Genomic DNA, 57,671 nt, shown 5'->3' with positions numbered 1-57,671 from the left:
CGCGGCCGGCAGCCTCGCCTGGGGCAGCGACGTCCGGACCCCGGAGGAGCTGGCCGCCCTGCTGCGAGCGGCGGGCACCCCGGTGGCGGTACGGCTGCGGGGCGTCCCGGACGCCCGGCTCGCCGACGACCTCGCGCTGTGGCGAGCCGTGGAGGACGCCGCTGCCGGAGCGACCCTCGGGCGGCTCACCCCGGAACGCGCCCCGTCCGCCATCGACCCGTACCAGCTCGCCAGGACCGCCGAGCAGCTGGGCTACGTCTCGCTGCCGGTGCCCACCACGACCCCCGGCATCTACGACGCGGTGCTGCTCCCCGCCGCCGAGTACGGCACCGGCCGGTTCCGGGACCTGTACGAGCCGGCCGCCGCTCACGGGGCGGCGCGGAGCCTGGTACACGACCCGATGTCCGCGGCCGCCGTGGCGGGCCTTCCCGGAACCCTTCTCCGGCAGCTCCGTGCCGTGCTGCCGGACCACGCCGTGCCCTCGGCCATCACCCTGCTGCCCCGGCTGCCGCGTACCCCGAACGGGAAGATCGACGAGAACGCGCTGCCCGACCCCGACACCCTGGGCCGTACGGCGGGAAGGGCACCGCGGAACGAGGCCGAAGCGCGACTGTGCGCCGTCTTCGCCGAGATGCTCGGACTGGAGGAGATCGGCGCCGACGACAACTTCTTCGACCTGGGCGGCCACTCCCTTCTCGCCACCCGCCTCGCCCGCCGCATCGAGCACCTCCTCGGCGTGGAGCTGTACACGGCCACCCTGTTCGCCGCGCCCACCCCCGCCGAACTGGCCGAACGCATCGGCCGGAGCGAGCAGCGCCCGGCCATCGAACCGCTCCTGCCACTGCGCTCGTCCGGCAGCCGTACACCGCTGTTCTGCGTGCACCCCGGCACCGGCATCGGCTGGCTGTACGCCGGGCTCGTGCGCCACCTCGACGCCGAGGTCCCGCTGTACGCACTGCAGGCACGAGGGCTCAACGGCCGGGACGAACTGCCGGACAGCGTCGAGGAGATGGCCGCGGACTACGTCGAACAGCTCCGCGCCATACGGCCCGAGGGCCCCTATCGGCTCCTCGGCTGGTCCCTCGGCGGCGTGATCGCCCACGCGATGGCCGTACTGCTGGAGGGGCAGGGCCAGACGGTGTCCTTCCTGGCCATGCTGGACAGCTACTACGGCACTGCGGACGCCGTCCCGGGCGCCGTCGACGCACCGCCGCCGGACGCACCGCACGGGGCGGGGACGGGGCTCTATCACGCGCTGCTGGAGTACGAGGGCATCCGCGCTCCGGAGTCCGAAGACAGCGAACTCACCGCACGCCGGGTCCTCGAGATCCTGCACCGGCACGGCAGCCAGCTGGCCGAACTCAGCGAACAGGACCTCACCGGCATGGCGACCGTCTACGAGAACAACGTGCGGCTCCTCTCCGCCCACCAGCCGGCCCGCTACTCGGGCGATGTCCTCTTCGTGGAAGCCAGCCAGGAGCCCCCCGGCGAGGACTCCACAGCGGACAAAACGTCGACCGCGGCCGGCTGGAGCGCGTACGTGGGAGGTGACTTCCGCGTGCTGCCCAGCAGATTCCGGCACAACGACATGGGCGGTGCCGAAGCGCTCGCCGAGATCGGCGTCGTGGTGGCGGACGAACTGCACTCCCTCGACGATCGGAGCTGACAGCCGCGTGCACGGCGGCCTCACGCGCCACGCCGCCTTGAGGAGCGCGTCGTCCAGACGCCGGTGACGGGCGCGTCAGGCGGCAGAGCGCGGCCCCCGGTGCCAGGAACGGCTGTGTTTCAATGGTGCCCTCCTGGATGCAGAGGATCAGAATGCCCGCCGCCTTGCTTCGTGTTGCCGCACGTGCGCTCCTGGTGGCTCTGGCTGCCCTGGTCGCGGTGACGGGCACGCAGGTGGCGCAGGGCGCCACCAAAGCCACGGCGGCGGAAGCCCGTAGCGTCGCGAGCGCACCGTCCGCATCCGCCTCTGCTTCCGCGGCTGAGCGCACTGCGGCGCCTGCCCTGGCGACGGCACCGGAAGAGCGGGACACCCCGGGGTGCGGCAAGTCCGGCAGCGCTTCCCAGGACGTGGTGCCGAGCACCCGTGCCGGCGGCGACGCGGGAATCGTCCCGGTCGCGGGCCGCGGCACGTCGGGGCAGGCCACGGCGCCGGTCCTCGGCCGCGTGACGGCCGAGGACCGCAGGCCGCCGGGCCCGAGTCTGGCTCAACTCTCCGTCTTGCGCCTATAGCAGCCATCCTCACGCGCCGCTCGTAGCCGGGGTCCCGCAACGACGGACTCGCGCTACGCGCCCTCGGTGCCGTCTGCCCGCCTGACCCCCGGCCGGCCCTCGTCCGGTGGCCCCTGCCTGGCGCCCTGCCTCCGGCTCGCCCCGTGACCGGCCGGTGCCACAGGGCGCCGGGCTGCCGGTTCGTAGGCAGGACGGCGCTGTGCCGGCCGCCTTGGCGGCCGCCTGTACCCGCATCCCTTCAGTGTTTCGGACCCGATCCCGATCCCAGGACACTCCATGCCTTCTTCCCCCCTTCGCCGGCTACGCCTGGCCGCACAAGCACTCGCCCAGTGGAGCGCCGCCCGCCGGGCCACGGCGGCCGTTGCCGCGGCGGCCACCGCCCTGGCCGTCGGCCTCCCGACGGCCCTCATCCCCAGTCCGGTCTTCGGACGCGAGATCGCGCCGGAGTGGTGGAGCTATCCGGTGCTGGCCGCCACCGCGCTCCTCGCCGGCGTGGTGCTGACCACGTACGTCCGCCGCCCGGCCGTACCGGACGGCCCGCAGCGCGTCTCGCGTCTGGGTGCGGCCGGCGGCGTGCTGTCGTTCCTCGCGGTCGGCTGCCCGGTCTGCAACAAGCTCGTCCTCATCGCCCTGGGCACCTCCGGTGCGCTGTCCTACTGGGCCCCGCTGCAACCACTGATCGGTGCGGCCTCCCTGGCGCTGCTCGCGGTGGCCGCCGTACGCCGCCTGGCGGGCGAGGTGGCCTGCCCGGCCGACGGGACCCCTCGCGCATCGACCACCGCACCGACGAACTGAACCCGGAGCACTCGTATGAACGCCAGCAGGAACAACCGTACGAAGACGACCCTCGTACTCGCCCTGGTCCTCGTCGCCGCCCTCGGCCTCATCGGCCTCTCCGCCTTCGCCGGCGCTGACTCCGACTCCGACAGCGGTGGAAAACCGGCCGACACCGACACCGGCACCGACGCGAGGGACTCCACCTCCGCACAGGAACGGGCGTTGCTCGCTCTGCAGCGCCGAACCGCGGGCGACCCGGCGGCCATGGGCGACAAGGACGCGCCGGTGGTCCTCATCGAGTATTCCGACTTCCAATGCCCGTTCTGCGGCAAGTTCGCGCGCGACACCAAGCCGGAACTGGTCGAGAAGTACGTGGACGCGGGCGTGCTGCGGCTCGAATGGCGCCACTTCCCGATCTTCGGCGACGAGTCGCAGGCCGCCGCGCGGGCCGGCTGGGCCGCCGGTGAGCAGGGCAGGTTCTGGGAGTTCCACGACCTGGCCTACGGCAAGGAGCGGAAGAAGAACAGCGGCGAGTTCGCCGACGGCAAACTGACCGCCATGGCGAAGGCGGCCGGGGTGAAGGACCTGGCCAAGTTCAAGCGGGACATGGAGAGTCAGGCCGCGCGACAGGCGGTGGCCCGCGACGCCACCGAGGGCCAGGGCCTCGGGGTGACCAGCACCCCCGCCTTCCTGATCAACAGCACCCCGCTGCTGGGCGCGCAGCCCACCGCGGTCTTCAAGGAAGCGATCGACCGAGCCCGCAAGGCAGCCGCGGCCAAGAAGCCGGACGACGACGGGAAGACGGGATGAGTGTGGACATCGGCTATCTCGCGGCGTTTCTCGGAGGTCTGCTCGCCCTGCTCAGCCCGTGCAGCGCACTGCTCCTGCCGTCCTTCTTCGCGTACTCCGTCAGCGGCGCCGGCCGGCTCCTGGCCCGCACCGGCATCTTCTACCTCGGACTGTGCACCACGCTGGTGCCGCTGGGCGTGGCCGGCTCGTTCAGCAGCAGGCTTTTCTACGGGCACCGCGATCTCCTCATCGCGATCGGCGGCTGGACGATCATCGCGCTGGGCGTGGCGCAGATGCTCGGGTTCGGTTTCGGCTCGCGGCGGATGCAGCAGGCCGCGGGGCGGATCCGGCCGGAGCAGGCACTGAGCGTGTACGCGCTGGGCGCGGTGTACGGGTTCGCGGGGTTCTGCGCCGGGCCCATCCTGGGGTCCGTGCTGACGGTCTCGACGATGGGCGGCAACGCCGCGTACGGAGGCGTGCTGCTCGCCTTCTACGCCCTGGGCATGGCGGCCCCGCTGTTCGCCCTCGCCGTGGCCTGGCACCGCTTCGACCTGGGCCGACGGCGATGGCTGCGCGGGCGGCCGGTCCGGCTCGGACGGCTGGAGCTGCACTCGACGCAACTGCTCTCCGGAGCACTGTTCGTGGGGCTGGGGGCGGTGTTCCTGGCCTTCGACGGCACCAGCGCCCTGCCGGGCGCGGTCGGGGTGGAAAGGGAGTTCGCCTGGGAACAGCGCGCCCGGGACATCGGGTCCGCGGTGCCGGACACCGTGCTGATACTCGCCGTCACGGCCGTGGCCGCCGTCATCGTCGCGGTCAGCAGACGCAAGGGCCGCGCCGTACGGGACTGACTCGACCGGTCGGTCTTACGGCCGGGCTGCGGGTCGGGCGCCAGGCCGCTGGGACGCGGGTGTGCGGGGCCGCCGCGGGTGAAGCGCCGCATACCTGCTCCGCCTCGGCGCTGCCGAGCCGGAGCGCGCGGTGGCAGCGTTCAGAAGAGGTCGTCGCCGGGCAGGTCGGCGGCCTGCCGGAGCCAGCTCGCCACCAGCTCCTCGTCGAGCTCCTCGTCCTCGTGGATGTCGAGGTAGCGCACGTGCGGGTGCTTGGATTCGCCCGGCGGGAGCGGATCGAGTGACGTGCCGTTGAGCCAGGTCACCTTCACGTATCGGGCGAAGCAGTGGAAGCTGAGGAACCACCCGTTGCCCTCGACGCCGTAGAACGGCGAGTTCCAGCGGACGGCCTTACGCAGCCCGGGGCCGGGGACGGTGCGTACGATCAGGTCGTCCAGCCTCTGGCCGACCTCGTGTTTCCAGCCCGGCATCGCGTCGATGAATGCCCGGACGGGCTTTTCGCCGTCGCCTTTCGGGATCTGCGGATTGCCGCCCGACAGCAGCCGCGGCTTTCCTGAGGACTTTTCCGCCATGCAGCTCATGCTAGAGGGTGTCGGGTGGCCTGTATTCCGAGCGCAACGCGTCACGTGTGACGTGCGCCAGGGGCGCGGGCTCAGCGCGTGCGGCCCCGCGGCTTGAGGGGTGTGGGGCCGGCAGCGTGGGGGTGCTCGCGGACCTCGTCCGGCAGTGCGCCGAGCGGCTTCATGGTCGTGGGCATGACGGTGACCTCCTTCTCCGGGACGGGGGCGGCGTACGGCGTGGACCTCACTGTTATCGTGCGGTCCGGCGCGCCGTCACGGGAGGGCCACCCGTCCGTACGGCGGGGCCGTTCGGCGCGGCGCCCCGCTGGAGGTCGTCTACGCCGTCCGCGACCTGGACGAGGCCCAGCCCGTGCTGACCCTCGCGGTGGCGCGGGCCCGGCGCTGCTGCCCCGGACTGCGGGTCCGCGGTACGGCCGCCGTCGGCACCCCGACGCGGGTGCTCGCGCGGCGCGGCCGGGGGGCCGCGCTGGTCGTGGTGGGCGACCGTACGGGCGGGCTCGGCCGCCGGGTGCTCGGCTCGGCGCGCGGCGCGCTCTGACCGCGCGGACGGAGGGGACGGAGGGGACGGACGTACGCTCCGGAGGGGTGCCCTCTCCGGAGCTCATTCCCGGAAGAACTCCCGCAGGTGCGCCACCGTCTCCCCGGGCGCCTCCTCCGGCACGTAGTGGTCGCACGGCAGGGCCGTGCCCCGTACGTCCGCGGCGTACTCGCGCCACGCGCCCAGCACGTCGTAATGGCGGCCGACGAAGCCGAGTTCGCCCCAGAGGGCGAGCAGCGGGGCGGTGACGGTGCGGCCGGCCGCGGCGTCCTCCGCGTCGTGGGCGAGGTCGATCGTGGCCGCGGCGCGGTAGTCCTCGCAGGACGCGTGGATCGCCGCCGGGTCGGAGAAGCAGCGCACGTACTCGGCCTGGGCCGCCTCGTCGAACGGGGTGCCCCCCTGGTGCCGGGCGTCCATCCGCGCCCGTACCCAGAACCCGGGGTCCTGCCCGATGAGGTGCTCGGGGATGCCGTTGCCCGCGGTGAGGAAGCCCCAGTGGTAGTAGGCGCGGGAGAATTCGGCGTCGGCGTGCTCGTAGACGTGCCGGGTGGGCACCACGTCCAGCACCGCAAGGGCGGACACCGCCCCGGGGTGGTCGAGGGTGAGCCGGTGTGCGACCCGGGCGCCGCGGTCGTGGCCGGCGACCGCGAAGCGGTCGAAGCCCAGGGACCGCATCACCAGCAGCTGGTCGCGGGCCATGGCGCGCTTGGCGTACGGGGCGTGGTCGCCGTCGGAGGGCGGCTTGCCGCTGTCTCCGTAGCCGCGCAGGTCGGTGAGGACCACGGTGTGGTGCGCCGTGAGCGCGGGCGCCACGTGGTGCCAGATGAGGTGGGTCTGCGGATAGCCGTGCAGCAGGAGCAGCGGCGGGCCTTCTCCGGCGACGCGGGTGTGGATCCGTACGCCGTCGGCGTCCACGGTGTGCTGGGCGAAGGCGGCAGGCAGGAGATCGCTCATGGAGCGATCAGAGCAGTCCCCCGCGGTGCCCGTCCAAGAGATGATGGCGACAATGGTTATAGGCGTGACCTATCAGGGCCCCGCGGTGAGAGGCTCGGAACGTGGACGTGAGACAGCTGGAGTACTTCCTGGCCGTGGTGGACCACGGCGGGTTCAACAAGGCCGCCGCGGCCCTGTATCTCTCCCAGCCGTCCCTGTCCCAGGCGATCCGGGCGCTCGAACGTGATCTCGGCAGTGAGCTGTTCCACCGGATCGGCCGCCGGGTGGTGCTCACCGAGGCGGGGCAGGCGCTGATCGAGCCGGCGCGGGGCGCGGCGCGCAGCCTGGAGCTGGCGCGTGCGCGCGTCGAGGCGGTGCACGAGCTGCGGAGCGGCCGGGTGGACATCGCCGCGATGCCGTCCCAGGCGGTCGAGCCGCTGACCGGGATGATCCGCCGGTTCAGCGCCTCGCACCCGCAGCTCTCGATGGTGGTGCGGGCCGCGTTCACGCCTCCGGACGTGATCGACATGGTGCGTACGGGGCGGTGCGAGCTCGGCCTGGTGGCGTCGCCGGACGCGGTGGATGCGGCGAACGTGGAGGTCCACGACCTGGGCCGGCAGCGGTTCGTGCTGCTGGCCGCGCGGGACGGCCCTTTCCGGGGTCGGCGGGCCGTACGGAGTGAGCAACTCGCCGGGCAGCGGCTGATCGTGGGCCAGCACGGCACGGGGATGCGCCGCTACGTGGACGATCTGCGTACGCGGGGCTGCGACGTGACGCTGGCGGTGGAGACCGAGCACCGCGTGGCGATCCTGCCGCTGGTGCTCGAGGGGGTCGGCGTCGCTGTCGTCACCGAGGCCTGGCGGGGTCTGGCCGAACGGGCCGGGGCGCTCGTACTGGAGCTGGAACCGGAGGACGGCCTGCGCATCTCGCTCATCAGCCGGCGCGCCGCGCTCACTCCGGCGGCGGCCGCGTTCCTGGACGAGGTGACGCGGGACCGGGCGGCCGGGGACCAGACGGCCCGGGATCAGGCGCCCCGGGACCGGGACCGCCGATAAGCAGCCGCTATAAGGGGCATGGGAACTGCGTCTTGGACGCGGCGGCCCGCCCGTTGCTGGAATCCCGGCATGGTCCATCACCACATCGCACTGATTCCCGGCGACGGGATCGGCGCCGAAGTCCTGCCGCCCGCCCAGCAGGTCCTCCGGCACGTCGGCCGCCGGTACGGCGTCGACTTCACCTGGACGTCGTACGACTGGTCCTGCGAGCGGTACCTCCGCGAGGGGGCGATGATGCCCGAGGACGGGCTCGACCAACTCCGGGACAAGGACGCCATCCTGCTCGGCGCGGTCGGCTATCCGGGCGTGCCCGACCATGTCTCCCTGTGGGGCCTGCTCATCCCGATCCGCCGGGGCTTCCGCCAGTACGTCAACCTCCGCCCGATCCGCGTCTTCGACGGGGTGCCCAGCCCGCTGTCCGGCGCGCGGCCGGGCGAGGTGGACCTCGTCGTCGTACGCGAGAACGTCGAGGGCGAGTACGGCGAGATCGGCGGCCGTCTGAACCGGGGTACGCCGGAGGAACTCGCCGTACAGGAAGCCGTCTTCACGCGGGCCGGGGTGACCCGGGTCCTGGAGTACGCCTTCGGGCTCGCGCGGCAGCGCGGCGGCGGCGTCACCTCCGCGACGAAGTCGAACGGCATCGTCCACACCATGCCGTTCTGGGACGAGCTCGTGGCGGAGTGCGGCGCACGCCACCCGGACGTCGGCTGGGACCAGGAGCACATCGACGCGCTCGCCGCGAAGTTCGTGCTCGAACCGGGCCGCTTCGACGTCGTCGTGGCCTCCAACCTGTTCGGGGACATCCTCAGCGACCTCGCCGCGGCCGTCGCGGGAAGCATCGGCATCGCGCCCGCCGCCAACCTCAACCCGGAGCGCGCGCACCCGTCGATGTTCGAGCCCGTGCACGGCTCGGCGCCCGACATCGCCGGGCGGGGGACCGCGAACCCGCTGGGTGCGATCTGGTCCGCGGCGATGATGCTCGACCACCTCGGGCACCCGCGGGCGGCCGCCGAAGTCGTCGGGGCCATCGCCGCCGTACTGGCCGGGACCGACGTCCGTACGCCCGACCTGGGCGGCAGCGCGACCACCGTCGAGTTCACCGAGGCACTGCTGCGGCACCTCTAGCCTTCCTCGTAGTCAACGCCATAGACTACGAATCCCGACAGTGAGGGAACGCCAAGGTGAAGGACGCGATGTGATGCCAGACTCCGGCTGTGCGGACGGCCAGGCCCTCGAACGGCTGTCGCGACTCGTCAGCATCGAGTCCCCCACGGGCCACGCGCCCGGACTCCAGGCGTGCTACGACCTCGTGGCGGACTGGTCCGACGGCTTCCTCGGCACCGCCCACCGGGAGGTGCGCGACGGTGTCCCGCACCTGTACCGCGAGGAGCGGGACCGCTCGTCCGCCTCCGGCAGGCCCGTACTACTGCTGGGGCACATGGACACCGTGTGGCCGCTCGGAACGCTCGCGGCGTGGCCGTTCGCCGTCGACGGCGAACGGGTCACCGGCCCGGGAGTCTTCGACATGAAGTCCGGCCTGGTGCTGGCACTCCAGGCCCTGCGGGCCGCCGGCCGCACCGGCCACGTACGGCTGCTGGTCACGGGCGACGAGGAGGTCGGCTCCACCACCTCGCGCGCGCTCGTGGAGGAGGCGGCACGGGACTGCGCGGCCGTACTCGTCCTCGAACCCGGCCTGGACGGCGCGCTCAAGACCGCGCGCAAGGGCGGAGCGATGTACCGCGTGGAGGTCACGGGCCGGGCGGCGCACGCCGGCCTGGAGCCGGAGCGCGGCGTCAACGCGTTGCTCGAGCTCGCCCACCAGGTGCTCGCCATAACCGAGTTGGGCGACGACGACCGCGGCACCTCCGTCAGCCCGACGGTTGCACGGGCGGGCAGCACGCGTAACACCATTCCGGAGTCGGCGTACATCGAGGTCGACGTACGGGCGTGGGACCGGGACGAGTTGGAGCGCGTCGAGAAGGACCTGCGCTCGCTCCGGCCACGTACACCCGGGGCCGGAGTCGAGCTCACGGGCGGCGTCAACCGCCTGCCGCTGGAACGCCGCATGTCCGCCGGGCTGCTCGACACGGCGCGGCGCGTGGCGCGGGCGGAGGGGCTGCCTCCCGTACGCGAGGCGAGGGTGGGCGGCGCGTCCGACGGAAACTTCACCGCGGCCCTGGGCGTGCCCACCCTGGACGGGCTGGGGCCCACGGGCGGTGGCGCGCACGCGCGGGACGAGTGGGTGGACGCGGCGTCACTGGAGGGGCGTACCGCGCTCATCGCCGCACTCGTCCGCGCGCTCGCCCCTCCGGAGAGCTGAGTGTCCGCCGCGCCTCCTGTCGGCGGGCCGACCGGCCGGAAGAGCGGCGGGAGTTGACGGGAGAGGGCGCTCAGCCGGCCGAGGCGGCCCGGCGCGCGCGTACCTCGACCGCGTCGAGAAAGAGCTCCACGGCATTGTCGAAGATCCGCGGGTCCCCGATGGAAGTGAGGTGGTCGCCCATGGAAGCGATACGCGGATACTCCTCCGCGGAAACGCTCCGGTACTCCACTTCCCAGGCCAGCGCGTCCCGGTTCCTGGCCTCGGTGTCCAGCGCGTGCAAGCCGGATTCCATGCTGGACAGCGAGCGGATCACATTTCCGAACACGCGCATGCACGTGGCCGCCTCGTCGGGCGGAAGACCGGCGCGCAGGAAAGCGTCCAGGGCGAATTCGACGTTTGAGAACTCCATGGGGCGGCGGGTCGTTCTGGCGGCCATCTGGAGAGCGAGCTGTGGATAGCGCATGTAGTGGTCGTGGATGTGGCGGGCCTGGGTGCGCAGATCGTCCCGCCAGGATTCGGTGGCCTTCAGCTCCCCGCCGTAAGAACGGGAGCGTAGGGTGTCCACCAGTTCCAGCACCAATTCGTCCTTGTCGCGGAAGTGCCGGTAGATCGACGTCGGGTGCGCTTCCAGTTCCTTGCCGAGGGCCTGGAACGTCAGCCCGTCGAGTCCTTCGCGCATGGCGATCTTCTCGGCCGCCTCCACGATCATCTCCCGGCTCAGGCTGTGCCGGGCCCGCCGTCCTCCCCGTGCGTTCTTCGCCGCCGGAGGCTTCCTGTCCTGGTTCGGGCTCATCAAGACTCTCTTTCGGTCGGCGAGACGGTCTCGTTACTCGGGAACCCTGCCGGAAACCCCGCTCACGAATCAAGTCAACACCATTGACTATCGAATTGTCGAAGACTCTTGCTAACCGGGTTCCCGCTCCATACGATGCCTCCATCGCGACCACCCGGGGCCGCCAGGAAGAAAGGTGATGGCGATGAGCCAGCGCACCGAACAGCCCGCCCGGAAGCCCGCCGGACCGAAGCAGGCCACTGTCGTATGCGGGGTGGCCCTGGCCGTGCTCGTCGCCGGATGCACGGGGTCGGACGGGACGGAGCCCGGCGCCGCGTCCCACTCCGCGGTCCCGGTGAAGAAGGGCGGGAACCTGGTCATCGGCGCCGAGGCGGAGCCCGACTGCGCCGACTGGATCTCCGTCTGCAGCGGCTCCATCTGGGGCACGTACATGATGAAGACGCAGACGATCCCGAAGGTGTTCGACGTACGGCGCAAGGGGCCGGACTGGGTGGCCAAGGCCTCCGAGATGATGGCCGAGGAGCCCGCCGTGGCCCCCGGTCGGCAGCAGAAGATCACGTACAAGCTGCACCCGGACGCCGTCTGGTCCGACGGGAAGCCCATCACCTCGGCAGATCTGAAGTACACCGCGCTGCAGATCCGCGACGGCAAGGACATCTTCGACAAGACCGGCTACGACAAGATCGCGTCGGTAAGCACGCCCGACGCGAAGACCGCCGTGGTGACCCTGAAGGAGCCCTACGCCGGGTGGCGCACGCTGTTCAGCGGCGACTACGGCGTCCTCCCCGAGCATCTTCTCGGCGGCAAGGACCGGCACAAGATCATGAAGGACGGCTACCGCTTCAGCGGCGGCCCCTGGAAGATCCAGTCCTGGAAGCGCGGCAGCTCCGTCACGCTGGTGCCGAACGACCGGTACTGGGGCCGGAAACCCACACTCGACAAGGTCACCTTCCAGTTCACGGCGGACACCGCCGCCGCATTCCAGGCATTCAAGAGCGGACAGCTCGACGCCCTCTACCCCACGCCCCAGATCGACGTGATGGAACAGCTCGAGGGAATGTCCGGCACCAACAAGCTGGTCGACCCCGACACGGGGAACCTCGAGGCGCTGTGGCTGAACAACGACGAGTTCCCGTTCGACTCGCTGCCGGTCAGAAAGGCCGTGGCCTACGCGGTCGACCGCGCCGCCATCGTCAAGAAGCTCTACGGTTCCCTGGGCGTGGAAAAGCCCTCCCAGAGCTTTGTGACACCGATGGTGGGACAGTACGGCGGAAGCGACTTCTCGAAGTACACCCGCGATCTGAAGGCCGTCGACCAGGAGATGAAGGGCGCGGGATGGCGTAAGGACAAGGATGGCCTCTGGGCCAAGGACGGACGTACGGCGGCCTTCACCCTTGTCTCCCTGGCCGGGAACAAGCGGCGCGAACTCACCGAGCAGATTCTGCAGACCCAGTTGAAGCAGGCCGGTTTCCGCGCGGCCATCAAGAACACCAGTGCCGCCGAACTCTTCGGAAAGCGCGCGCCCTCCGGTGACTTCCAGATGGGCCTGTGGACACTGATCGACACGTTCCCGAACCCGGCGCTCAGCAACACCTTCAGCGAGGTCTCGATTCCCACCGAGGAGAACGGCCAGTCCGGGCTCAACTTCATCCGCTCCAAGGTGGACGGACTGGACCCGCTGCTGCGCGACGTCGACCGGGAGCTGGACGAGAAGCGGCGCGCGAGCGCTTCGCTGAAGGCCGACAAGGTGATCGCCGAGAACGTTCCGTCGATTCCCGTCGGGACCGTGCCGAACATCCTGCTCTGGAACAAGCGCGTGGGAGGCCGTATCAGCCTCAACCCGAGCGAGGGCCCCTGGTGGAACCTCGAGGAGTGGGGCGTCGCCAAGTGAGCGGGCTGCCACGGCTGCCCGCACGGCCGGCGACGGGCGGCCTCCGCTCCCGCCGCGGCCAGGGCAGGCAGGTGCTCGGCTACGCGCTGCGCCGGCTGATCTACTCGGTGCCCGCCGTCATTCTGGCGTCGTTCGTCTTCTTCTGGGCGGTCCGCGCCACGTTCGACCCGCTGACCAAGCTCCGGCAGGCCCGCGACCCCGGGGTCGTCCGGCGCGAGGCCGCCCGGCTCGGCCTCGACCGGTCGGTCGCGGAGCAGTACTTCCTGTGGATGAAGGCGTTCGTCACCGGGGACTGGGGCGTCAGCACCAGGACCGGCGACTCGGCGCAGAGCATGCTCGCGTCCGCGCTCGGTACGACGGTCCAACTCGTCTTCTGGGGCGTCCTGTTCGCCGGGGTCCTGGCGCTGGCCATCGGCACGTACTCCGCGGTACGGAAGTACTCCCTCGGAGACCACGTCCTCACCGGCTTCTCGTACCTCGGGGTGGCCATGCCCGCGTTCTGGCTGGGGCTCATCCTCATCCAGCTGCTCGCCGTGTGGCCGAAGGAGCAGTTCGGCCTGGCACAGCCGCCGCTGTACTTCGTCGGGCTCCACTCGCCGGGCCAGAGCGGCGTCAACGCCGACTACTTCCGGCATCTGGCGCTCCCCGTGCTCACCCTGACCGTGAGTCTGATCGCCAGCTGGTCGCGCTTCAGCAGGGCGTCCATGCTCGACGCGCTCGGCAGCGACTACGTGCGGACGGCACGCGCCAAGGGCGTGCCGCCGCGGCGGATCTTCTTCCGGCACGCCCTGCGCAACTCGCTGGCACCGTTCATCACGGTCGTCGCCACCGACTCGGCGCTGCTCATCGGGGGCCTGGTGGTCACCGAGCAGATCTACGCGATCCCCGGCATGGGCCGGCTGTTCCTCGACTCGCTGCTGGCGGGCGACGTGTACGTGCTGCTGCCGTGGATGCTCATCGTGGCGGTGGCCATGGTCCTGTTCAATCTGGCAGCCGACCTCGGTTACGCGCTGCTCGACCCGAGGGTGGCCCTGCGATGACCGTCCCCTTCCTCCGGTCCGCGAAGCCCGCCGGCGACACCGGCACCACGCCGGTGACGGCGGACAAGAGCCGGCGCCGCCTCGTCGTCGAGGGCTTCCTGCGGCACCGGATCGCCGTCGTCGGCCTCGTGCTGCTGCTGGCCGTCATGGTGTGCTGCTACGGCGCCGAGTGGATCGCGCCCTATCCGCGCAACGACCAGAACATCCTGACCGGATCCCTCCCGCCCTCGTCGGAACACTGGCTGGGGACGGACGATCTCGGCCGCGACTACCTGAGCGAAGTCCTCTACGCGGGCCGCGTTTCGCTCACCGTGGGGCTGAGCGTCGCCGTGCTGTCCACGGCGGTGGGCACCCTCGCCGGCGCCGTCGCGGGGCTGCTCGGCGGCTGGGCCGAGGAACTGATCATGCGCGTCACCGACCTGTTCCTGATCGTCCCCGCGATCGCCCTCCTCGCCCTGGCGATGCAGGCCCTCAGCCCTTCGCCCGCGACCATCGTCCTGGTGCTCGCCGGCCTCGGCTGGACGGTGATCGCCCGCGTGGTGCGCTCGCAGGTCGTCAGCCTGCGGGAGAAGGAGTTCGTCGACGCGGCGCGGGTGCTCGGCGCGTCGCAGACCCGGATCGTCGTACGGCACCTGCTGCCGAACCTCCTCAGCGTGATCGTCGTCAACGTCTCGCTGGCCGTGGCGACCGCGATCATCCTCGAGTCGACCCTCAGCTTCCTGGGCTTCGGCATCCAGCCGCCCCAGTCCAGCTGGGGCAACATGCTCAACCAGGCGTCCGGGCTCGTGGGCACGTCCAAGTCCCACCTGCTGTACGCACCCGGCGGGGCCATCCTGCTCACCGTGCTCGCCGTCAACTTCCTCGGCGACGGGCTGCGGGACGCGTTCGACCACCAGGGGAGGCAGCGATGACCCTCGTCCACCCGGACGCCCAGGACGGACCACCGCCGTCCGGAGCCTCGCCGCTGCTGTCCGTGCGAGACCTGACGGTCGAGTACAAGACGGACGCGGGCTGGGGCACGGCCGTACACCGCCTGTCGTTCGACGTGGGCGAGCGGCAGACGCTGGCCGTAGTCGGCGAGTCCGGATCGGGCAAGAGCGCCGCGGCCATGGCCATCATGGGCCTGCTGCCCTCGTCGGCACGCGTCACGGGCTCCGTCCGCTTCCGCGGCCGCGAACTCCTCGCGTACACCGAACGGGAGATGCGTACGGTGCGCGGGCGCCACATCAGCGTCATCTTCCAGGACGCGCTCGCCGCGCTGAACCCGATGATGACGGTCGGGGACCAGATCGCGGAAGCGATCAGCGTCCACGACCCCGGTGCCGGACGGAAGTCCGTCCACGCCTCCGCCGCCGAACTCCTCGACCTCGTGGGCATCCCCGCGCCTCAGACGCGGCTGCGCGACTACCCGCACGAGTTCTCCGGCGGCATGCGCCAGCGCGTGATGATCGCGATCGGGATGGCGAACGAGCCCGACATCCTCATCGCCGACGAGCCCACCACGGCGCTCGACGTGACCGTTCAGGCCCAGGTCCTCGAGGTCATCGAACGCGTCCAGGAGCGCACCGGCACCTCCGTCCTGCTCATCACCCACGACCTGGGCATCGTCGCGGGGCTCGCCGACCGCGTCATGGTCATGTACAGCGGATGCAACCTCGAAGAGGGCTCCGCGGAGGCCGTCTTCGACCGGCCGGCGCACCCGTACACCCGGGGCCTGCTCGGCGCGCTCCCGCGCATCGACCGCCGCGTCCCGCGCCTCGTGCAGATCCCGGGCCAGCCGCCCGCGCTGGGGGAACGCGCCGCAGGGTGCCCGTTCCAGCCGCGCTGTGCCCACGTACGGCCCACGCTCTGCGGCACGGAGCCGCCGGCGCCGCTACAGCTCAGCGCGTCCCACACGACCTCGTGCGTGCGGGCGCCCCAGATCGAAAGCGAGCCGACATGAGCACCCCGGCAGTCGACGTCAGAGGGCTGGTGGCCGAGTACCGCTCCCGCCGCCGTACGGTCGGCTCCCCGGCCGTGCAGGCGGTGTCCGGCGTGGACTTCCGCATCGGCCGCGGCCGGACCCTCGGCCTCGTCGGGGAGACCGGCTGCGGCAAGAGCACCCTCGGCCGCTGCCTGGTCCGGCTGCTGGCGCCCGTCGGCGGACAGGCGCTGGTCAACGGGATCGACGTCGCCGCCGCCGACCGCAAGGCCGTACAGCGGCTCCGCAAGGAGATCCAGCTCGTCTTCCAGGACCCGTACTCCTCGCTCGACCCCCGGATGAGCGTGGCGGAGATCCTCGCCGAACCCCTGCGCATCCACGGCCTTCACCGGGAGCGGTGCGGACAGCGCGTCCGGGAACTGCTGGAACAGGTCGGCCTCGACCCCGACCACGCGCGCCGCTTTCCGCACCAGTTCTCCGGCGGCCAGCGCCAGCGCATCGGGATCGCCAGAGCCCTGGCGGTCGAGCCGGGCGTGCTCGTGCTGGACGAGCCGGTGAGCGCCCTGGACGTCAGCGTGCAGGCCGGCGTGCTCAACCTGCTGCACGACTTGCAGGAGGAGATCGGCCTCACGTATCTCTTCATCGCCCACGACCTGTCCGTCGTACGCCAGATCAGCGACGACGTGGCGGTGATGTACCTCGGCCGGCTCGTGGAGAGCGCCCCCGCGGACACGCTCTACGGCGCGCCGCAACACCCGTACACACAGGCCCTGTTGTCGGCGGTCCCCATCCCGGACCCGCGGGCGGAACGGGGCCGCGAGCGCATCGTCCTCCGGGGCGACGCACCGAGTCCGCTCAACCCGCCGTCCGGCTGCCGCTTCCGTACGCGCTGCTGGAAGGCGCAGGAGATCTGCGCGGAAACGGCCCCGCCCCCGCGGGAACTCGCCACCGGCCACCGGGTGGCCTGCCACTTCCCGGAGCCCACGAACCTCCCGTAAGGAGTCAGCAGTGACCCAGGACTGGAGCCGCTTCTTCGAGGCCCGGCAGTGCGTCTCCGCCCGCCGGGGGCGCGGCAGGACGGACGACCTCGTACTGATGGTCCACGACGAGCCGGACGGATCGACGCTCACGGTCTGGAACGCCGCGGAAGGCGCCGGCCGGCGCGTGCTCGGCGAATACGGAGACCCGCGCAACGCCGTCCTGACCGCCGACGGGAGGGCCGTCCTCAACCTCCTCGACGACAACGGTTCGGAGGTGGGCCACGTGTGGTCCCTTCCGGTCGACGGTTCCCCCGCCACCGACCTCACACCCGGACTGACGCCGTTCACGCTCAGGGGCATCGACGTCGCCCGCGAGGGCACGTACGCGGTGCTCACGGCGGTCACCGCGGACGGCTTCGCCCTGTGGCTGATCGGCACGGGGGACGAACGGCGCCCGCCCCGGCGCCTGTTCAGCTCGCAAGCAGAGGCCTGGAACGGGCTCATCTCCGCGGACGGCCGCTGGGCCTGCCTGGACACCACGGACCACAACCCGGGCATCCGGCGCTTCGCCGTGACCGTCGTCCCGGCCGGCGGCGACACCCCGGACGGCCCCGAGCAGGGCGCCCCGGAAGGCGGCACCGCCCCGCGTACGCTGTCCGACGGGCCGGCGGAGCCGGTCCGCGGCATCCGTTTCTCACCCGTGGCCGGCGACGACCGGATCCTCGTCGCCACCGAGCGGACGGGATTCATCCGGCCCTGCCTGTGGCACTTCCCCGACGGTTCACGCACCGACCTGGACGCCTCCCACCTCCACGGCGACCTGGTGCCGCTCGACTGGTCGGACGACGCGCGGTACGTCCTGCTCGTCCACGTCGACCGGGGCGTTCACCACGTCATGGAGTGGAATGTCCGTACGGGCGCCCTCGATCCGCTCGTACACCCCTCCGGCGCCTTCTTCGAGGCCGACATCGCCGACGCCCACCCGAACTACTGGGCGTCCCACTACGGGGCGGACGGCCAACCCCGGCTCCTCCACCAGCGCTTCGACCTCCCGCTGTCCATGCTCCGTGCCGACCGTGCCGCACATACCGTCACACCCGTGTGGACGCCCGCCCTCGTCCACCCGGGCACACCCCTGACGTCCCACACCGTCACGTCCCTCGACGGGACGACGGTGCAGCTGTGGGCCGGGCGCCCGCGCGGCACCCGGGAGCCGCTGCCGACCCTGCTGAGCGTGCACGGCGGTCCCCAACTGGTCACGGTGGACCGGTACACGCCCGAGGCACAGGCCTGGCTCGAGAACGGGTTCGCCTACGCGGCGGTCAACTACCGCGGCTCGCAGACCTTCGGACGCCGCTACCGCGAGGGCTTCTGGCACACCATCGGCGAGCGGGAGCTCGAGGACCTCGCCGCGAGCGTCGAATGGCTGGTCGCGGAGGGCATCGCCGACAAGGACAAGGTGTTCGTCTCCGGAGCGTCCTACGGCGGCTACCTCTCCCTGCTGTCCGTGGGCCGGCTGCCCGGACTCTTCGCGGGCGCCATGGCGTTCGTCCCCATGGCCGACTGGGCCGGGGCGTACGACGACATGAACCCGGCGCTCCGCGCCGCCTGGCGCTCGTTCTTCCGCATCACACCCGACGAGGACCCCGGGGTCTTCCGGCGCGCGTCGCCGATCAGCTACGTCGAACACGTACGGGCCCCCGTCTGGATCAAGACGGGCACCCACGACACGCGTACGCCGCCCCGCCAGGTGCACCGCTATGCCGAGGCGCTGGAGAACGCGGGCGGCGACGTCACGCTGGAGTGGTTCAGCGGTGGCCACGAGACCACCAGCCGGAACGCCGAACTCGCCGACCAGCGGCGGATCATGGAGCTGGCCGCCCGTGCCCTGCGCGGAGAACGCTGGGCGGACGGGGCCGTCACGCCCCCGCCACCCGGCTCAGTGGGCACCGGGCCGGGCGGAGGGTAGGCGGTCGCGTACGGGCACGGGTCACGCGGGGCACGGCGGCACCCGCGCATCAGCTGTCGCGGAAGAGACCAGTGAACGCGGTGACCTGCCGCGATGAGTGGCTGGTGGTGGCTGACCTGGGCGAATGGCCTTTCAGGTGTTTCACGTTCGTGCCGGCGCAGCAGGCTGACAGCCAGCATCACGGCCGTCAGCGCGTTGGCCGTCGTGGCAGATCAGCGCGTGCGGCCCCGCGGCTTGAGGGGTGTGGCCGGCAGCGTGGGGGCGGGCAGGGGCGGGCCGGCGTAGCCCTCGACCGTGCCGAAGCGGCGGCCCGCCGTCCAGTCCTCGCGGGCCTGCTGGATGTCCTCGGTGCTGCGCCCGATGAAATTCCACCACATGATCAGCTTCTCCTCGAACGGTTCGCCGCCGAGCAGCAGCAGTTCGCTGTCGCGGTCCGCGCGCATCCGCAACTCGCGGCGTCCGCAGCCGAGATACAGCATCGAGCCGCTCTCCAGCGGCACCTCGTCCACCTCGCTGAGGCCGGACATCGTCAGCACCGCGTACTCGAAGTCCGGCTCCACCGGCAGCCGTACGTCCGTGCCCGCCGCCAGCGAGATGTCCGCGCCGACCAGCGGGGAGTACGTACGTCCGGGGGAGGCCGCGCCGTCCAGTTCGCCGAGGATGACCGTCGCGCTGAACCCCGGGTGCCGTACGCCCGCGCCGCCGCCCTCGACCACGGGCAGCGCGGCGTGGTGCTCGAACGCCGGGTCGGTGTGCCGGTGCGCGTCCGGGAGCGCCACCCACAGCTGCGCGCCGTGCAGGAAGCGGGCGTGCTCGCGCGGCGACTCCTCGGAGTGCGCGATGGCGCGGCCGGAGGTCATCAGGCCGAGCTCCCGCGGCCGTACGGTCTGCAGCGAGCCGAGGCTGTCCCGGTGCAGCACCTCGCCCTCGTGCAGCCAGCTGACGGTCTGCAGCCCGATGTGCGGATGCGGCGGCACCTGCATGCCCGGCTCGTCGGCGATGTCGTCGGGGCCGTAGTGGTCCACGAAGCACCAGGCCCCGACCATGCGGCGGCCGAGGTTCGGCAGCAGCCTGCGGACGACGGTGGACTCGCCGAGCGGCACGCTGCGCGGTTCCAGCAGTTCCCGTACGGGACGTGCGGCGACGTCCTCGCGTCCGCCGCACTCCGCCCGCGCCGGACGCGTATCGAGATTGCTCACGTCAGCTCCGCCTTTCCCGCCTGGCCGTTCATACGGGACCGCTCCGGCCCGTACCGGCCATCATCCCCCGGCGTCCGGCCTGGCGGCGGCGCGGGGTTCACCGGCCCGCGTGCCGGGCGGCCGCCGCGGGGGAGGTGACGAAGCTGTACGGGGGCAGCGGCCCGGCCACGCGCAGGTTCAGCTGCGGGTTGCGCTCCTGGAGCGTCCGTACGGCGGAGCGCAGCGCGTCGCAGCCCTCGCGCGGCAGCAGGAAGCAGAGGTTCACGAGGGAGGAGTCGTTCTCCGGGCCGGGGCAGTGCCGTTCCGCGCAGGGCGACAGGGCCTCCTCGACGAGGGCGGCGTCGCGGTCCTCGCGGGCCCGTACGGCCTCGGCGATCATCGTGCCGAGGCGCAGCCGGTCCTGGTGGCTGCCGCCGCCCGCGGCGTGGTTCGCGCTGCTCAGCGCGTGGATCTCGGGCTCCTCGGTGATCACCTGGTGGAGGAGGGCGTCCTGCCGGTGTGCGGCCTTCACATTGAACTCGACCCGGCCCTCCAGCTCGTCCAGCTGGGCCAGATAGTGCTCGGCGTGCTCGGCCAGGGCGTGCCGGACGGTGTCCTCGTCCCGCGAGACGCTGCCGAACCGCAGCGGCAGCACCACCTCCGCCGCCTCCGCCGTCGACAGCACGTGCTGATGGGCCATCAGGTGGTGCCGTTCGGGCCGGAGCCCCGGCGGGCAGTCGCTCACGAGCGCCGCGAGGGGGCCCTCGCGCAGCGCCCGTACGGGGCGCGGCGGATCGCCGACGCCGTCCATCCGCTCGGGGAGCGCCGGATGACCGGACCGGGCGACCCCGTAGACGTACACGCTCACTCCGGTTCCTCCTTCCGGCGGCGGACCGCGTCCGAGTGCCCGGCGGGTACCGCGCCTCCGCCCGCCCAAACGGCCGCCTGAGAAAGGTCCCCAGGCGCACCCCGGGGTCCATCCTCAGGCGCCGTACGGCGGCGGGCGCCGCCTACCGGACCCGGCCCGGCGCCGGCTCGCGCTCGGACCCGCCCGTACGGGACCCGGGCGACCCGGGCCCCGGCCCCGGCTCCCGTACGGCCGCACCGTCCCGCCGCTCCTCCGGTGCCGCCGCCTGCTCGCTGAGGCCGTAGCGGGCGTGCAGCCGCCGCAGCGGACCGGGCGCCCACCAGCACGCGCGGCCGAGCAGCCGCATGAACGCGGGGAGCAGCACGCCGCGGATCAGGGTGGCGTCCATCAGGATGGCGAGCGGCATGCCCAGGCCCAGCGCCTTCATGTAGCTGAGCCCGGAGGTGATCATGACGATGAAGACGAGGGACAGGATGACCGCCGCGTACGTGATCACCTTCCCGACCCGTTCCAGGCCGATCGCCACGGACAGCCGGCTGTCGCCGCTGCGGTCGTACTCCTCCTTGATCCGGGACAGGATGAACACCGCGTAGTCCATCGACAGCCCGAAGCCCAGCGCCGCCACCATCACGGGCACGGACCAGGTGATCGCGCCGGTGTTGATGAAGTCGCCGACCAGCCACCGCAGATGGCCGTCCTGGAAGACGAAGACCAGCGCGCCGAACGTCGCCGACAGGCTCAGGGCACTCAGCAGCATCGCGACGAGCGGCAGGATGACGCTGCCCGTGAGCAGGAACAGCAGCACGTACGTGCCGACCGCCAGGATCGCCAGCGACACCGGCAGCTTCTCCGCCACCGTGTCGAAGGTGTCGACGGAGACGGCGGGCTGGCCGCCGACGATCACCCCGCCGAACGGGGACTCCGCCGCCCGTACGCGGTCCACCACGTCGCCGCCCTCGGACGACAGGCCGTCCACGGCGGGCACCACCGAGAGGTAGGCGCTGTCCGCGGAGGCGTACCGGGCGGCGAAGCGGCCGGGCGGCACCGTACGCTCGCCGCCCGCGTAGCTGCCGGTCAGGCCGTCGACGCGGGCGACCCCGTCGAGGCCGGAGAGGTGCTTCGCGTACGCGTCGAGGTCGCGCCGCCGGCCGTCCGGGTCGCCGATGCCGCGCGCCACGACCTGCATGGCCTGGGCCTCGCGGCTGTCGAACCCGGCCCGTACGTCCTGCGCGACCCGCGCCGACTGCGTGGACTTCGGCAGCATCTGCTCGTCCGGCAGCCGCATGTTCAGGTCGAGGGCGGGCGCCGCGAGGACGCCCATGAGCGCGAGGACGCCCAGCATCAGCGGCACCGGCCTGCGCATCACCGTGACGGCCAGCCGGTGCCACGCGCCCTGGCCGCCCGCGGTGTCCGCGCCCGCCTCTGCCGTGTCAGCCCCGGCTGTCGGCGCCGTGCCGGGCCCTCCGGCCGTGCCCGGCCCTCCGGCCGTGCCCGGCCCTCCGGCCGGGCCGCCCGTACGGTGCCCGGCGCGCGCTTCCGTACGAGCCGCAGCCGGTCGATCCGCGGGCCCGCCCACGCGAGCATCGCGGGTACGACGACCAGCGTCGCCGCTGCCGCCGCGAGCGTCGTCGCGGTGCCGCCGACGCCGATGGAGCGGAGCATCCCGAACGGCATCGCGACCAGCGACAGGAACGCCACCGCGAGCGTGACCGCGGAGAACGTCACGGTGCGGCCGACCGTGCGCATCGTGGCCCGGATCGCGTCCGGAACGGGCGTGCCCTTCGCGGTGTGCTCGCGGTAGCGGGTGACGAACAGCAGGCTGTAGTCGATGGCGAGACCGAGCCCGAGGAACGTGCAGATGTTCACGATGAGGTTGTTCGCCTCGAAGAAGTGCGTGAGTCCCCAGAGCAGTCCGAAGACCGTCAGCATCGTCGCCAGGGCGACCGAGAGCGGCACCATGGCCGCCACCACCGAGCCGAAGATCAGCACCAGCACGATCAGGACGAGCGGGAAGACGAGCGTCTCCGCCTTCGCGGCGTCGTCTGCGGCGCGCTCCACGCTCTCGTGGTTCATCAGCGCGTTGCCGCCGAGGGTGACGTCCAGGCCGTACAGCGTGCCGGTGTACTCCGCGCGCAGCTTCGCCACCCGGTCGTTGACCTCGTCGAAGTCGCCCAGGACCCGGCCGCTGACCAGCGCTTCGCCGCCGCTCCCGGAACGGAGCGCGGGCGCCCTGTCCAGCGACCAGTACGACACCACGTTGCGCACCGTGTCCTCGGCGGCCAGCCGCTCCGTGAGCCGAGTACCGGCCCTGGCGGTGGCCGGGTCGTCCAGCCCGCGGGGCGCCCTGACCAGGAGGGTCAGATTGGGTTTCCCCTGCCCGAACTCCTTCTCCAGTACGGCGTCGGCCCGCGCCGCCTCCGTGTCCGGACTCTCGTAGCCGCCCATGGTCAGCCGGTCGTTCAGACCCATCGACAGCGTGCCCGCACCGAGCACGATGACCAGCACGGCCAGCAGGGTCCCGCGGGCCCTGCTGATGACCAGGTTCGCCAGTCGGTCGAGCATCGTCGCCCCTCTCCCGTGTTCCGCTCTCACACGTGCATGAGGCGGGCGGGAGCGCGGAATGTGACATCGGAGAGGGCGGGGAGGCGTACGTCACACCGCGGCCGCGGTCGGTACGGAGCACGCGCGTACGCGGCCCGTACGCCGGACCGTCAGACCGGGCTCAGACCGGGCTCGGATCAGGCTCAGGCCGGGATCAGATCAGGCCCTGCGCCAGCATCGCCTCCGCGACCAGCTCGAAACCCGCGATGTTCGCGCCGACCACGTAGTTTCCCGGCGAGCCGTAGCGCTCCGCCGTGTCGTGGCACGAGTCGTGGATGTGCCGCATGATCTCCGCCAGGCGCTCCTCGGTGTGCGCGAACGACCACGAGTCGCGGGACGCGTTCTGCTGCATCTCCAGCGCGCTGGTCGCCACGCCGCCCGCGTTGGCCGCCTTGCCCGGCGCGAACGCGACGCCCGCCTCCTGGAACACCCGCACCGCCTCCGGCGTGGCCGGCATGTTCGCGCCCTCGGCCACGGCCTGCACCCCGTTGCGTACGAGGGTCACGGCGTCGTCGGAGGTCAGCTCGTTCTGGGTGGCGCAGGGCAGCGCCACCTCGCAGGGCACCTCCCAGAGCCCGCCGCCGGCGACGAAGCGGGCGTCCCGGCCGCGCCGCCGCGCGTACTCCTCGACGCGGCCGCGCCCGTTCTCCTTGATCTCCTTGAGGAGGTCCAGGTCGATGCCCTTCTCGTCCACCACGTAGCCGCCGGAGTCGGAGCAGGACACCACGGTCGCGCCGAGCTGCTGCGCCTTCTCGGTGGCGTAGATCGCGACGTTCCCGGATCCGGAGACGACGACGCGCCGCCCGTCCAGGTCCTGGCCGCGGCTGCGCAGCATCTCCGCGGTGAACAGCACGCACCCGTAGCCGGTGGCCTCCGTACGGGCCTGGGCGCCGCCCCAGCCCACGCCCTTGCCGGTGAGCACACCGGACTCGTAACGGTTGGTGATGCGCTTGTACTGGCCGAAGAGGTAGCCGATCTCGCGGCCGCCGACGCCGATGTCACCGGCCGGCACGTCGGTGTACTCGCCCAGGTGCCGGTGCAGCTCCGTCATGAACGACTGGCAGAACCGCATCACCTCCGCGTCCGAGCGGCCCTTGGGGTCGAAGTCGCTGCCGCCCTTGCCGCCGCCTATCGGCATGCCCGTCAGCGCGTTCTTGAAGATCTGCTCGAAGCCGAGGAACTTGACGATGCCGAGGTTGACCGACGGGTGGAAGCGGAGCCCGCCCTTGTACGGGCCGAGGGAGCTGTTGAACTCCACCCGGAAGCCGCGGTTGACGTGGATGCCGCCCGCGTCGTCGGACCACGGCACCCGGAAGATGAGCTGCCGCTCCGGTTCGCAGACCCGCTCGACGATACGGGCGTCGACCAGTTCGGGACGCTTGGCGAGCACGGGGCCCAGGGTCTCCAGGACCTCCCGTACGGCCTGGTGGAACTCCGTCTCGCCGAGGTTTCGCCGCAGGATCTCGGCGTAGAGCGGTTCGATCACGCGCGTACCCGTGTCGTCCTGCGTGTGCGGTCGAGGTGTGGTCGCCATCTGTGCAAGCCCTCCACGTGGGGTGCTACGTCGCGGCGCCCCGCGGACACGGGACCCTGGCAGAGCTTAGGCGGTGCGCGTCGGCACCCCCTAAAGCGGTGCGCAGTGGGCACCCGCGTGCGGCGGTGCCCGCGCGCCGCGGCGTACGACCGGCCGCCGAAGGAGGGCGGGGTTCAGTCGGCCAGTTCGGGGTGGCCGAAGAAGGCCGCGTAGCCGGAGGGCAGGCGGCTGATCACCTTGTTCAGCTCACCGCCGGTGACCTGGTCGGCCACGGCCGTCAGCACCGTACGGGCGTACTCCTCGGCCGTCTCCGTGTCCGTGCCCAGCAGGGCGGCGATGTGGGCGCAGAACTCCTCCACGCCCCACGTCTCCGACCGGGCCGGGGCCTGGGCCAGGACTTCCGCGAGGGGCGGGGGCAGCTGGTCGCCCAGGTGCTCGGCCGCCTCCGGGGTCAGGCGGCGGCCGAGGGCGGCGATGACCGCCTCGGCGACCTCCTTCGCTTCCCCGGATTCGTACGAACCGCGCTCGCGGACGGTGGCCACGAAGGCTTCGTAAGGCATATCGGACTCGCTCATCTCGCCGGGGTCAGGTGCATCGCGAGGTACCACCGCCGGGCCGGCAGCAAACCGCGGCACCCGCCGTACGGCCCACGCCGGCCGGCCGCGGGCGCGGGCATCCCGGAAACCCCGCGCCCGCGGCCTCTCTCCAGCGGGCCGCTCACCCGGACGGCCCGGGTTCCCCGCGCTGCGGCGGTAAACCCCCGAGTGGTGCGCGGGCCCGCGGGCGGGGGGAGCGGGCGCCGTGTCTTGACCCCGGCCACGGCACCTGGCACCGTTCCCAGCTGGGATCGATGCCATAGAGCGGCGCAGTGCCCGTACGGGTGCCACGGAGCGCCGCGGCAGGGCGGACAGGGGCGGGAAGTGCTCATCGGCAGTGACGTGTTCCTCTTCCGGGACACCTGCAACGTCTACGTGCTGCGGGCCGGCCGGCAGGCCGTCCTGATCGACTTCGGCAGCGGCGATGTCCTCGACCACCTCGCCGACTACGAGGTCGACGAGGTCACCGACGTGCTCGTCACCCACCACCACCGGGACCAGGTGCAGGGCCTGGCCCGCGCCGCCGCGGCCGGCATCAGGATCTGGGTGCCGCCCGTCGAGCACGACCTCATCGCCGAGGTCGACGAGCACTGGCGCACCCGCCGGTTCGACAACGACTACGACGTACGCCAGGATCGCTACTCCCTGCTCGAGCAGGTGCCCGTCACCGGCACCGTCGCCGAGTACCGCACCCGGCGGCACGGGCCCCTCGACGTGTACACGCTACCGACACCCGGCCACACCGTCGGCTCCGTCAGCTATCTGGTGGAGCACGGTGGCCGCCGCCTCGCCTTCGTCGGCGACCTGGTGCACGGCGAGGGCCGGCTGTGGTCGCTCGCCGCGACCCAGTGGGCGTACACCGGCTTCCACGACCTCGCGGGCCGGGAGGGCGTGGCGGCGACCGTACTGTCCTGCATGCAGCTCCTCGCACACGAGCACCGGCCCGAGCTGCTGCTGCCCTCGCATGGCGAGCCCGTGACCGACCCGCCGCGCGCCGTCGACCGGCTCCGCACACACCTCCAGGAACTGATCGACAGCCGGCGCCGCGAACCCTGGGACCCCGAGCGCATGCTGCACCGGCCGTGGCGCGAGGTGACCCCGCACCTGCTGCGCAACACCACGTCCATGGCCAACTCGTACGCCCTGCTGTCCGACCACGGCACCGCGCTGCTCCTCGACTTCGGCTACGACCTGACCACCGGCCTGGCCGGCGGACAGGACCGCTCCGCGCGCCGCCCGCTGCTCGCGTCCGTCGAGGCGCTGCGCCGCGACCACGGCGTCGACCGCGTCGAGGTGGCCCTGCCCACGCACTACCACGACGACCACGTCGCCGGCTTCAACCTGCTCCGCGAGGTGCACGGCACCTCCGTCTGGTCGCCCGCGCACATCGCGCCCGTACTGCACTCGCCGACACACTGGGACCTGCCCTGCCTGTGGTACGACCCGATCCCCGTCGACCGCGAACTGCCGCTGGACACGCCCGTGCGGTGGCGCGAGTACGAGATCGGGGTGCACGACCTGCCCGGCCACACGCTCTACGCCGCCGCCTACTCCTTCACCGCCGACGGCCGCCGCGTCATCGCCACCGGCGACCAGCAGAGCACCGAGTGGGAGCCGGGGCTGCGGCCCGAACTGCTCAACTACCAGTACCGCAACCGCTTCCGCATCGACGACTTCACGCGCAGCGCCGAGCTGTACCGCGACTTGCGCCCCGAGTTGATGATCAGCGGGCACTGGCAGCCGTTAGAGGTCACCGACGCGTATCTGGACATGCTGCTGACCGAGGGGGAGCGGCTGGCGCGGCTGCACCGCGAAGTGCTGCCCCGGGACGTCGACTTCGGCGCCGAGGGCTTCGGCGCGCGCATCGCGCCGTACCGCAGCGCCGTCACGGCCGGCGGCACGGTGCGGCTGGAGGTCGAGGTGCTCAACCCGTTCCCGGGGCCCGAGAACGCCGAGGTGCGGCTGGCCGTACCGGCCGGATGGGCGGTCGAGCCGGACACGGCGCGGTTCGGGATCGGCGGGCACGCGGAGACGGTGACGACGTTCCTCGTACGGGTGCCCGCGGACGCGCCGGCGGTGGAGCGGCACCGCGTGGCGGCGGATCTCACCGTGGGGCGCATGCGGTTCGGGCAGCAGGCGGAGGCGCTGGTGAGCGTGCGCTGAGGGGCCGTCAGCGGCATGGAGGCGTGCCGCTCGCACTCGTCCGCGCACGGTCTGCACGCGGGACGGCCGTGTCAGCCATGACCCGCGGCCTGGCCTGGGCGAAGGGCGGTCTTGACGGGTCTGCGGCAGGCTGGCATCGTTCCCAGCTGGGATCGATGCCATATGCAGTGACCTGCTACAGACGGGAGTCGGCCGTGTCCACCGATACCGGCGGCAGTGCCGCCGTGGTCGTCCGATGAGCGGCGCGTCGGCGCCCGCCGTCACCGCACGGCGGCTCGGCGACGGTGCGGTCGAGGTCACCGCGCCCGCGTACCGGCTGACCGTGGCGGCCGACGGCACCACCGCCCGCCTCGCCGCCGCCGGTCCCGCGGGCGGCGGCCACCCCGTCGAACTCCAGCTGCCCGGCGCGCTGGACCAGATCGGTGTGCCGGACGAGACCCTGTCCGTCGCGACGCCCCGGCTGGAGACGGCGGCTGCCGTCCCCGTCGTCACCGTCGACCGGCGCAGCACCGCCTGGGAGCACGCCGAGACCCGTATCGCCTGCACCGCCGCCGGGCCCGAACTGAGCTGGCGCGTACGCGGACACGGCAGGCTGGACGCGGTGGCGCTGCTCGCCACCCGCTCCGCGCTCGGCGCCCGCGGCAGCGGGCTGCGGCCCAGCGGCCACGCCTGGCACACCCTCTTCACGCCCAACCCCGGGCCGCCGCGCAGGCTGCTGCGCGGCGCGGGCGAGAGCGCGGTGATCGGGGCGTGCGGTGACGCGCGGCCGGGGCGCGGCCACTGGTTCTTCACGCCTGCGCCGCTCTGTCTCGCCCTCACCGAGCGGTCGCCGGCGGACACCGCGGACCCCGCGGGCGCCGGGCCGGAGGACCCCGCCGGGGACGGCGCCGCGGCCCGGCGCTGGTGGACCGTCGGGCTCGGCTCGCCCGTACGGGAGCAGACGTTCACGCAGCTCGAGTACGTCCCCTCCGACCACGGCTGGCACCTGCGCTGCGCGTACGAGGGGCATACCGCCGTGGACGGCGACTTCCGCACCCCCGCGGTGCTGGTCTCGCCCGGTCACCCCGACCCGTACGCCGGACTGCGCGCGCACCGCGCCTGGCTGGCCGGCCACGGCTGGGCGCCCCGGGTGCCGGACGAGGCCGGGGCCCCGGAAGACCCCGCCTGGTGGTCCGAGCCCATGTTCTGCGGCTGGGGCGCCCAGATGGCGCGGGCCCGTGACACCGGCACCCCCGCGCCCGCGCTGAGCACCCGCGCCGAGTACGACGCGCACCTTGCGCATCTGGAGGCGCACGGGCTCGTCCCCGGCACCGTGGTCATCGACGACAAGTGGCAGCGCTCGTACGGCTCCTGGGAACCCGACGAGGACAAGTGGCCCGCCCTGCGGGAGTGGATCGCCGCACGCCACGAGCGCGGTCAGAAGGTCCTGCTGTGGTGGCGTGCCTGGGCCACCGAGGGGGTGTCCGACGAGCTGTGCGTCCGTACGCCCGACGGCACACCCGTCACGCTCGACCCCGGCAACCCCGAGGCCCGCGCGCTGCTCGCCGCGAACGTCTCCCGGATGCTCGCCCCGGACGGGCTCGGCGCCGACGGCCTCAAAATCGACTTCACCGCCGACACGCCCTCGGGCTACTCCCTGTCAACTCGCGGCAGCACATGGGGCATCGCGCTCCTGTACGATCTGTTGGCCACGATCCACGACGCGGCGAAGGGGGCGAAGCCGGACGCACTGGTCATCACGCACACCCCGCACCCGGCCTTCGCGGAGGTGACCGACATGATCCGGCTGAACGACATGCTGCGACTCGACGACCCGGACCCGTACGCGCCCGTCGTACCGCAGATGCGGTACCGCGCGGCCGTCGCCGCGGCCTCCTGCCCGCAGCTGCCGGTCGACACCGACGACTGGTGTGCGCCCGATCGCGAGCAGTGGCGCGGCTACGCCGCCGCGAAGACGGAGCTGGGCATCCCGGCGCTGTACGTGGCGACGCACCTCGACCGTACGGGCGAGCCCCTCGAGGAGCGCGACTACGCGGCGCTGCGCGAGCAGTGGGCCCGCTGGCGCGCGGGCCGCCCGCGGTGAAGCCGCCGTCGGCGGCCGGACAGGCACCGGTCCGGATGTCACCCGTAAGACCGGCACCGGCCGAACTGTCACCGTTGAGGCTGTCACCGAGGAAAGAGCGGGGTTGATGGGCAGGGACGCGCACGGCGGCAAGGGCAAGCGGGCACGGCCCCGCGTCACGCTGCGCGAGGTGGCGGAGGAGGCCGGGACCTCCCGGTCGACGGCCTCGCGGGCGCTGGCGGGGCACGGCTATGTCGCCGCGGGTGTCAAGGAGCAGGTCGAGGCCGCCGCCGTACGGCTCGGCTACGTGCCGGACGTCTCCGCGCGCAGCCTCAAGGGCCGCTCCAGCGGGCTCGTCGGGCTGCTCGTCTCCGACCTGCGCAACCAGTTCTACGCCCTGCTCGCCGCCGGTGTGGAGCAGACCCTCGCCGCCGCCGGCCACCAGATGGTGCTGGTCGACGACCACGGCAGCGACAAGCAGGCGCTGGAGGGCGCGCGCGCCTTCCTGTCCATGCGCGCCGCGGGCGTGCTGCTCGCCCCGGTGGGGCGGAGCGCGACCGGCCTGCTGGTCGAGCACGGCACGCCGGTCGTCGAGGTCGACCGGCGGTCCGGCGTACGGGGCTGCGACGCGGTGACCATCGACAGCGAACGCGGCGCGCGCGAGGCCGTGTCGCACCTGCTGGAGCTCGGCCACCGGCGCATCGCGGTCGTACTCGACGAGACCATGTGGGACACGGGCATGGGCCGCCTCAAGGGATACCGTGCGGCTCACCGGGAGGCCGGGGTGCCGCTGTCCCGGCGCCTGGTTCTGGACCTCGGGCTGCGCCCGGCCGACCCGCAGGGCGACGTCGCCGCCTTCCTGGACGCCAACCCGGGCATCACGGCGGTCTTCGCGGCGAACAACGTGGTCGCCGAGGCCGTCTGGCAGGAACTCCAGCGCCGCGGGTGCGCGGTGCCCGAGGACTGCTCCGTCGTCTCGTTCGACGACCTGACCTGGATGCGGATCGTGGAGCCGGGGCTGAGCGCCGTACGGCAGCCCGTCTACGAGATGGGCAGCCGGGCCGCCGCGCTGCTGCTGGAGCGGATCTCCGGCGAGCGGGGGCGGGCGCGGACGCACACGCTCGAACCGGAGCTGGTGCGGCGCGGCTCGACGGGGCCTTGTTCCTGACCTTGCGGCGTTCTTGACCTTGCGGCGTCGGGCCCGTTCGTTCCGGACCGGGCCGAGCCGAGTCCTGTCCAGCCCGTCCGGCGTTTGAGGACGGCCCTCGGGCACCGCGTGGGTGCGTCGTGCCGCGGGCTGCCGGGCCACTTGCGGCTTGTGGCCGCCTCGGTTCGTCCTCAATCGCCGGACGGGCTTGATGTGGTTGCTCTCTCGTCCTCGGACGGGGAGTTGGCGGGGGTCACCAGGGGATGGCGCCGCCGTCCTCGAAGAACGAACCCGTCGGGCCGTCGTCCGGCAGCGTCGCGAGGCGGAGCGCCGTGGCCGCGCCCTGCTCAGGTGTGCGGGGGCCCTGGAAGCCGGTGAAGTCGGTCGCGACCAGGCCCGGGCAGGCGGCGTTGACCAGGATGCCCGTACCGGCCAACTGCCGCGCGTACTGCACAGTGACGGCGTTGAGGAACGACTTCGACGGCGCGTACGCCGCCATGACCGGGCCGACCTCGGTGTCCGGGTCCGACTGCCGGGTCAGGGAGGCGACGGAGCTGGAGACGTTGACGATGCGTGGCGACGCCGAGCGCCGCAGCAGCGGCAGCATCGCGTTGGTCACCCGGATGACCCCGATGACGTTGGTCTCCACGACCGCGCGGACCACGTCGAGGTCGAGTGTGGTCGGGTCCTGGGCCCACCCGGGCCCCGTCTCTCCCGAGACGCCTGCGTTGTTCACCAGGACGTCCAGGCGCCCGGACCGCCGTTCGACCAGTTCCGCGGCGGCGGTGACGCTCCGGTCGCCGGTCACGTCCAGCGGCACCCCGAACGCGTCCGCCCCGGCCGCGCGCAGCTTCTCCACCGCGGCCTCGCGCCGGGCCCCGTCGCGGGCTCCCACCCCGACGCGGTAGCCGAGGGCGCCGAGCCCGGTGGCGATCTCGTATCCGATTCCCTTGTTCGCGCCGGTCACCAGCGCGGTCTTCGTTTCGCTCATGCCGTGATGCTCACTCGCGGGTGAGCGGCGCGGCCAACACCGATACGGTGCGCTGTGATACCCGGCAGGTATCACCGGGGTACGCTGGCGGCCATGGACGCCTTGGAGACCCGCGAGTTGAGGTACTTCCTGGCCGTTGCCGAGGAACTGCACTTCGGCCGCGCCGCCGAGCGCGTCGGCATGGCGCAGCCGCCGCTGTCCCGGGCGATTCAGCAGCTCGAACGCCGCCTCGGCGTCACCCTGCTGACGCGCAACCGCCGCGGCGTCTCCCTGACCGGCGCCGGAGAGGTCCTGCTGCACGAGGGCCGCGCGGCACTCGACGCGGCCACCGCCGCCGCCCGCCGTACGCGTCGCGCGGGCGGCGCCGACCGTCCGGGCGGCTCTCCCCACCGCCTGGTGCTGGCGGTGAAGGCGGCCGCGTCCCACGAGCTGCTGCAGAAGCTCCTCGACGCCTACGCGGCCGAGCCCGGCGCCGCCGAGGTCGAGGTGCTGCCGAGCGGCACGTGTGAGCAGGAGGAGATGCTGCGCGACGGCCGCGCCGATGTGGCGCTCATGCACAAGCCGTTCAACTCCCTCGCCGGGTTCGACAGCGAGGAACTGCTGACCGAGGGGCAGATCGCCGTCCTGCCCGCCGGGCACCCGCTCGCCGCGCGCAGGACGCTGTCCCTGGCCGAAGTCGGCGACATTCCAGGTCTTCCGCTCGCCCGCTGGTCCCGCCACGGTGTGTTCCCGCCCGGTCCGGGGCCCGAGATCCACGACCAGACGCAGCTGGCCCAGCTGATCGCCCTCGGGCGTACGGTCGCCGTGTTCCCCGACTCCGCCCGCGCCTGGCTGTGGGCCGAGCACGCCGCCGTACCGCTGGCCGACGCACCGCCGGTCGTCACGCACATCGCGTGGCCCGCGCACAGCCGCTCGCTCGCCCTTGCCGGGCTGGTCCGTACGGCCACGCGGCTCTGACCCGTACCGGCTCGTCGTAACTCCCGGGGCCGGGCTGCCCCGTCTCACCGCGGTGCGGCGCGCCCGCGCGGTGGCCGAGGGCCGTCCTCAATCGCCGGACGGGCTTGCTGTGGTTGCTCTCGTCCCAAACGGTCAGGCCCCGGGCGCCGGGTGAGGTGGATGCGCCCCCATCCCTTGACGGCCCACACCCATGTGGCTACGTTCTCATGTGGGAACGATGCCACATGGCCGGAAACCGCTCACGGCGCCCGTGGCGGCGCCGTATGTCCGGCCGTACGCCGTCCCCGTTCCGCTCCACCCCACCGTGTCGGCCACCACTCAAGGGAGAGCTCATGGCGGCACCACCATCCCCCCGGCGGCGACGCCGTGCCGTCGCCGTGCTCCTCGCCGCGGCCGGGCTGCTGCCCGCCACCGCGTGCGGTGGCGTGGGACTCGCCGGGACCTCGGACTCGATCACCACCATGGGCTTCGGCGCGGGCGACGCGCTCGCCACGGTCCGGGTCGAGGAGACGCAGAAGGCGCTCGGCTCCACGGACATCGAGATCAACGAAGGCGCCTTCGACGAGCAGCAGTTCCTGTCCGCCGTGGCCGCCGGCGAGCCGCCCGACGTGGTGCGCATGGACCGCACCCTCATCGGCGGTTACGCGGCGCGCGGCGCCGTGGTCCCGCTCACCGACTGCCTCGAGGACCGGAAGGTCGACCTGGGGCAGTACCGCGAGGGCGCGATCGACGAGGCGTCGCTGGACGGCGTCGTCTACGGGCTCCCCGACTCGTACGACAACCGCTCGCTGCTGCTCAACGAGGACGTGCTGAAGGCGAACGGGCACGAGGTGTCCGACGTCGACACCTCCGACTGGAAGTCGCTGCGGAAGCTGGCCACCGACCTGGACGGGCACAAGGACGGCAAGTTCACCCGTATCGGCTTCGACCCCAAGATCCCCGAGTTCTTCCCGCTGTGGGTGCGGGCCAACGGCGGCTCGCTGATCAGCGAGGACGGCCGTACGGCGAAGCTGGACACCCCCGAGGTCGTCGAGGCGCTCGAGTACACCGCCGGGCTGATCGAGGCGCAGGGCGGCTGGGGCGGGTTCAAGGCGCTGCGGGACTCGTTCGACCAGTTCGGCGCGGAGAACCCGTTCGTGCGCAAGCAGGTCGGCGCGTACCCGATGGAGGACTGGTACCTCAGCGTGCTGGGCGACGTGTCGCCGGACACCGGGCTGCGCGCGAAGCCGTTCACGGACCGGAAGGGCAAGCCGCTCAACTACGTGTCCGGGTACAGCTTCGTCATCCCCAAGGGCAGCCCGCACCCGGAGAAGGCCTGCCGGTTCATCACGGAGATGACCTCGCCCGACACGTGGGTGGCCGCCGCCAAGGCGAAGGCCGAGGACATCCGCGCCGACGGGTCGCCGTACATCGGGGACTTCACCGGCAACGAGGTGGCCGACCGGCGGATACGGCAAGAGGTCTGGAAGCCGACCGGCAATGCCGCGTTCGACGACGCCAGCCGCCAGCTGTACGCGGCGCAGGAGAACGCGTTCAGCGTGCCCGCCAACGCCGCCGGCACCGAGTTCCGCAAGGCGTGGCAGAGCGCCGTCAACAGCGTGCTGTCCGGCGACGCGAGCCCGCGGGAGGCGCTGGACGAGGGACAGCGGCGCGCCCAGAGCGCGCTGGACCGCGGCAACACGGAGAGGGAGTGACCCGGCCATGAGCACCCGATCCGCCACGCCGCCGGCCCCCGCACCGACGCCCGCACCGACGCCCGTACCGGCGCCGGAGTCGCCCGCCGCCGAGCGCCGCGCGCGCGTACGGCGCTGGCGCGCCTCGTGGCGGCGGCACGACACCCGCGCCGCCTACCTGTTCATCTCGCCCTGGATCTTCGGGTTCGTGGTCCTCACCGCGGGCCCGATGATCGCCAGCCTCGTCCTGTCGTTCACGAACTACGACGGCATCGGGCCCACCAAGGGTGTGGGCATGGAGAACTACCGGCAGCTGTTCGAGGACCCGCAGGTCGCCACGTCGCTGATGAACACCCTGCTGTTCTCGGCGATGCGGGTGCCGCTGTCCATGGCGCTCGCCCTGGCACTGGCCATGCTGCTGCTACGGGTCGGCCGGGCCGCCGGGTTCTTCCGTACGGTGTTCTATCTGCCGGTGATGACGCCCTCGGTGGCCGTCGGCATCCTGTTCCTGCTGCTGTTCAACGGCAACATGGGCCTGATCAACAACGTGCTCGGCTTCTTCGGCGTCTCCGGCCCGAGCTGGACGACCGACGGCACGTGGGTCAAGCCGGGTCTGGTGCTGACCACCCTGTGGGCGCTCGGCGGCACCGTCGTGATCTATCTGGCGGCGCTGCGCAACGTGCCGCAGGACCTGTACGAGGCGGCCGAACTGGACGGCGCCAGCCGCTGGAAGGCGTTCCGGCACGTGACGCTGCCGCAGATCTCCGGCGCCCTGTTCTTCACCCTGATCGTCAACACGATCGCGTCACTGCAGACGTTCACGGAGGCGTACACCGCGTTCTTCGGCACCTCGAACGCGCAGACGTACAGCCACGAGGCGGCGCTGTTCTACGTCGTCTACCTCTTCCAGCAGGCGTTCCAGTTCATGCACATGGGATACGCCTCCGCGCTGTCCTGGCTGCTGTTCCTGGTGATCCTCGTCATCACGATCATCCAGGTGAAGGTGAGCAAGCGCTTCGTCTACTACGAGGGAGACACCCGATGACCGGCCTCACCACCCTCCCTCCGGGCGGCAGCGAGCAGGCCGCGGACGACGCCGCCACCACCGCCGTACGGCCGCCGCGCCACGGTGCGCGGAAGCGGCCCGGGATACTCGGCCGGCCGCTGCGGCTGCTCGCGCTCACCGGCGCCTCCGTGATCTTCATCTACCCGTTCCTGTGGCTGATCAGCGCGTCGCTGAAGCCGTCCGAGCGCGTCTTCGACAACGAACTGATCCCGGACACCTGGCAGTTCGAGAACTACACGCGGATCTGGGACGAGGTGCAGCTGCTCACCTGGCTGGGCAACAGCGCCGCGGTGACGCTGGCCGCCGCGACCGCCGTGACGATCAGCAGCTCCGTGGTGGCGTTCGGCTTCGCGTACTTCCGATTCCCGGGCCGCAACGCGCTGTTCGGCCTGGTGATCGCCACGATGATGCTGCCCGCGGTGGTCACGATGGTGCCGCAGTACCTGATCTGGAACTGGCTGCATCTGGCCAGCAGCCAGATCCCGCTGTGGGCGCCCAACCTGTTCGGCAGCGCCTTCTACATCTTCCTGCTCCGGCAGTTCTTCCTCGGGCTGCCGCGGGAGCTGTTCGAGGCGGCCCGGCTGGACGGCGCCAGCTACTGGGCCATGTTCTGGCGGATCGCCGTACCACTGTGCCGCCCCGCCCTCGTCGTCACCTTCGTCTTCGAGGTGCAGGCGGCGTGGACCGACCTGGTACGGCCGCTGATCTACCTCCGCGATCCCGATCTGTACACCGTGCCGCGCGGACTCAAGGCGGTGCTCGACCAGTTCGGGGAGGGAGGCGAGATGCGCTGGGAGATCGTGTGCGCGGCCAGCGTCGTGGTCACCCTGCCGATGATCCTCGTCTTCTTCCTCGGCCAGCGGTACTTCGTCTCCGGTATCGCCACGACAGGACGGAAGGGTTGATGACGCACCACCGCACCACTGGGGAGGCCGAGCCCGGGGAGGCCGGGCCCTCGCCGGCCGGGCAGGCCGTACTCGCCCTGGACATCGGCGGCACCAAGCTGGCCGCCGGGGTGGTGGCGGCGGACGGCCGTGCGCTGTCCTTCGCCACCTGCCCCACCCGGGTCGAGGACGGTACGGCCGCCGCGCTCAGGCGGCTGTTCGAGCTGGGCGACAAGGCACTGGCCGACGCGGGGACCGCGGCCGGCGCGCTCCTCGGCACCGGCATCGGCTGCGGCGGCCCGCTGGACTCCGCCGCCGGCGTGCTGATCCGGCCGCCCCACCTGCCGGGCTGGGTGGACGTGCCCATCGTCCGGCTCGCCCGCGACCACTTCGGCCTGCCGACCGTGCTGGACAACGACGGCACGGCCGGCGCCGCCGGCGAGTGGCGCTTCGGCGCCGGCCGCGGCTGCCGCCACGTGCTGTATCTGACGGTGTCCACCGGCATCGGCGGCGGCCTCGTCCTCGACGGCCGCACCTTCCGCGGCGGCGCGGGCAACGGAGGCGAGCCCGGGCACGTCACCGTCCGCTCGGACGGCAGGCCCTGCAAGGGCTGCGGCCGTACGGGCTGCCTCGAGGCGTACGCCTCCGGCACCGCCATCGCCGAACGCGCCACCGAGGCCGTCGAAGCGGCACGCGCACGGGGTACGGCCACCGCGCTCGCCGCGTACGAACACCTCACCGCCGCCGAGGTCGCCGCCGCCGCACGGCAGGGCGACCCGGTGGCCACGCAGGTGTGGGCCGACACTGTGGACGCGCTCGGCAACGGCCTCACCTCCCTCGTCAACCTCTTCGAACCGGAGCTGGTGGTCCTCGGCGGCGGCGTCACCCGGGCGGGGGACCGGCTGCTGGAGCCCGTACGGCGGCTGGTCGCCGCGCAGGCCATGGGCCCGGCGGCACGGGCCGTACGCATCGTGCGGGCGTCCGGCGGCGACCGGGCGGGCGTGCTCGGCGCGGCGGCCATAGCGCTGGAACGGCTCGCCCCGGACTCCGCGCTCGCGCCGGACGGCACGCCCGCGCCCGTGCCGGGGACCGCACCGCCCGGACCGGAGCCGCCCGAACCGGCCGCCCCCTGACGCACGCCCGCGCCCGTGCCCGTACCGGCGCCCGTGCGACAGCACGTACGACGACAGCCCTCACTCGCTCTGGAGCACCATGCACGACGCCCTCACACGACAGCTCGCCGACCACCTCGACGCGGCGGAAGGCACCAGAGCGCTGCTGCCCGCGCTGGACCGGGTGGCACGCGACCTCATCGACGTGTACGCGCGCGACGGCCGCCTCTACACCTTCGGCAACGGCGGCAGCGCCGCCGACGCCCAGCACCTCGCCGCCGAACTGATCGGCCGCTACCTCCGCGAGCGCCGCCCGCTGGCAGCCGTCTCCCTCACCACCGACCCTTCGGTGGTGAGCTGTATCGCGAACGACTACGACTTCGACGAGCTGTTCGCCCGCCAGGTGCGGGCGCTGGCCCGCCCCGGCGACATGGTCATCGGCTTCACCACGTCGGGCCGCTCGCCCAACGTCGTACAGGGCCTCGCCGCGGCGCGCGCCGCGGGCGCGGTCACCGTGCTGTTCGGCGGCGGCGAGCAGGGCGGACGGCCCGCGGCGGAGCACGCCGACCACGCGGTGATCGTCCCCGCGACGGCCACCGCCCGCATCCAGGAGATGCACCTGCTGCTGCTCCACCTGCTCAGCGAGCGCGTCGACGCCTGGGCGGCCGCGACCGACGGCACGACCGGCGCCACGGCCGACGGCACGACCGGCGCTCCGCCCCGTACGACCGACACCGCGCCCGGCACCGACGGGACGGACATCAGCCCCCGGGCCGACGGGACCGGGCACGACTGCCAGGAGACCTCCGTATGACCAGCCAGAACCCCAGCTCGCGCGGCCGCACCCTGCACCTCGTCGGCAACGCCCACATAGACCCCGTCTGGCTGTGGCGCTGGCCGGAGGGGCTGCAGGAGGTGCGCGCCACGTTCCGGTCCGCGGCCGACCGCCTGGAGGAGTACCCCGACGCCGTGTTCACCTGCGACTCCGTGATGTACCTGGAGTGGATCGAACGGCACGACCCGGAGCTGTTCGACACCATCCGCAAGCGCGTCGGCGAGGGCCGCTGGCAGATCGTCGGCGGCTGGTGGATCGAGCCGGACTGCAACGTGCCGTCCGGAGAGTCGTTCGTACGGCAGGCGCTGTACGGCCAGCGGTACCTGATCGACCGGTTCGGGGCCGCCGCCACCATCGGCTGCAACCTCGACCCGTTCGGGCACAACGCCATGCTGCCGCAGCTGCTGCGCAAGTCCGGCCTGGAGGGCTACGTCTTCCTGCGCCCCGGGCCGCACGAGCAGGCGCTGCCCGGCCAGTTCTTCCACTGGGAGGCGCCGGACGGCTCGCGTGTGCTCGCGTACCGGCTGCCGCACGAGTACTGCAGCCCCGGCCAGGACATCGGCGGCCACCTCGACAAGGCGCTCGCCATCATGCCGCCGGACCAGCCGGAGCTGATGGTGTTCTACGGCGTCGGCAACCACGGCGGCGGCCCCACCCGCGCCAACCTGGACAGCGTCCGGCGGCTCGACGCGCTCGGCGGCCTGCCGAAGCTCGCGCTCAGCCACCCGGAGGCGTACCACGCGCGCATCCGCGACCGCGACGACATCCCCGTACACGTGGGCGAACTCCAGCACCACGGCCCCGGCTGCTACTCCGCGCACTCCGGCGTCAAGGCGTGGAACCGCCGCGCCGAGAACGAGCTCCAGCGTGCCGAGAAGTGGGCGGCGGTCGCCGGGGCGGTCGCGGGGGAGAGCTACCCGCACCGGGAGTTCGCCGAGGCGTGGAAGCTGGTGCTGTTCAACCAGTTCCACGACATCCTCGCGGGCACCTCCATCCGTTCCGCGTACGACGACGCCCGCGACGACTACGGCCGCGCCCGCTCGCTGGCCGCCGACGTGTTCAACCGCTCGGTGCAGGCCGTCGCCCGCCGTATCGACATCCCGCTGCGCGAGGACACGGTGCCGCTGGTGGTGTTCAACCCGCACCCGTGGGAGCTGCACACGGACGTCGAGGCCGAGTTCGGCCGCGCGGCCGTCTCCCGGCTCACCGACGACGAGGGAGAGGCGGTGCCGCTGCAGCAGGTCCGTTCGGAGGCCACGATGAACGGCAGCCGCGGGCGGGTCGCGTTCCGCGCCGCCGTGCCGCCGCTCGGCCACCGCGTCTACCACCTGGAGTCCGGCGCCGCGCCCGCGGCGGACTCGGGCCCCGTCTCGGTGACGGAGACGAGCGCCGGACACACGCTGGAGAACGAGCACCTGCGGCTCACCGTCGACCCGCGCACCGGCTGGCTCGGCTCCCTGTACGACAAGGACGCCGGCGCCGAACTCCTCCCGCCCGACCCCGCGCCGCACGCCGTCGTCATCGACGACCAGTCCGACACCTGGGGCCACCGCGTCCGCGCCTACGACCGGGTCGCCGGAGTCTTCCGGTGCCGCAGGGTGCGCGTCACCGAACACGGCCCCGTACGGGTCGCGGTGCGCGTCGAGAGCACCTACGAGCGGTCCACGCTCACCGAGGAACTCCTGCTGTCCGCCGGCTCCCGGCAGGTCGAGGTGCGGACGACCGTCGACTGGCACGAGCAGCTGAAGCTGCTCAAGCTCCGCTTCCCCACGGCGCTCACGGACGTCACCGCCACGCACGAGATCCCGTACGGGCATCTGGAGCGCACCCCCGACGGCACCGAGGAGCCCGCGCAGGGCTGGGTCGACGTCACCGGCACCCTGCCCGGCGGGCGGCGCGCCGGGCTGGCGGTGGCCAACGACGGCAAGTACGGGCACGACGTGACCGGCGGCGAGATCGGCGTCACCGCGCTGCGCAGCCCCGCGTACGCCTGGCACGAGCCGAAGCAACTCGACCCCGACGGCGTCTACGACTACCTCGACCAGGGCCGCCAGGACTTCCGGCTGCTGCTGCTCCCGCACGAGGGGGAGCAGGGGCGTACGGCAGGGCTGGCGCGCCGTGCGGCGGAGCTGAACCAGCCGCCGTTCGCGCTCCTGGAGACGTTCCACGAGGGGCCGTTGGCGCAGCGGGCCGCGCACGCGGACGACGGCGGCGGCAGCGTCCTCGTCACCGTGCTGAAGGGCGACGAGGACGGCGCCGGGGACCTGGTGGTGCGCGCGTACGAGTCGGCGGGTGAGCCGACGACGGCGCGGATCGCGCTGCCCGCGTACGGGGGGCGGGTGATCGAGAGCGCCTTCGGCGCGCACGAGATCAAGACGTTCCGGGTGCCGCGCGACACGCAACTGCCCGTCGTGGAGACGGATCTGCTGGAACGCGAACCCGAGTCCGCCGGGTCCGCGGGCGGAGCCTCCGACAGCGACGAGAGCGCGGGCGCCGAGGGGGACGGCGGGGCATGACGCCGAGTGCCCTCCCGCTCGACGGCGGCTGGCAGCTGCGCGGCTGTCTCGGGGACACCTGGCGCTGGCTGTGCGGGCCCGGCCGGCCGGCCGGCGAACCGGGCTGGGCCGACGCGCGCGTGCCCGGCTCGGTGCTGGACGACGTGCACCGCGCCGGGCTGGTGCCCGACCCGTACGCGGGCACCGGCTCGCTGGCCGCCGAGTGGGTGCCGCAGCGCACCTGGCTCTACCGCCGGACGGTCACCGCGCCGCCGCTGCCCGCGGGGACGCGCGCGCTGCTGCGCTTCGACGGCGTCGACCACGAGGCCACCGTCCTCGTCGACGGCGTCGAAGTGGCCCGGCACACCGGGATGTTCACGCCGTTCGAGGCCGACGTCACGGAGTGGTTCGCGGACGGCGGCAGCCGGCTGCTGGCCGTAGCCGTCCACCCGGCGCCGCCCAACGAGCCGCAGGTCGGCCGCACCGACCGGGTGCGGGTGCACAAGAGCCGCATGACGTACGGCTGGGACTTCTGCCCCCGCATGATCCACCAGGGCATCTGGCGGCCCGTCACCCTGGAGTTCGCCGGGCCGCTGCGGCTCGACGGGAGCCGTACGCGGGTGGGCGCGCTGCCGGACGAGGACGGCCGTACGGGGCGGGTACGCGTACGGGCCGCCGTGGAGGCGGGCGCGCCGGGCACCGTACGGGCGCGGGTGCACGCACCGTACGGTGGTGAACGCGACCCGTACGGAGGCGAGGGCGACCCGTATGGACGCCCCGTCGTCGCACGCGGCGAGGCGCCCGTGGCGGCCGGTGCCACGCACGCGGAGCTGGAGCTGACCGTCGAGGAGCCCCGGCTGTGGTGGCCGAACGGGCACGGCGAACAGCCCCTGTACGCGGTCGAGATCACCATCGAGGACGCGGACGGACGGACCGCCGGCGCCCCCGTGCGCAGGGAGACCGGTTTCCGCCGCGTACGGCTGGTGCCCAACCCCGGTGCCCCGGACGGCGCGCTGTCGTACACCCCGGAGGTCAACGGCCGCCGCGTCCACGTGAAGGGCTGGAACTGGGTGCCGCAGGACGCCTGTCACGGCGTGCCGCGCCCCGACCGCCTGGAGCATCTGCTGCGGCTGGCCGCCGACGCGCACGTCACGCTGCTGCGGGTGTGGGGCGGCGGACTGATCGAGACCGAGGAGTTCTACGGCCTCTGCGACCGGCTGGGGCTGCTGGTGTGGCAGGAGTTCGCGCTGTCCAGCTCCGGCATCGACAGCGTGCCGGCCGCCGACCCCGAGTACGTGGCGCTGATGGAACGCGAGGCGCGCGTCCTCGTACCCGCCCTGCGGCACCACCCCTCGCTCGCCGTCTGGGGCCCCGGCAACGAACTGCACGACACGGCCGAGGCCCGCCCGCTGGCCGAGGACGGCGCGCCGGTGATCGCCGCGCTGGCGGCCGTCGTCGCCGAACTCGACCCGGACCGCGGCTGGCTGCCCGGCTCGCCGTCCGGGCCCGCGTTCCTGAACCGCGCCGACATCGTCGCCGCCGACCCGGACGCGCAGCACGACGTGCACGGCCCCTGGGAGCACCAGGGGCACGGCGCGCAGCAGCGGCTGTACGACGCCGGAACCTGCCTGCTGCACAGCGAGTTCGGCGCGGAGGGCATGGCCAACCGGCGTACGTGGGAGGCCGTCGTACCGCCAGGAAGCCGCCGCCCGACCGGACGCGACAACCCCGTCATGGAGCACCTCGGCGCCTGGTGGAACAACACGCCGCTGGTCCGCGCCGCCTTCGGCGGTGAGACCGGTGAGACCGGTGAGACCGGTGGGGGCGGCCGTACGGCACCCGGCGGCCGGCTCGACGACCCCGACACGGTGCGGCGCGCCAGCCAGCAACTCCAGTACGACGGGCTGCGGTACGCCGTGGAGGCGAACCTGCGGCGGGCACCGCGTACGAGCGGGGCGATCCCGTGGCAGTTCAACGAGCCGTTCCCGAACGCCTGGTGCACCAGCGCCGTCGACCACCGCGGCGATCCGAAGCCCGCCTACCACGGGGTGCGGCGCGCGTACCGGCCGCAGCACGTGTGCGCCCGGTTCGCCACCCAGACATGGGGCAGCACACCGGAACGAGAGCTGTTCACCGTCGAACTGTGGTCCTGGCGGCAGGGGGTGACCCGCGACGACGGCGCCACGGTCACCGCGCGGATCGTCCGCACCGACGGCGCGCCGTACGCGGAGGTCACCTTCGCGGCGGGCGCCCCGTACGGGCAGGGCCCGGCCACCTCCGTACCGGCGGCGCGCGCGGGGGAGTGGCACGCCGAACTGCCCCGGCCCGCCGACGGCGTGTTCCTCCTCGAACTCACCCTGCGCGGCCCGGACGGGCAGCCGCTGGCCGGCAACCGCTACGTCCACACCACCACCCCCGACCTCGCCCCGCTCCTGGACCTGCCCGAGGCCCGCGTCGAGGCCGCCGCCGCACCGGACACGGCCGCCGTACGGCTCCGGCACACCGGCGGACCGGCGGCGCTCGGCCTTTACCTCACCGACGCGCGGCCGGTCGGCGCGCCCGGCTGGGCCGCGTTCGGCGACAACATGCTCGACCTGCTGCCCGGTGAGACCGCGCACGTCCCCGTCGACTGGCGCGCGGCACCGTGCGAGGGCCGCCGCGTACGGCTGGAAGGATGGAACACCCGTGCCCGAGAACTCGGCTGACGACCCGCCCGGGGCGCAGGAGGCGGTGCCCGCGCCTCCGGACGCGCCGCCCCCGGAGCCCGGAGCGCTGCCGCTCCGCGGCCCGGACGAGGGCGAGGTGCTGCTGCCGTACGTCGTCGCGCTGCTGCGCCCGGACGGCTCGTGCAGCGAAGTGCCCGTAACGGGACGGGAGTTCCGCCCGGACGGCGGCATCGAGGCGCACGGCGCGGCGGACGGCTTCACGGCCACGCTCAGCCTGGGCCCCCCGCAGCCGGACGCGGACGGCGAGGGTGAGCGCGACACCCCCGTACGCCGCGACGCCGTGCTCCGCGTGCGGCGGGACGGCGACCGTACGGCTGCCGACGCCGGGCTGCGCGTCGAGGCGCGGCTCGGCAGCACCGGTGACCCCGGCTGGCTGATCCCCGGCGTGTTCTACGGCGAGAACCGCCTCCCCGGCTGCGCCCGCGTCTACCCCCGCTACGAGCCCGGCGCGCACGACCCCGCGCACATGGTCGCGGACGCCTGGTCGTTCCGCGCCGACCGCTGCGCCACGCCCGCCGTGTTCGCCCGCGACCCGCGCGGCGGCGCCGCGCTTTCCCTCGCCGAGGAGGGCGAACTCGGCCGCCAAGGCGTCGGTTTCGCGCTGCTCCCCGGCGGCGTCCCCGCGCTGCGGCTGCACGCGCCGTACCGCGAGGAGCCCGTCACCTACTACGGCTCCGCCGAGCCGCTGCCGCCGCAGACACCCGCGTACACCTGGCGGCCCGGCGCCGAGCGGACGTTCCGCTTCACCGTCCATCTGCTCGGCCCCGACCCGCACGCGTACGCCCCGGTCCTCCGCTCCCTGCACCGCCGTACGCCGCCCTCCGCCGACGGGCCCGCCGCATGGGTGGGGCTGGACGAGGCCGCCGAGCTGTCCGCATACGGGCTGCACCGCTGGCACCACCGGCCCGACCCGCACGTGCTGCTGGAGACCGCCGCGTTCGACCGGGAGGCGCTCGGCGACAGCGGCGACCGCAAGGCCATGCACGTGTCCTGGATCAGCGGCACGCCGTACGCGCACGCGCTGCTGCTGTACGCCCGCCGCACCGGTGACGACGAGAAAGCGCGGGCCGCCACCGGCGTGCTGGACCACATCGCCGACAGCCTCGCCCCGGCCGGCACGTTCTGGGGGCAGTGGGGCGAGCGGCGCGGCTGGACCGCCGGGTGGACACCCGATCCGCACCGGCTGCACGCCCGTACGCTCGGCGACGCCACCCTGTTCCTGCTGCGCGCGCTGCGCGCCGAGCGGGCGCGCGGCCACGACCACCCGGCGTGGGAGCGCGCCGTACGGTCCAACCTCGCCGCCGCCGTCGCTGCGCAGCGCACGGGCGACGGACGCCTCGCGGCCGCCACGCACAGCGACACGGGCGCCGCGCTGTCGTACGAGGGTGCGGCGGGCATCGCCTGGATCGCGCCGCTGACCGAGGCAGCCGCGGCCTTCGGCGAGCCCGCGCTGCTGTCCGCCGCGCGGCGCGCCGGGGCGCACTACGCCGCCGAGGTGCACGCCGAGTTCCTGTGCGGCGCGCCCGAGGACGTGTCGCTGGCGCCCACGTCCGAGGACGGCTACAACGCGGTGATCGCCTACACCCTGCTGCACGAGGCGGACCCCGGCGACCCGCGCTGGCTCGACCTGGCGCGGCGCGCCGGCGACTGGATGCTCACCTTCCGCTACACCTACGACGTCGCGTTCCCGCCGCACACCCTGCTCGGCCGGTACGGCTTCCGCACCCGCGGCGGCGACCAGGCGTCGCCGTCGAACCAGCACCTGCACGCGTTCGGGCTCACCTGCCTGCCCGAGACCGTACGGCTGGCCCGCCACCTCGGCGATCCGTACTACCTGCTGTCGGCGCGGGAGAACCTCGACTGCTTCCGGCAGTTCGTGGCCCGCGAGGACGGCGACTTCAACGCGTACCGCGGCATGGTCAGCGAGCGCTTCTACCAGACCGACTGCTTCCAGGCGAAGGGCATGCTGCTCACCCTCTCGCACGCCTGGTCGGTGGGGCTGCTGCTGTACGCGTGCGAGACCGCGCGCGGCCTGCCCGAGTTCGCGCAGGGCACTGGACAGAACGCCCGGGACGCACCGCAAGGACTGTACGCACCGCACGAACCGCAAGCACCGCACGAGGAGTTCCAGTGACGGACCCGCACGCCACCCCGCCCACGCTGCGCTTTCCGGCGGACTTCCGCTGGGGCACCTCCACGTCCGCCTACCAGGTCGAGGGCTCCGTACGCGCCGACGGCCGCGGCGAGTCCATCTGGGACCGCTTCTGCGCCGTGCCCGGCGCCGTCGAGAACGGCGACACCGGGGAGACCGCCTGCGAGCAGTACGAGCGCGCGGGCGAGGACATCGCCCTGATGGCGGAACTCGGCCTCGGCGCACACCGGTTCTCGCTGGCCTGGCCCCGCATCGTGCCGGACGGCACGGGCCCGGTGGAACGCCGCGGCCTCGACCACTACGACCGCTTCCTCGACACCCTCCTCGAACACGGCATCACCCCGCTCGCCACCCTCTACCACTGGGACCTGCCGCAGCCCCTCCAGGACCGCGGCGGCTGGCGGGACCGCGACACCGCCGCCCGGTTCGCCGACTACGCCGCCGTCTGCTACGACGCGTTCGGCGATCGCGTACGGGACTGGGTGACGGTCAACGAGCCCTGGATCGCGGGCGTCCTCGGCCACCAGCTCGGGCTGCACGCGCCCGGCGAGAAGGACCTGCCGGGCAGCGTACGGGCCATGCACCACCTGCTGCTCGGGCACGGGCTCGCGGCAGGCGCCCTGCGCGCGTACGGGCGTGAGGACGCGCGGGCCGGCATCGCGTACAGCCTGTTCCCGCACACGCCTGCGAGCGACAGCGGGGAGGACCGGGCGGCGGCATACGCCTCGGACGGGTACGTGAACCGCTGGTTCCTCGACCCCGTACACGGCCGCGGCTACCCCGACGACATGCACGCCCACTGGGAACGCGCCGCCGGGCCACTGGACTTCATCGAGGACGGCGACCTGGACACGATCGCCGCGGGCAGCGACTTCATCGGCGTCAACTACTACACGCGCCGCATCGTCAGCGCCCGCCCCGCCGGCGGCGACGGGCCCGGCGACGGGCCGTGGCCGTGGCGCGTCGAGCCGGGGCGGCCGGAGGTGGCGCGTACGGACCTCGGCTGGGAGATCGTTCCCGACGACCTCACCGCGCTGCTGCTCCGCCTGCACGAGGACTACCCGGGCGTGCCGCTCGCCGTCACCGAGAACGGCGCCGTCTTCAACGACACGCCAGGGGCGGACGGTGCCGTGGGAGCCGACGGCGCGGTCCACGATGAGCGGCGGATCGCGTTCCTCCAGGCTCATCTCGCCGCCGTCCACCGGGCGATGGAGGCGGGCGCGCCCGTCGAGGGCTACTACCACTGGTCGCTCATCGACAACTTCGAGTGGGCCATGGGCTACCGCCCCCTCTTCGGGCTCGTGCACGTCGACCGCGCCACGCAGCGCCGTACGGTCAAGGACAGCGGGCACTGGTACGGGCGCGTCGCCCGTAGCGGCGCGGTGCCGGGGCTCCCGGCGGTCCCCGGGGCGCCTGCGGCGGCGGTCGAGGGGAGCCGGTGAGCACCGGCCAACGGGCGGGCGGGACTGCGTGGTTGCCCCTCGCCGCACCCGTACGGCTGCCGGGGCGCGCCCTGCCCGTACCGCACGACGTGGACGTGGCCGTCGTCGGCGGCACCCTGGCCGGTACGGCGGCGGCCGTCGAACTCGCCCGCGCTGGGCGGCGGGTGCTGCTGCTGGAGCAGGGGTACGCGCTCGGCACCGACCTGACGGCGGCCAACCGCCCCTGGCTGACCGTGCCCGCGGACGGCCCCGCCGCGGCCCCGTCCCTGCTGCGCCCGCTGCTGCCGTCCGGCGCCGCGGGCGGAGCCCGGCTGGCGCTGCGCCCGGCCGCACTCAAACTCCACCTGGAGAGCGCGCTGCTCGACGCGGGCGGCCTGCTGGTGTACGGCGTGCGCCCGCTCGCCGTACACCACCGCGACGGAGCCGTACGGGGGCCGCTCGCCGGACTCGTCATCGCGAACAAGTCCGGGCGGCAGCTGGTGCGCTGCACGCAGGCGCTGGACGCGACCGGCGCGGACCCGGTGCTGCGCGCCGCCGCCGGGCTGCCGCCGGTCGCGGAGCCCGAACGGGCGGTGTGGAGCGTGGAGTTCGACGGCGTGGAACCCGATGAGCCCTTCGCGGACGACGTGGTCTCGACGGCAGGCTGCCGCGGCCCCGGACACCTCTACGCGCTGCTCGCCACGTCGGGCGGCCGCCGCGCGGCCGTCCGTGCGGCGGGCCGACTGCTCCGGCAGCACCCGGCCTTCGCGAAGGCCACGCTGGGCGCGGTGGCGACGGACCCGCTCTCGGGCCCGCCCCCGCCGACCGCTGACACGCGGACGCCCCTTCCGGGCCTCCACGCCACACCGGCACCCCCACACACCGCGACCCCGGCCGATCCGCTGCTCGACCCGCCGGCCGCGCTCCACGAGGGCACACGCCTGGGCCGCGCGCTGGCGACGGCTTGCGACGGCGAGCCGAACAGGGGGCGCGCGGCCCAGGCGCCGCCCCGGCCGGGTGGGTCGCCACCGAGCGGCCCGGAGCCGAACGCCGGGGTGGTCGGGGCCGGTTGGGTCGCGCCGGGTGGTCCGGCCGATTCGGCAGGCGGCGTGCCGGGCGTGCCGCCCGGCGGAGTGGTGCCGCGCAGTCCGTCGTACGCCGTCGGCGAGCAGGACGCGCCGCAGCGCGGGCGGGGGCATCCGCGGGAAGTCGTGCGGGCGTTGGACGTGGACTCCTGGGGCGAGGCCGACGTGCTCGTCGTCGGTGGTGGGACAAGCGGCGCGTCCGCCGCGCTGGCGGCGGCGCGCGAAGGCGCGCGCACGGTGCTGGTGGAGGCCGGGCCGGGGCCCGGCGGCACCGGGACGTACGGCGGCGTGCACAGCTACTGGTTCGGCCGCCGCGAGGGGCACGCGGCGCAGCTTCAGCAGGCCACCCGGCTGACCCACCGCGAGCTGGGCCTGCGCGGAGGCGTCGGACAGTGGAACATCGAGGCCAAGGCGCTCGCCCTGCACGACGCCCTGCGCGAGGCGGGCGTCCGTACGGTCTACCACGCACGCGCCTTCGCCGCCCTCCACGACGGAGGCGGGGAAGAGGCGGCGGACGCGCGGCGGCGCGTGACGGGCGCGCTGTTCAGCGGGCCCGGCGGCCCGTTCGCCGTGACGGCGCGCGTCGTCGTCGACGCCACCGGCGACGCCGACCTGGCCGCCTGGTGCGGCGCGCCGTGCGAGGTGGGGGCGGCGGGCGTACACACCGTCATGTGGGCGTCGCTGGCGCGCTTCGACACGCCCGGCACCACCCGCAACCAGTTCGGCGGGCTCGCCGACATGACCGACGTCGCGGACACCACCCGCGCCGTGCTGGCCGCCCGGCGCCGCAGCGCCGACATGCACGACCACGGCACGCAGCCCGCCGCACGCGAGACCCGCCACCTCGTGGGGGAGACCGTGGTGACCCTCACCGACCAGCTGACCGGGCGGCACTGGCCGGACGTCGTCAACGTGCACTTCTCCAACCACGACCTCAAGGGCAAGGGCGAGGCCCTGTGGCCGCAACTCGGCCTCGTACCGCCGAACCTCGAGATCGAGCTGCCCTACCGCGCGCTCCTGCCCCGCGGCCTCGACGGCCTGCTCGTCACCGGCAAGGCCCTCTCCGCCACGCACGACGCCCTGCCAGCGCTGCGGATGCAGGCGGACCTGGAGAACCTCGGCGAGGTGACCGGCCTCGCGGCCGCGGCCTGCGCCGCGACGGGCCGCACCCCGCGCGAGGTGGATGTGGCCGCCCTCCAGCGGGAGTTGGTACGGCGCGGCAGGCTCCCGGCGGAGACCGTACGGGCCACACACCCGGCCCCGGCGGCCCGGCCCACGCTGGCCGCCCTCATCGCGGAGCTGGCCGAGCACCTGCCCCTCCACTCGTACTCCGACATGGGCCGCCGCGAGGTGTTCCGCGGGCACATCCCGTTCGTGCGCCTCGCCCTGGACGCCGACCCCGCCGTCACGCCCGCCCTGCTGGGCGCGCTGCGGGCCGAGACGGCGCCCGCTGTCCGTATCGTGCTGGCCCAGCTGCTGGCCCTGCGCGGCCGCCCCGAGGGCGCCGACGTGCTCCTCGGCCATCTCGCCGAACGTCTCGCCGGGGACCGGCTGCCGCCCCGCACGTCCCGCATCCGGGAGGCCCAACTGCCGCCCGACCAGTCGGCGATGCCCGACGAGGCGTACCTGCTGCACACCCTGGGCTACGCGCGCGAGCCGCGCGCCGTGCCGCTGTGGGAGCGGGTGGCGCTGCTGGTGGACGCGCGCGAGGACGCGTTCCGCGATCCGGCGGCAGCGCCGTTCGCCTGGGTGGACGCGGTGTGCGCGGGCGCCGAACGGCTCGGCTCCGCCGACGCCGTACCCGCCCTCGAACGGCTCCACGACCGGCCCGCGCTCCACGGCCAGCACCGCACCGGCGGCATCGAACCCGACGACGTGCAGGAGCGCCGCGCGCTCCTCGAACTCGCCCTCGGCCGCGCCCTGGCCGCTTGCGGCAGCCCGCGCGGCCCCCACATCCTCGTCCGCTACCTCGACGACAACCGGGCGCTGCTCGCCGAGCAGGCCCACAGCAGGCTCGCCGCCTTCACCGGCGCCGACCACGGCAAGGACGGCGCGGCCTGGCTGCGCCACCTCGCCGTACACGGCGTGCCCGGGCCCGCCCCGCTCCCGTACGCGCACGACCCGCACGCCGCGGACCTGCCCGGCGTACGGGCGCCCGCGCCGCCGCGCGCCGCTCAGGTCGCCGTCCAGCCGACCGCCCAGCCGCCCTCCCAGAAGCGCCGCGTGTCCCGCGGCGCCGCCGTCCCCCAGGAGGACCGACCATGACCGTGCGCCGCCGTAACTGGATGGCACTGCGGACCGCCTGTCTCTCCCGGCTGAAGCCGGGGGTATCCACGAAGGAGACCCCATGAGCGTGAGGCGGGAGAGCTCTGTGGGGCAGCCGGAGGCGGGCGGTGCCGCGCTGGCCGGGGTGGACGTCGGCACCACCCGTACGAAGGCCGTGGTGTGCGCGGCGGACGGCACGGTCCTCGGCGCGGCCGTACGGCCCACGCCCCTCGGCGAACAGGACGCGGCGGCGCTCGCCGCCGCCGCACTCGGCGCGCTGGCCGAGGCCGTTGCCGCGTCCGGGCGTTCGCCGGAGGCCGTCGGCCTCACCGGCATGGCCGAGACCGGCGTACCGCTCGACGCGGACGGCCGCCAGACCGGCCCGCTGCTCGCCTGGTCCGACCCGCGCGGCGCGGACCAGGCCGCGCGGCTCGCCCGTACGGCCGGTGCCTCCGCCCTGCACGCCACCACCGGCGTACGGCCCTCCGCGAAGGCCACGCTCGCCCGCTGGTGCTGGCTGGCCGAGCGGCACCCCGACGCGCTGCGCCGCATGCACGTGTGGTCCGGCGCCGCCGACCTCGTCGGCCACGCGCTCACCGGGCACGTCGCCACCGACGCGACCTTCGCCCAGCGGACCATGGCCTACGACGTGCACGGCCGCCGCTGGGACCCCGGACTCACCGCGCTGGCCGGGCTGTCGCCCCGCCGCCTCCCGCCCGTACGCGCGCCGGGCGAACCCGTCGGCCCGGTCAGCGCGGCGGGCGCCGCACGCGTACCGGGCCTGCGTACGGGCGTACCCGTGACCGTCGCCGGACACGACCACCTCGTGGGCGCGTGGGCGGCGGGCGTCCGTACGGCGGGCGCCGTCGCCGACTCCATGGGCACGGCGGAGGCCGTGTTCACCCTGAGCACGGCCGCCCCCGACGCGGCCCGCGCCCTCGCGGAGGGCATGGGCTACGGGCGGCACGCCGACGGCCGGCACTGGTACGTGATGGCGGGCTCGGGCAGCTGCGGCGCGCTCGTCGAGTGGTACGCCGACCTGCTCGGGCTGCCCGGCGGCGCCGAACGCATCCGGCGCTTCGGCGCACTCCTCGACACCGCCGGAACGGGGCCCACCGGCCTCGTCGTCGAGCCGTACCTCAACGGGCGCGCCGCGCCCGCGCCCGACCCCCGTCGTCGCGTGGCCGTCCACGGGCTCGGGCCCGACGACGGGCCGGCGCGGCTCGCGCTGGCCGTCGTCGAGGGCACCGCGTACCAGGCGCGCTGGATGGCGGAGACCCAGGCCGCGCTGAACGGCGCCGCGCCGCGCGAAGTCACGCTCCTCGGTGGGCCCGTGGCCCAGCCGCGCTGGCCACGCGTGAAGGCCGCCGTGACGCGGTGGCCGACACGCCTGCTCACGGAGCCGCGTGCGCCCGCGCTGGGCGCGGCCCTGCTCGCGGGCACCGCGGCGGGCCTGCCGGTGCCCCCGCCACTGGGGACGGTGGCGGGGGCACCGGGGGAGAGCGAGGACGCGGCGGCGTACGACGTGGTGTACCGGGGGGAGTTTCTGCCGCGGGTGGCGCGTGGGGACGGCCCCGGGTGACGCCAACCATCCAAGCCCGTCCGGCGTTTGAGGACGGCCCCCGGCCACGGCGAACGCGCGCTGGGCCACAGGCTTTTGGCCCACTTGCCGAGTGTGGCCGCTCCGGTCCGTCCTCAAGCGCCGGACGGGCTGGATCGTGGCCGCTTCGGTCTGTCCTCAGGGGCGGGCCGTTGGATCACGGCGGCGCTGAACGAATGAACCCGACCTTGGAGTTGCGAGCGTGAATACCGAACACTCACCCGTCGCCCCCCTCTCCCGCCCCAGCGGGACCTTCGCCATGGTGGCCATGGATCAGCGGGACTCCCTGCGGACCATGATGGCCGAGCGGACCGGCCGGGACCGGGACCGTGTCGGGGACGGCGACATGACCGGGTTCAAGCTGGCCGTCGCCCGCGAGTTGGGGCCGTACGCCTCCGCCCTGCTGATCGACCGGCACTACGGCTGCGACCGCATGCTCGCCGAACGCGCCCTCCCGGACAGCTGCGCGCCGATCCTCGCGGCCGACGCGCTCACCCAGGAGCCGGGCGGCCCCGTCACCGGCACCGCGATCGACCAAGCCGTCGTTCCCGACGCCGCCGCAGCGGACGGTATACGCGCCCTGAAGCTGCTCGTCATCTGGCAGCGCGACGGCCTCCGCGCGCACCGTACGGAGATGGCCGAGCGCTTCGTACGGATGTGCCGCGCGGCGGGGCTGGCCTCCGTACTGGAGCCGGTGGCGCGCCCCACCCCCGGCGAGGCGGCGGAAGGCACCTTCCGCCTGAACGACGCCATCGTGGAGGCCGCCACCGAACTCGCCCCGCTGCGGCCCTCCCTCTACAAGTGCCAGGTGCCGGACGGCGGCAAGGGCACCGTGGAGCGGATCGCCGCCGAGGCGGCCCGTATCCACGCGGTGGTGGACGTGCCGTGGGTCGTGCTGTCGCAGGGCGTCGAGCCGGACGACTTCCCGCGTGCCGTCGAGGCCGCCTGCCGCGCCGGTGCCTCCGGCTTCCTCGCGGGGCGCGCCCTGTGGACGTCCGCGCTGGGTGCGCCCGACCCGGTGGCCGCCCTGCGGGGCGAGTGCGCCGAACGGCTGCGGCTCCTCGGCGAGATCGTCGACCGGCACGGACGGCCCTGGTGGTCGGCGGTGCGGGAGGCTCACGACGCGGAAGGGGGAGCGGCATGACGGCGCCCGGCACACCAGCCGTACGCGACGCGGGAGCCGGGGACCGCAAGGGGCCGGGAGACGGGACGCCGCGCATGTGCGTCCTGCACACCGTCGCCGCACTCCCGGCGGTGTTCGATCCGCTGCTGCGGGAGGAGGCGCCCGGCGTGCGCCCGTACCACATGGTGGACGAGAGCCTGCTCGCCGACACCATCGCCTACGGGCCGCTGCCCCGCACCACCGCGCGGCTCGCGTCGCACATCGCGCAGGCGGAGGCGGCGGGCGCCCGCGCCGTGCTGGTCACCTGCTCCTCGATCGGGCCGGCGGCCGAACAGGCGCGGGCGCTCGTGGACATCCCGGTGCTGCGGGTGGACGCGCCGATGGCGGCGGAGGCGATCCGTACGGGGCCGCGTATCGGCGTACTGGCCACGCTCTCCTCCACGCTGGAGCCCACCGCCGAGCTGATCCGCCGTCAGGCGGCGGACGCGGGCGCCCGCATCGAGCTCACGACGTCCACCTGCGAGGGCGCGTACCGGGCTCGTACCGAGGGTCGGCCGGAGGAGCACGACGCGCTGATCGCCGCGGAGGCGCGGCGCCTCGCGGCCGGGCACGACGTACTGGTGCTGGCGCAGGCGTCGATGGCGGCCGCGCTCCGGTCGCCCGGAGCGGACGGCGGCGAACTCGGCGTACCCGTGCTGACCTCACCCCGCAGCGGCACGGCGCAGCTCGCCGCCCTCGCGTCGCCGCCGCCCGACGGGCACGGGACGGCGCGGACATGAGGGGTACGGCCGCGACGGCCGGCGGCCGGATGTCAGGGCCGTATCTGGGCTGTATCGCCGACGACTTCACCGGCGCCACCGACCTGGCCGGGAACCTCGTACGGGCGGGCCACCGCACCACACTCACCGTCGGCACCCCGGCCGCCCCCGCCGCTCCCGCCGCTCAAGGGGAGCCGGCGGACGCCGTGGTCGTCGCGCTGAAGACCCGTACGGTGCCGCCCGCCGAGGCGGTCGCCGCCGCGCTCGACGCGCACCGGGGGCTGGCCGGACTGGGCTGTACGCGCTACTGGTTCAAGTACTGCTCGACCTTCGACTCCACGCCCGAGGGCAACATCGGCCCCGTCACCGACGCGCTCCTCGAGGCCACCGGGGCGCCGTGGACCGTGGCCTGCCCCGCGTTCCCCGACAACGGCCGCACCGTCTACCAGGGCCATCTCTTCGTCGGGGACCGGCTGTTGAGCGAGAGCGGCATGCGGCACCATCCGCTGACGCCGATGACCGACCCGGACCTCGTACGGGTACTCGCGGCGCAGACCCGGCACCGCGTGGGGCTGCTGCCGCACCACGTGCTCCGTGCCGGGGACGCGGCCGTACGCGCGCACCTGGACGCCGTCACGGGCGGCGGCGCCCGAATCGTCGTCACCGACGTGCTCGGCAACGACGACTTCCCGCCCCTCGTACGCGCCACCCGCCGGCTCCCGCTGCTCACCGGCGGCTCAGGGCTCGCGCTGGCCCTGCCGCCGCCACGAGCGCACCGTACGGGCAGCGGGCCGGACCCCGACGGTGCCGCACGTATCGACGTGGCGCACGGCCCCGGCGCAGTCCTCGCGGGCAGCGTCTCCGACGCCACCCTCGACCAGACCGCGTACGCGCGGCGCGTCCTGCCGTCCCGCAAGCTGCCCGTGGCATCGCTGCTCGCGGACCCGGAGGGCACGGTCGCGGGCGCGCTGGAGTGGGCGCGGGGGCACGCCGGGCCGAGGCCGGTGCTGCTGTACAGCGCGGACGACCGCGAGGAAGTGCGCGCCGTCCAGGGCCGGTTCGGCGCGGCGGACGCGGCGGAGGCGGTGGAGCGCGCGCTGGCCGCGTGCGCGCGCGGCCTCCTCGGCTCCGGTTTCCGCCGCCTGGTGGTGGCCGGAGGCGAGACCTCGGGAGCGGTCGCCTCGGCCGTCGGCATCGAACGGTTCCGGATCGGACCCGCCATCGCCCCCGGCGTCCCCTGGACCGCCGCCGAGTACGGCGGCCGCACCGTCAATCTGGCGCTCAAATCCGGCAACTTCGGCGGCGAGGACCTCTTCGTGACCGCCGAGGACGCACTCGTCACGGGAGGCCTCCACGCATGACCCAGCCCAAGACCCCGACCCAGCCCCAGACCCAGACCCGGACCGGCGACCCGGCCCGCGCGTCGCACGACTGGTGGCGTGACGCCGTCATCTACCAGATCTACGTCCGCAGCTTCGCCGACTCCGACGGTGACGGCGTCGGCGACCTGCCCGGCGCCACCTCACGGCTCGGCCACATCGCCGGACTCGGCGCCGACGCCGTCTGGCTGACCCCCTTCTACCCCTCCCCGATGGCCGACGGCGGCTACGACGTCAGCGACTACCGCGACGTCGACCCCCGCTTCGGCACCCTCGCCGACGCCGACGCGCTCGTACGCCGCGCACACGAGCTCGGCCTGCGCGTGATCGTGGACATCGTCCCCAACCACACCTCCGACGAGCACCCGTGGTTCCGCGAGGCGCTCGACTCGCCGCCCGGCAGCGCCGCACGCGCCCGCTACGTCTTCCGGGACGGCCGCGACGGCGGCGCCGAACCGCCCAGCGACTGGCAGTCGGTGTTCGGCGGCAGCGCCTGGCGGCGGGTGCCGGACGGGCAGTGGTACCTGCACCTGTTCGCCGCCGAGCAGCCCGATCTGGACTGGCGCAACCCCGAGGTCACCGAGGAGTTCCAGGCCGTACTGCGGTTCTGGCTCGACCGAGGCGTGGACGGGTTCCGCTTCGACGTGGCGCACGGCATGGCCAAGGACCTCGACGAGCCGCTGCGGGACCTCGGCGACGGGCAGCGGCACCACGGGATCGTCGGCGCGGGCGCCGAGGGCGGCCACCCGGTGTGGGACCGCGACGAGGTGCACGCCATCCTGCGTTCCTTCCGGCGCGTACTGGACGCGTACGAGCCGCCGCGCGTCGGTGTCGCCGAGTCCTGGGCGGAGGGACACCGGCGGGCGCTGTACACGCGGGCCGACGAGCTGCACCAGGCGTTCAACTTCGACTTCCTCGGCACCCCGTGGGACGCCGCCTCGCTCCGCGCCGTCGTGGACCGTTCGCTGGACGCGGCCGCGTCCACCGGCGCGGCACCGACCTGGGTGCTGTCCAACCACGACGTCGTACGGCACGCCACCCGTCTCGCGCTGCCCGCCGGCACGGACCTCGACGCGTGGCTGTCCGGCGGCGGCGCCGCGCCGCCCGCGGACCACGCCGCTGGGCTGCGCCGTGCCCGCGCCGCCGCGCTGCTCATGCTGGCGCTGCCCGGCTCGGCGTACCTCTACCAGGGCGAGGAACTCGGCCTCGCCGAGGTGCCCGACCTGCCCGACGGCGTGCTCCAGGACCCCGTACGGTTCCGGTCCGGCGGACGCCGCAAGGGACGTGACGGGTGCCGCGTGCCGCTGCCGTGGACGCGCGGCGGGCCCTCGCTCGGCTTCGGTCCCTCCGGCGGGTGGCTGCCGCAGCCCGGCGGCTGGGCCGGCCTGTCCGTGGAGGCGCAGTCCGGCGACCCGGACAGCACCCTGGAGCTGTACCGCACGGCCCTGCGGCTGCGCCGCCTGCACGCCGGAGGCACCGCGCTGCGGTGGCTGGACGCGCCGCCCGGCGTGCTGGCGTTCGCCCGGGACGGCGGCCTGCGGGCGGCAACGAACCTGACCGGTACGGCAGTCGAGGTCCCGGCCACCGCCGGTTCCCGCGTGCTGCTCGCCAGCGGGCCAGTCGACGCGCCCGAGGACGGCGGCGCGGTGACCGTGCCCGCCGACACCACGGTGTGGCTGCTCGGCTGACGGCGGCCCGCGACCGGCGGCCCGCGACCGGCGGCCCGCGACCGGCAGCCCGCAATCCGGAGACGTGCGCTCCGCCGCCTGTTAGGGTCACAGGGTGGAAAGGACTATTACATACCTGGAGATGACCGAGCCCGGACAGCTGCGGCCCGGCCGCGTTGTGCCCGGCCTCGCGCTGCGGCGTACGGACAGCACCTCGCCCCTCGTCCGTACGCTGACGGCGCGCATCGGCACCCCGTACGGCTGGCGCAGTGCCGCCCGCACGCCGGAGCAGTGGGACGAGTGGCTGGCCCACCCGCTGCGCCGGTACTGGGTGATCACCGCGCAGGACGAGACGGCCGGCTTCACGGCGCTGGAGCCGCAGGCCGACGGCGACCTGCGGATCACCACGTTCGGGCTGCTGCCCGAGTACGTGGGCCGGGGCCTGGGCGGGCACGCCCTCACCCTGGCCCTCCGGCAGGCGTGGGCCACCGAGGCGGTCGGCGCGCCGCGCGTACGGCGCGTGTGGCTCAGCACGAACAACCGCGACCACCCCAATGCGCTCCGGAACTACGAGGCCCGCGGCATGCGCCCGTTCCGTACGGAGACACGGCAGGACTGAGGCGGCGGGACTCACCGGGGCATGGCGGTGAGCGAACAAGGGAA

At 73.6% G+C, this 57,671-nt stretch carries 44 protein-coding genes (1 of these 44 cut by a window edge); 34 read left to right on the top strand and 10 right to left on the bottom strand.

Annotated features, from left to right (window positions below):
• The 4 genes from DVA86_RS02440 to DVA86_RS02425 form a co-directional block, all read left to right on the top strand.
• Positions 1 to 1,666, top strand: partial view of a non-ribosomal peptide synthetase gene (locus DVA86_RS02440; protein ID WP_208875365.1) — the 3' portion only. It extends 6,818 nt beyond the left edge of the window; only the last 1,666 of its 8,484 coding nucleotides appear in the window; its start codon lies off the left edge, out of view; its stop codon occupies positions 1,664 to 1,666.
• An 845-nt stretch (positions 1,667 to 2,511) separates the two neighbouring features.
• Entirely contained in the window at positions 2,512 to 3,030 is a 519-nt protein-coding gene (locus tag DVA86_RS02435; protein ID WP_208875364.1) for a hypothetical protein, read from the top strand.
• A gap of 15 nt (positions 3,031 to 3,045) precedes the next feature.
• Positions 3,046 to 3,822: a DsbA family protein gene (locus tag DVA86_RS02430; protein WP_208875363.1), complete on the top strand. Its 777-nt coding sequence runs from the start codon at positions 3,046 to 3,048 to the stop codon at positions 3,820 to 3,822.
• Positions 3,819 to 4,649 carry a cytochrome c biogenesis CcdA family protein gene (locus DVA86_RS02425; protein WP_208875362.1) on the top strand — a complete coding sequence of 277 codons (831 nt, stop codon included), beginning with the start codon at positions 3,819 to 3,821 and terminating at the stop codon, positions 4,647 to 4,649. The genes DVA86_RS02430 and DVA86_RS02425 overlap by 4 nt, the downstream gene beginning before the upstream one ends.
• Positions 4,650 to 4,789: 140 nt before the next feature.
• Here DVA86_RS02425 and DVA86_RS02420 read toward each other — a convergent pair whose 3' ends face one another.
• Positions 4,790 to 5,221 (bottom strand): DUF1801 domain-containing protein, encoded by a 432-nt coding sequence (locus DVA86_RS02420; protein WP_245996282.1) that lies wholly within the window; start codon positions 5,219 to 5,221, stop codon positions 4,790 to 4,792.
• A gap of 358 nt (positions 5,222 to 5,579) precedes the next feature.
• On the opposite strand from DVA86_RS02420, the gene DVA86_RS02415 reads away from it, so the two are divergent.
• The gene (locus DVA86_RS02415; protein ID WP_208875360.1) at positions 5,580 to 5,768 is read left to right on the top strand and encodes an adenine nucleotide alpha hydrolase family protein; all 189 of its coding nucleotides are present in this window, start codon (positions 5,580 to 5,582) and stop codon (positions 5,766 to 5,768) included.
• Positions 5,769 to 5,831: 63 nt separating this feature from the next.
• Here the strand turns inward: DVA86_RS02415 and DVA86_RS02410 are convergent, their stop codons facing one another.
• Complete coding sequence (locus DVA86_RS02410) at positions 5,832 to 6,722, bottom strand: alpha/beta fold hydrolase (protein ID WP_208875359.1); 891 nt, start codon at positions 6,720 to 6,722, stop codon at positions 5,832 to 5,834.
• Positions 6,723 to 6,823: 101 nt separating this feature from the next.
• Here DVA86_RS02410 and DVA86_RS02405 point away from each other — a divergent pair, with 101 nt between their 5' ends.
• The 3 genes from DVA86_RS02405 to DVA86_RS02395 all read left to right on the top strand — a co-directional run bounded on the left by DVA86_RS02405 (position 6,824) and on the right by DVA86_RS02395 (position 10,076).
• Positions 6,824 to 7,756 (top strand): LysR family transcriptional regulator, encoded by a 933-nt coding sequence (locus DVA86_RS02405; protein ID WP_208875357.1) that lies wholly within the window; start codon positions 6,824 to 6,826, stop codon positions 7,754 to 7,756.
• 69 nt (positions 7,757 to 7,825) lie between these two features.
• Positions 7,826 to 8,881, top strand: coding sequence for a tartrate dehydrogenase (locus tag DVA86_RS02400; protein ID WP_208875355.1), 1,056 nt, complete (start codon positions 7,826 to 7,828; stop codon positions 8,879 to 8,881).
• 73 nt (positions 8,882 to 8,954) lie between these two features.
• Positions 8,955 to 10,076, top strand: a complete 1,122-nt coding sequence (locus DVA86_RS02395) for a M20 family metallopeptidase (RefSeq protein WP_208875354.1) — start codon at positions 8,955 to 8,957, stop codon at positions 10,074 to 10,076.
• Between the two features lie 70 nt (positions 10,077 to 10,146).
• On the opposite strand, the gene DVA86_RS02390 is transcribed toward DVA86_RS02395, so the two are convergent.
• Positions 10,147 to 10,869 (bottom strand): TetR/AcrR family transcriptional regulator, encoded by a 723-nt coding sequence (locus DVA86_RS02390; protein ID WP_208875353.1) that lies wholly within the window; start codon positions 10,867 to 10,869, stop codon positions 10,147 to 10,149.
• A 184-nt stretch (positions 10,870 to 11,053) separates the two neighbouring features.
• Between DVA86_RS02390 and DVA86_RS02385 the strand changes: the two genes are divergently transcribed.
• Genes DVA86_RS02385 through DVA86_RS02360 form a run of 6 tightly spaced genes read left to right on the top strand, consistent with a single transcriptional unit; the run spans position 11,054 to position 18,670 of the window.
• Positions 11,054 to 12,760: a peptide ABC transporter substrate-binding protein gene (locus DVA86_RS02385; RefSeq protein WP_208875351.1), complete on the top strand. Its 1,707-nt coding sequence runs from the start codon at positions 11,054 to 11,056 to the stop codon at positions 12,758 to 12,760.
• Positions 12,757 to 13,800: an ABC transporter permease gene (locus DVA86_RS02380; protein WP_245996277.1), complete on the top strand. Its 1,044-nt coding sequence runs from the start codon at positions 12,757 to 12,759 to the stop codon at positions 13,798 to 13,800. The genes DVA86_RS02385 and DVA86_RS02380 overlap by 4 nt, the downstream gene beginning before the upstream one ends.
• Positions 13,797 to 14,711 carry an ABC transporter permease gene (locus DVA86_RS02375; protein WP_208875349.1) on the top strand — a complete coding sequence of 305 codons (915 nt, stop codon included), beginning with the start codon at positions 13,797 to 13,799 and terminating at the stop codon, positions 14,709 to 14,711. Before DVA86_RS02380 ends, DVA86_RS02375 begins: the two co-directional genes overlap by 4 nt.
• Positions 14,708 to 15,742: an ABC transporter ATP-binding protein gene (locus DVA86_RS02370; RefSeq protein ID WP_208875348.1), complete on the top strand. Its 1,035-nt coding sequence runs from the start codon at positions 14,708 to 14,710 to the stop codon at positions 15,740 to 15,742. Before DVA86_RS02375 ends, DVA86_RS02370 begins: the two co-directional genes overlap by 4 nt.
• Positions 15,739 to 16,719, top strand: coding sequence for an ABC transporter ATP-binding protein (locus DVA86_RS02365; protein ID WP_208875346.1), 981 nt, complete (start codon positions 15,739 to 15,741; stop codon positions 16,717 to 16,719). Before DVA86_RS02370 ends, DVA86_RS02365 begins: the two co-directional genes overlap by 4 nt.
• Positions 16,720 to 16,729: 10 nt before the next feature.
• Positions 16,730 to 18,670 carry a prolyl oligopeptidase family serine peptidase gene (locus tag DVA86_RS02360; RefSeq protein ID WP_208875345.1) on the top strand — a complete coding sequence of 647 codons (1,941 nt, stop codon included), beginning with the start codon at positions 16,730 to 16,732 and terminating at the stop codon, positions 18,668 to 18,670.
• A 212-nt stretch (positions 18,671 to 18,882) separates the two neighbouring features.
• Here DVA86_RS02360 and DVA86_RS02355 read toward each other — a convergent pair whose 3' ends face one another.
• The 6 genes from DVA86_RS02355 to DVA86_RS02330 form a co-directional block, all read right to left on the bottom strand.
• The gene (locus DVA86_RS02355; RefSeq protein WP_208875342.1) at positions 18,883 to 19,869 is read right to left on the bottom strand and encodes a pirin family protein; all 987 of its coding nucleotides are present in this window, start codon (positions 19,867 to 19,869) and stop codon (positions 18,883 to 18,885) included.
• 97 nt (positions 19,870 to 19,966) lie between these two features.
• A complete protein-coding gene (locus tag DVA86_RS02350) occupies positions 19,967 to 20,716 on the bottom strand; it encodes a GvpL/GvpF family gas vesicle protein (RefSeq protein ID WP_208875341.1) in 750 nt (249 codons plus the stop codon).
• A gap of 142 nt (positions 20,717 to 20,858) precedes the next feature.
• Entirely contained in the window at positions 20,859 to 22,079 is a 1,221-nt protein-coding gene (locus tag DVA86_RS02345; protein ID WP_208875339.1) for an MMPL family transporter, read from the bottom strand.
• Positions 22,079 to 23,278: an MMPL family transporter gene (locus DVA86_RS02340; protein ID WP_208875338.1), complete on the bottom strand. Its 1,200-nt coding sequence runs from the start codon at positions 23,276 to 23,278 to the stop codon at positions 22,079 to 22,081. Before DVA86_RS02340 ends, DVA86_RS02345 begins: the two co-directional genes overlap by 1 nt.
• Positions 23,279 to 23,471: 193 nt before the next feature.
• Positions 23,472 to 24,851: an NADP-specific glutamate dehydrogenase gene (gdhA, locus tag DVA86_RS02335; RefSeq protein WP_208875337.1), complete on the bottom strand. Its 1,380-nt coding sequence runs from the start codon at positions 24,849 to 24,851 to the stop codon at positions 23,472 to 23,474.
• A gap of 173 nt (positions 24,852 to 25,024) precedes the next feature.
• Positions 25,025 to 25,411 (bottom strand): DUF2267 domain-containing protein, encoded by a 387-nt coding sequence (locus DVA86_RS02330; RefSeq protein ID WP_208875335.1) that lies wholly within the window; start codon positions 25,409 to 25,411, stop codon positions 25,025 to 25,027.
• Positions 25,412 to 25,771: 360 nt separating this feature from the next.
• Between DVA86_RS02330 and DVA86_RS02325 the strand changes: the two genes are divergently transcribed.
• The 3 genes from DVA86_RS02325 (at position 25,772) to DVA86_RS02315 (ending at position 30,840) form a co-directional block, all read left to right on the top strand.
• Entirely contained in the window at positions 25,772 to 27,610 is a 1,839-nt protein-coding gene (locus tag DVA86_RS02325; protein ID WP_208875333.1) for an MBL fold metallo-hydrolase, read from the top strand.
• Positions 27,611 to 27,845: 235 nt separating this feature from the next.
• The gene (locus tag DVA86_RS02320) at positions 27,846 to 29,693 is read left to right on the top strand and encodes an alpha-amylase family protein (protein WP_208875332.1); all 1,848 of its coding nucleotides are present in this window, start codon (positions 27,846 to 27,848) and stop codon (positions 29,691 to 29,693) included.
• 106 nt (positions 29,694 to 29,799) lie between these two features.
• Positions 29,800 to 30,840: a LacI family DNA-binding transcriptional regulator gene (locus DVA86_RS02315; protein ID WP_208875330.1), complete on the top strand. Its 1,041-nt coding sequence runs from the start codon at positions 29,800 to 29,802 to the stop codon at positions 30,838 to 30,840.
• Between the two features lie 232 nt (positions 30,841 to 31,072).
• Here the strand turns inward: DVA86_RS02315 and DVA86_RS02310 are convergent, their stop codons facing one another.
• Positions 31,073 to 31,810 (bottom strand): SDR family oxidoreductase, encoded by a 738-nt coding sequence (locus tag DVA86_RS02310; protein WP_208875328.1) that lies wholly within the window; start codon positions 31,808 to 31,810, stop codon positions 31,073 to 31,075.
• 93 nt (positions 31,811 to 31,903) lie between these two features.
• Here DVA86_RS02310 and DVA86_RS02305 point away from each other — a divergent pair, with 93 nt between their 5' ends.
• From DVA86_RS02305 to DVA86_RS02225, 17 genes are all read left to right on the top strand, one after another.
• Positions 31,904 to 32,767 (top strand): LysR family transcriptional regulator, encoded by an 864-nt coding sequence (locus tag DVA86_RS02305; protein WP_208875327.1) that lies wholly within the window; start codon positions 31,904 to 31,906, stop codon positions 32,765 to 32,767.
• Between the two features lie 332 nt (positions 32,768 to 33,099).
• Positions 33,100 to 34,461, top strand: a complete 1,362-nt coding sequence (locus DVA86_RS02300) for an extracellular solute-binding protein (protein WP_208875326.1) — start codon at positions 33,100 to 33,102, stop codon at positions 34,459 to 34,461.
• A 7-nt stretch (positions 34,462 to 34,468) separates the two neighbouring features.
• On the top strand, positions 34,469 to 35,485 hold the full coding sequence (locus tag DVA86_RS02295; protein WP_208875325.1) for a carbohydrate ABC transporter permease: 1,017 nt from the start codon (positions 34,469 to 34,471) through the stop codon (positions 35,483 to 35,485).
• A complete protein-coding gene (locus DVA86_RS02290; RefSeq protein WP_208875323.1) occupies positions 35,482 to 36,411 on the top strand; it encodes a carbohydrate ABC transporter permease in 930 nt (309 codons plus the stop codon). Before DVA86_RS02295 ends, DVA86_RS02290 begins: the two co-directional genes overlap by 4 nt.
• Complete coding sequence (locus DVA86_RS02285) at positions 36,411 to 37,523, top strand: ROK family protein (RefSeq protein ID WP_208875321.1); 1,113 nt, start codon at positions 36,411 to 36,413, stop codon at positions 37,521 to 37,523. Before DVA86_RS02290 ends, DVA86_RS02285 begins: the two co-directional genes overlap by 1 nt.
• Before the next feature lie 79 nt (positions 37,524 to 37,602).
• Complete coding sequence (locus tag DVA86_RS02280) at positions 37,603 to 38,316, top strand: D-sedoheptulose-7-phosphate isomerase (protein ID WP_208875320.1); 714 nt, start codon at positions 37,603 to 37,605, stop codon at positions 38,314 to 38,316.
• Positions 38,313 to 40,853, top strand: coding sequence for an alpha-mannosidase (locus tag DVA86_RS02275; protein WP_208875319.1), 2,541 nt, complete (start codon positions 38,313 to 38,315; stop codon positions 40,851 to 40,853). The genes DVA86_RS02280 and DVA86_RS02275 overlap by 4 nt, the downstream gene beginning before the upstream one ends.
• Positions 40,850 to 43,537, top strand: a complete 2,688-nt coding sequence (locus DVA86_RS02270; RefSeq protein WP_208875317.1) for a glycoside hydrolase family 2 protein — start codon at positions 40,850 to 40,852, stop codon at positions 43,535 to 43,537. Before DVA86_RS02275 ends, DVA86_RS02270 begins: the two co-directional genes overlap by 4 nt.
• On the top strand, positions 43,518 to 45,692 hold the full coding sequence (locus tag DVA86_RS02265; RefSeq protein ID WP_208875315.1) for a YyaL domain-containing protein: 2,175 nt from the start codon (positions 43,518 to 43,520) through the stop codon (positions 45,690 to 45,692). The genes DVA86_RS02270 and DVA86_RS02265 overlap by 20 nt, the downstream gene beginning before the upstream one ends.
• The gene (locus DVA86_RS02260; RefSeq protein ID WP_208875313.1) at positions 45,689 to 47,152 is read left to right on the top strand and encodes a GH1 family beta-glucosidase; all 1,464 of its coding nucleotides are present in this window, start codon (positions 45,689 to 45,691) and stop codon (positions 47,150 to 47,152) included. Before DVA86_RS02265 ends, DVA86_RS02260 begins: the two co-directional genes overlap by 4 nt.
• Positions 47,149 to 50,481 (top strand): FAD-dependent oxidoreductase, encoded by a 3,333-nt coding sequence (locus DVA86_RS02255; RefSeq protein WP_208875312.1) that lies wholly within the window; start codon positions 47,149 to 47,151, stop codon positions 50,479 to 50,481. Before DVA86_RS02260 ends, DVA86_RS02255 begins: the two co-directional genes overlap by 4 nt.
• Before the next feature lie 82 nt (positions 50,482 to 50,563).
• On the top strand, positions 50,564 to 52,063 hold the full coding sequence (locus DVA86_RS02250) for an FGGY-family carbohydrate kinase (protein WP_208875311.1): 1,500 nt from the start codon (positions 50,564 to 50,566) through the stop codon (positions 52,061 to 52,063).
• Positions 52,064 to 52,283: 220 nt separating this feature from the next.
• Complete coding sequence (locus tag DVA86_RS02245) at positions 52,284 to 53,225, top strand: hypothetical protein (RefSeq protein ID WP_222623275.1); 942 nt, start codon at positions 52,284 to 52,286, stop codon at positions 53,223 to 53,225.
• Positions 53,222 to 53,983 carry an aspartate/glutamate racemase family protein gene (locus tag DVA86_RS02240; RefSeq protein ID WP_222623274.1) on the top strand — a complete coding sequence of 254 codons (762 nt, stop codon included), beginning with the start codon at positions 53,222 to 53,224 and terminating at the stop codon, positions 53,981 to 53,983. Before DVA86_RS02245 ends, DVA86_RS02240 begins: the two co-directional genes overlap by 4 nt.
• Entirely contained in the window at positions 53,980 to 55,323 is a 1,344-nt protein-coding gene (gene otnK, locus DVA86_RS02235) for a 3-oxo-tetronate kinase (protein ID WP_245996275.1), read from the top strand. The genes DVA86_RS02240 and otnK overlap by 4 nt, the downstream gene beginning before the upstream one ends.
• Complete coding sequence (locus tag DVA86_RS02230) at positions 55,320 to 57,029, top strand: glycoside hydrolase family 13 protein (RefSeq protein ID WP_208875309.1); 1,710 nt, start codon at positions 55,320 to 55,322, stop codon at positions 57,027 to 57,029. Before otnK ends, DVA86_RS02230 begins: the two co-directional genes overlap by 4 nt.
• 121 nt (positions 57,030 to 57,150) lie before the next feature.
• Complete coding sequence (locus DVA86_RS02225) at positions 57,151 to 57,627, top strand: GNAT family N-acetyltransferase (RefSeq protein WP_245996268.1); 477 nt, start codon at positions 57,151 to 57,153, stop codon at positions 57,625 to 57,627.
• The last annotated feature ends 44 nt before the right edge of the window (positions 57,628 to 57,671 follow it).

Origin of the sequence: Streptomyces armeniacus, from assembly GCF_003355155.1 — a bacterium.
Classification (GTDB): Bacteria; Actinomycetota; Actinomycetes; order Streptomycetales; family Streptomycetaceae; genus Streptomyces; species Streptomyces armeniacus.
Note: the sequence above shows the minus strand (reverse complement) of the source record. Positions and strands in the feature narration are given on the sequence as shown.

Coding starts and splice junctions, on each gene's coding strand:
- DVA86_RS02385 (WP_208875351.1), top strand. CDS start 11,054: ATGAGCCAGCGCACCGAACAGCCCGCCCGGAAGCCCGCCGGACCGAAG.
- DVA86_RS02270 (WP_208875317.1), top strand. CDS start 40,850: ATGACGCCGAGTGCCCTCCCGCTCGACGGCGGCTGGCAGCTGCGCGGC.
- DVA86_RS02250 (WP_208875311.1), top strand. CDS start 50,564: ATGAGCGTGAGGCGGGAGAGCTCTGTGGGGCAGCCGGAGGCGGGCGGT.
- DVA86_RS02295 (WP_208875325.1), top strand. CDS start 34,469: ATGAGCACCCGATCCGCCACGCCGCCGGCCCCCGCACCGACGCCCGCA.
- DVA86_RS02230 (WP_208875309.1), top strand. CDS start 55,320: ATGACCCAGCCCAAGACCCCGACCCAGCCCCAGACCCAGACCCGGACC.
- DVA86_RS02290 (WP_208875323.1), top strand. CDS start 35,482: ATGACCGGCCTCACCACCCTCCCTCCGGGCGGCAGCGAGCAGGCCGCG.
- DVA86_RS02410 (WP_208875359.1), bottom strand. CDS start 6,722: ATGAGCGATCTCCTGCCTGCCGCCTTCGCCCAGCACACCGTGGACGCC.
- DVA86_RS02300 (WP_208875326.1), top strand. CDS start 33,100: ATGGCGGCACCACCATCCCCCCGGCGGCGACGCCGTGCCGTCGCCGTG.
- DVA86_RS02240 (WP_222623274.1), top strand. CDS start 53,222: ATGACGGCGCCCGGCACACCAGCCGTACGCGACGCGGGAGCCGGGGAC.
- DVA86_RS02315 (WP_208875330.1), top strand. CDS start 29,800: ATGGGCAGGGACGCGCACGGCGGCAAGGGCAAGCGGGCACGGCCCCGC.
- DVA86_RS02395 (WP_208875354.1), top strand. CDS start 8,955: ATGCCAGACTCCGGCTGTGCGGACGGCCAGGCCCTCGAACGGCTGTCG.
- DVA86_RS02365 (WP_208875346.1), top strand. CDS start 15,739: ATGAGCACCCCGGCAGTCGACGTCAGAGGGCTGGTGGCCGAGTACCGC.
- DVA86_RS02420 (WP_245996282.1), bottom strand. CDS start 5,221: ATGGCGGAAAAGTCCTCAGGAAAGCCGCGGCTGCTGTCGGGCGGCAAT.
- DVA86_RS02275 (WP_208875319.1), top strand. CDS start 38,313: ATGACCAGCCAGAACCCCAGCTCGCGCGGCCGCACCCTGCACCTCGTC.
- gdhA (WP_208875337.1), bottom strand. CDS start 24,851: ATGGCGACCACACCTCGACCGCACACGCAGGACGACACGGGTACGCGC.
- DVA86_RS02400 (WP_208875355.1), top strand. CDS start 7,826: ATGGTCCATCACCACATCGCACTGATTCCCGGCGACGGGATCGGCGCC.
- DVA86_RS02340 (WP_208875338.1), bottom strand. CDS start 23,278: ATGCTCGACCGACTGGCGAACCTGGTCATCAGCAGGGCCCGCGGGACC.
- DVA86_RS02225 (WP_245996268.1), top strand. CDS start 57,151: ATGACCGAGCCCGGACAGCTGCGGCCCGGCCGCGTTGTGCCCGGCCTC.
- DVA86_RS02390 (WP_208875353.1), bottom strand. CDS start 10,869: ATGAGCCCGAACCAGGACAGGAAGCCTCCGGCGGCGAAGAACGCACGG.
- DVA86_RS02430 (WP_208875363.1), top strand. CDS start 3,046: ATGAACGCCAGCAGGAACAACCGTACGAAGACGACCCTCGTACTCGCC.
- DVA86_RS02370 (WP_208875348.1), top strand. CDS start 14,708: ATGACCCTCGTCCACCCGGACGCCCAGGACGGACCACCGCCGTCCGGA.
- DVA86_RS02330 (WP_208875335.1), bottom strand. CDS start 25,411: ATGCCTTACGAAGCCTTCGTGGCCACCGTCCGCGAGCGCGGTTCGTAC.
- DVA86_RS02425 (WP_208875362.1), top strand. CDS start 3,819: ATGAGTGTGGACATCGGCTATCTCGCGGCGTTTCTCGGAGGTCTGCTC.
- DVA86_RS02375 (WP_208875349.1), top strand. CDS start 13,797: ATGACCGTCCCCTTCCTCCGGTCCGCGAAGCCCGCCGGCGACACCGGC.
- otnK (WP_245996275.1), top strand. CDS start 53,980: ATGAGGGGTACGGCCGCGACGGCCGGCGGCCGGATGTCAGGGCCGTAT.
- DVA86_RS02310 (WP_208875328.1), bottom strand. CDS start 31,810: ATGAGCGAAACGAAGACCGCGCTGGTGACCGGCGCGAACAAGGGAATC.
- DVA86_RS02305 (WP_208875327.1), top strand. CDS start 31,904: ATGGACGCCTTGGAGACCCGCGAGTTGAGGTACTTCCTGGCCGTTGCC.
- DVA86_RS02435 (WP_208875364.1), top strand. CDS start 2,512: ATGCCTTCTTCCCCCCTTCGCCGGCTACGCCTGGCCGCACAAGCACTC.
- DVA86_RS02285 (WP_208875321.1), top strand. CDS start 36,411: ATGACGCACCACCGCACCACTGGGGAGGCCGAGCCCGGGGAGGCCGGG.
- DVA86_RS02280 (WP_208875320.1), top strand. CDS start 37,603: ATGCACGACGCCCTCACACGACAGCTCGCCGACCACCTCGACGCGGCG.
- DVA86_RS02345 (WP_208875339.1), bottom strand. CDS start 22,079: ATGCGCAGGCCGGTGCCGCTGATGCTGGGCGTCCTCGCGCTCATGGGC.
- DVA86_RS02320 (WP_208875332.1), top strand. CDS start 27,846: ATGAGCGGCGCGTCGGCGCCCGCCGTCACCGCACGGCGGCTCGGCGAC.